The 57,671-nt window shown below is 67.4% G+C and carries 48 protein-coding genes and 1 tRNA gene (1 of these 49 running past the window's edge); 25 read left to right on the top strand and 24 right to left on the bottom strand.

Features of this window, described 5'->3' with window-relative positions; genetic code table 11:
* A protein-coding gene (locus tag GC150_14780; GenBank protein MBI1386168.1) for a hypothetical protein crosses the window boundary here: on the top strand, positions 1-734 show its 3' portion. It extends 298 nt beyond the left edge of the window; 734 of the gene's 1,032 nt are visible here — the last part of the coding sequence; the start codon falls outside the window, past its left edge; its stop codon occupies positions 732-734.
* A 132-nt stretch (positions 735-866) separates the two neighbouring features.
* Here GC150_14780 and trxA read toward each other — a convergent pair whose 3' ends face one another.
* The 7 genes from trxA to GC150_14745 all read right to left on the bottom strand — a co-directional run bounded on the left by trxA (position 867) and on the right by GC150_14745 (position 14,790).
* Positions 867-1,190 (bottom strand): thioredoxin, encoded by a 324-nt coding sequence (gene trxA / locus GC150_14775; GenBank protein MBI1386167.1) that lies wholly within the window; start codon positions 1,188-1,190, stop codon positions 867-869.
* Positions 1,191-1,287: 97 nt separating this feature from the next.
* Positions 1,288-4,944: a double-strand break repair helicase AddA gene (gene addA, locus GC150_14770; protein MBI1386166.1), complete on the bottom strand. Its 3,657-nt coding sequence runs from the start codon at positions 4,942-4,944 to the stop codon at positions 1,288-1,290.
* Entirely contained in the window at positions 4,811-8,134 is a 3,324-nt protein-coding gene (gene addB, locus GC150_14765) for a double-strand break repair protein AddB (GenBank protein MBI1386165.1), read from the bottom strand. Before addB ends, addA begins: the two co-directional genes overlap by 134 nt.
* Before the next feature lie 23 nt (positions 8,135-8,157).
* On the bottom strand, positions 8,158-8,937 hold the full coding sequence (locus tag GC150_14760) for an NTP transferase domain-containing protein (protein MBI1386164.1): 780 nt from the start codon (positions 8,935-8,937) through the stop codon (positions 8,158-8,160).
* A complete protein-coding gene (gene tsaE, locus GC150_14755; protein ID MBI1386163.1) occupies positions 8,934-10,583 on the bottom strand; it encodes a tRNA (adenosine(37)-N6)-threonylcarbamoyltransferase complex ATPase subunit type 1 TsaE in 1,650 nt (549 codons plus the stop codon). The genes GC150_14760 and tsaE overlap by 4 nt, the downstream gene beginning before the upstream one ends.
* 64 nt (positions 10,584-10,647) lie before the next feature.
* Positions 10,648-13,161: a PAS domain-containing protein gene (locus GC150_14750; GenBank protein ID MBI1386162.1), complete on the bottom strand. Its 2,514-nt coding sequence runs from the start codon at positions 13,159-13,161 to the stop codon at positions 10,648-10,650.
* Between the two features lie 228 nt (positions 13,162-13,389).
* Positions 13,390-14,790, bottom strand: coding sequence for an adenosylhomocysteinase (locus GC150_14745; GenBank protein MBI1386161.1), 1,401 nt, complete (start codon positions 14,788-14,790; stop codon positions 13,390-13,392).
* A gap of 375 nt (positions 14,791-15,165) precedes the next feature.
* Between GC150_14745 and GC150_14740 the strand changes: the two genes are divergently transcribed.
* Positions 15,166-16,497, top strand: a complete 1,332-nt coding sequence (locus tag GC150_14740) for a VWA domain-containing protein (GenBank protein ID MBI1386160.1) — start codon at positions 15,166-15,168, stop codon at positions 16,495-16,497.
* 147 nt (positions 16,498-16,644) lie between these two features.
* Here the strand turns inward: GC150_14740 and GC150_14735 are convergent, their stop codons facing one another.
* The 5 genes from GC150_14735 to GC150_14715 all read right to left on the bottom strand — a co-directional run bounded on the left by GC150_14735 (position 16,645) and on the right by GC150_14715 (position 20,646).
* Positions 16,645-16,932 carry an HPr family phosphocarrier protein gene (locus GC150_14735; protein MBI1386159.1) on the bottom strand — a complete coding sequence of 96 codons (288 nt, stop codon included), beginning with the start codon at positions 16,930-16,932 and terminating at the stop codon, positions 16,645-16,647.
* A gap of 82 nt (positions 16,933-17,014) precedes the next feature.
* On the bottom strand, positions 17,015-17,434 hold the full coding sequence (locus tag GC150_14730; GenBank protein ID MBI1386158.1) for a PTS fructose transporter subunit IIA: 420 nt from the start codon (positions 17,432-17,434) through the stop codon (positions 17,015-17,017).
* A gap of 158 nt (positions 17,435-17,592) precedes the next feature.
* A complete protein-coding gene (locus GC150_14725; GenBank protein ID MBI1386157.1) occupies positions 17,593-18,072 on the bottom strand; it encodes a hypothetical protein in 480 nt (159 codons plus the stop codon).
* A gap of 4 nt (positions 18,073-18,076) precedes the next feature.
* On the bottom strand, positions 18,077-19,912 hold the full coding sequence (locus GC150_14720) for a HAMP domain-containing protein (GenBank protein ID MBI1386156.1): 1,836 nt from the start codon (positions 19,910-19,912) through the stop codon (positions 18,077-18,079).
* A gap of 26 nt (positions 19,913-19,938) precedes the next feature.
* Entirely contained in the window at positions 19,939-20,646 is a 708-nt protein-coding gene (locus tag GC150_14715; protein ID MBI1386155.1) for a response regulator, read from the bottom strand.
* A gap of 484 nt (positions 20,647-21,130) precedes the next feature.
* Here GC150_14715 and GC150_14710 point away from each other — a divergent pair, with 484 nt between their 5' ends.
* Complete coding sequence (locus GC150_14710; protein ID MBI1386154.1) at positions 21,131-22,708, top strand: phosphoenolpyruvate carboxykinase; 1,578 nt, start codon at positions 21,131-21,133, stop codon at positions 22,706-22,708.
* A 114-nt stretch (positions 22,709-22,822) separates the two neighbouring features.
* On the opposite strand, the gene GC150_14705 is transcribed toward GC150_14710, so the two are convergent.
* Complete coding sequence (locus GC150_14705; GenBank protein ID MBI1386153.1) at positions 22,823-24,658, bottom strand: ATP-binding cassette domain-containing protein; 1,836 nt, start codon at positions 24,656-24,658, stop codon at positions 22,823-22,825.
* Between the two features lie 195 nt (positions 24,659-24,853).
* Here GC150_14705 and GC150_14700 point away from each other — a divergent pair, with 195 nt between their 5' ends.
* Positions 24,854-26,095: a hypothetical protein gene (locus tag GC150_14700; protein MBI1386152.1), complete on the top strand. Its 1,242-nt coding sequence runs from the start codon at positions 24,854-24,856 to the stop codon at positions 26,093-26,095.
* A 91-nt stretch (positions 26,096-26,186) separates the two neighbouring features.
* On the opposite strand, the gene GC150_14695 is transcribed toward GC150_14700, so the two are convergent.
* The 3 genes from GC150_14695 to GC150_14685 form a co-directional block, all read right to left on the bottom strand.
* Positions 26,187-27,497, bottom strand: a complete 1,311-nt coding sequence (locus GC150_14695; protein ID MBI1386151.1) for a TRAP transporter large permease subunit — start codon at positions 27,495-27,497, stop codon at positions 26,187-26,189.
* 9 nt (positions 27,498-27,506) lie between these two features.
* Complete coding sequence (locus GC150_14690; GenBank protein ID MBI1386150.1) at positions 27,507-28,040, bottom strand: TRAP transporter small permease subunit; 534 nt, start codon at positions 28,038-28,040, stop codon at positions 27,507-27,509.
* Between the two features lie 103 nt (positions 28,041-28,143).
* Positions 28,144-29,097 carry a C4-dicarboxylate ABC transporter substrate-binding protein gene (locus GC150_14685; GenBank protein ID MBI1386149.1) on the bottom strand — a complete coding sequence of 318 codons (954 nt, stop codon included), beginning with the start codon at positions 29,095-29,097 and terminating at the stop codon, positions 28,144-28,146.
* 51 nt (positions 29,098-29,148) lie between these two features.
* Between GC150_14685 and GC150_14680 the strand changes: the two genes are divergently transcribed.
* Positions 29,149-30,684 carry a cyclic nucleotide-binding domain-containing protein gene (locus GC150_14680; protein MBI1386148.1) on the top strand — a complete coding sequence of 512 codons (1,536 nt, stop codon included), beginning with the start codon at positions 29,149-29,151 and terminating at the stop codon, positions 30,682-30,684.
* 26 nt (positions 30,685-30,710) lie between these two features.
* Here GC150_14680 and GC150_14675 read toward each other — a convergent pair whose 3' ends face one another.
* From GC150_14675 to GC150_14665, 3 genes are read right to left on the bottom strand one after another with little or no spacing between them, the layout of a single operon-like run.
* Positions 30,711-32,567 (bottom strand): mechanosensitive ion channel, encoded by a 1,857-nt coding sequence (locus tag GC150_14675; protein MBI1386147.1) that lies wholly within the window; start codon positions 32,565-32,567, stop codon positions 30,711-30,713.
* The gene (locus GC150_14670; GenBank protein MBI1386146.1) at positions 32,434-34,767 is read right to left on the bottom strand and encodes a HAMP domain-containing protein; all 2,334 of its coding nucleotides are present in this window, start codon (positions 34,765-34,767) and stop codon (positions 32,434-32,436) included. Before GC150_14670 ends, GC150_14675 begins: the two co-directional genes overlap by 134 nt.
* 31 nt (positions 34,768-34,798) lie before the next feature.
* Positions 34,799-36,244, bottom strand: coding sequence for a TAXI family TRAP transporter solute-binding subunit (locus GC150_14665; protein ID MBI1386145.1), 1,446 nt, complete (start codon positions 36,242-36,244; stop codon positions 34,799-34,801).
* Between GC150_14665 and GC150_14660 the strand changes: the two genes are divergently transcribed.
* Positions 36,210-36,641 (top strand): hypothetical protein, encoded by a 432-nt coding sequence (locus GC150_14660; GenBank protein ID MBI1386144.1) that lies wholly within the window; start codon positions 36,210-36,212, stop codon positions 36,639-36,641. The genes GC150_14665 and GC150_14660 overlap by 35 nt on opposite strands.
* Before the next feature lie 39 nt (positions 36,642-36,680).
* On the top strand, positions 36,681-37,253 hold the full coding sequence (locus GC150_14655; protein ID MBI1386143.1) for a GNAT family N-acetyltransferase: 573 nt from the start codon (positions 36,681-36,683) through the stop codon (positions 37,251-37,253).
* A gap of 58 nt (positions 37,254-37,311) precedes the next feature.
* Here the strand turns inward: GC150_14655 and GC150_14650 are convergent.
* Positions 37,312-37,401: transfer RNA gene (locus GC150_14650), tRNA-Ser, on the bottom strand.
* Positions 37,402-37,512: 111 nt separating this feature from the next.
* A complete protein-coding gene (locus GC150_14645) occupies positions 37,513-38,568 on the bottom strand; it encodes a hypothetical protein (GenBank protein ID MBI1386142.1) in 1,056 nt (351 codons plus the stop codon).
* A 356-nt stretch (positions 38,569-38,924) separates the two neighbouring features.
* On the opposite strand from GC150_14645, the gene rplU reads away from it, so the two are divergent.
* The 18 genes from rplU (at position 38,925) to GC150_14555 (ending at position 56,384) form a co-directional block, all read left to right on the top strand.
* Positions 38,925-39,539 (top strand): 50S ribosomal protein L21, encoded by a 615-nt coding sequence (gene rplU, locus GC150_14640; protein MBI1386141.1) that lies wholly within the window; start codon positions 38,925-38,927, stop codon positions 39,537-39,539.
* Positions 39,540-39,594: 55 nt separating this feature from the next.
* A complete protein-coding gene (locus GC150_14635; GenBank protein MBI1386140.1) occupies positions 39,595-39,864 on the top strand; it encodes a 50S ribosomal protein L27 in 270 nt (89 codons plus the stop codon).
* 46 nt (positions 39,865-39,910) lie between these two features.
* Positions 39,911-40,351, top strand: coding sequence for a hypothetical protein (locus GC150_14630; protein ID MBI1386139.1), 441 nt, complete (start codon positions 39,911-39,913; stop codon positions 40,349-40,351).
* Between the two features lie 9 nt (positions 40,352-40,360).
* The gene (gene obgE / locus GC150_14625; protein MBI1386138.1) at positions 40,361-41,413 is read left to right on the top strand and encodes a GTPase ObgE; all 1,053 of its coding nucleotides are present in this window, start codon (positions 40,361-40,363) and stop codon (positions 41,411-41,413) included.
* Between the two features lie 52 nt (positions 41,414-41,465).
* Positions 41,466-42,620: a glutamate 5-kinase gene (locus tag GC150_14620; GenBank protein ID MBI1386137.1), complete on the top strand. Its 1,155-nt coding sequence runs from the start codon at positions 41,466-41,468 to the stop codon at positions 42,618-42,620.
* Positions 42,621-42,657: 37 nt separating this feature from the next.
* Positions 42,658-43,899: a glutamate-5-semialdehyde dehydrogenase gene (locus GC150_14615; protein MBI1386136.1), complete on the top strand. Its 1,242-nt coding sequence runs from the start codon at positions 42,658-42,660 to the stop codon at positions 43,897-43,899.
* A gap of 19 nt (positions 43,900-43,918) precedes the next feature.
* Positions 43,919-44,362 carry a GFA family protein gene (locus tag GC150_14610; protein MBI1386135.1) on the top strand — a complete coding sequence of 148 codons (444 nt, stop codon included), beginning with the start codon at positions 43,919-43,921 and terminating at the stop codon, positions 44,360-44,362.
* Entirely contained in the window at positions 44,362-45,003 is a 642-nt protein-coding gene (locus GC150_14605) for a nicotinate-nucleotide adenylyltransferase (GenBank protein MBI1386134.1), read from the top strand. Before GC150_14610 ends, GC150_14605 begins: the two co-directional genes overlap by 1 nt.
* 190 nt (positions 45,004-45,193) lie before the next feature.
* A complete protein-coding gene (cysD, locus tag GC150_14600) occupies positions 45,194-46,099 on the top strand; it encodes a sulfate adenylyltransferase subunit CysD (GenBank protein MBI1386133.1) in 906 nt (301 codons plus the stop codon).
* Positions 46,099-47,970 carry a sulfate adenylyltransferase subunit CysN gene (gene cysN, locus GC150_14595; protein MBI1386132.1) on the top strand — a complete coding sequence of 624 codons (1,872 nt, stop codon included), beginning with the start codon at positions 46,099-46,101 and terminating at the stop codon, positions 47,968-47,970. Before cysD ends, cysN begins: the two co-directional genes overlap by 1 nt.
* 41 nt (positions 47,971-48,011) lie before the next feature.
* On the top strand, positions 48,012-49,667 hold the full coding sequence (locus GC150_14590; protein ID MBI1386131.1) for a glucose-6-phosphate isomerase: 1,656 nt from the start codon (positions 48,012-48,014) through the stop codon (positions 49,665-49,667).
* A 135-nt stretch (positions 49,668-49,802) separates the two neighbouring features.
* Positions 49,803-50,213 (top strand): ribosome silencing factor, encoded by a 411-nt coding sequence (gene rsfS, locus GC150_14585; protein MBI1386130.1) that lies wholly within the window; start codon positions 49,803-49,805, stop codon positions 50,211-50,213.
* Between the two features lie 75 nt (positions 50,214-50,288).
* Positions 50,289-50,771 (top strand): 23S rRNA (pseudouridine(1915)-N(3))-methyltransferase RlmH, encoded by a 483-nt coding sequence (gene rlmH, locus GC150_14580; protein MBI1386129.1) that lies wholly within the window; start codon positions 50,289-50,291, stop codon positions 50,769-50,771.
* Between the two features lie 158 nt (positions 50,772-50,929).
* Positions 50,930-52,348 (top strand): peptidoglycan DD-metalloendopeptidase family protein, encoded by a 1,419-nt coding sequence (locus tag GC150_14575; protein ID MBI1386128.1) that lies wholly within the window; start codon positions 50,930-50,932, stop codon positions 52,346-52,348.
* Complete coding sequence (locus GC150_14570) at positions 52,345-53,706, top strand: PDZ domain-containing protein (protein MBI1386127.1); 1,362 nt, start codon at positions 52,345-52,347, stop codon at positions 53,704-53,706. The genes GC150_14575 and GC150_14570 overlap by 4 nt, the downstream gene beginning before the upstream one ends.
* A 260-nt stretch (positions 53,707-53,966) precedes the next feature.
* Entirely contained in the window at positions 53,967-54,470 is a 504-nt protein-coding gene (locus tag GC150_14565) for a hypothetical protein (protein MBI1386126.1), read from the top strand.
* A gap of 169 nt (positions 54,471-54,639) precedes the next feature.
* Positions 54,640-55,836, top strand: coding sequence for a hypothetical protein (locus GC150_14560; protein MBI1386125.1), 1,197 nt, complete (start codon positions 54,640-54,642; stop codon positions 55,834-55,836).
* Positions 55,837-55,874: 38 nt separating this feature from the next.
* Complete coding sequence (locus GC150_14555) at positions 55,875-56,384, top strand: RNA pyrophosphohydrolase (protein ID MBI1386124.1); 510 nt, start codon at positions 55,875-55,877, stop codon at positions 56,382-56,384.
* Positions 56,385-56,415: 31 nt separating this feature from the next.
* Here GC150_14555 and GC150_14550 read toward each other — a convergent pair whose 3' ends face one another.
* From GC150_14550 to GC150_14540, 3 genes are all read right to left on the bottom strand, one after another.
* Positions 56,416-56,814, bottom strand: coding sequence for a F0F1 ATP synthase subunit epsilon (locus GC150_14550; GenBank protein MBI1386123.1), 399 nt, complete (start codon positions 56,812-56,814; stop codon positions 56,416-56,418).
* Positions 56,815-56,816: 2 nt separating this feature from the next.
* Positions 56,817-57,008: a glutathione S-transferase gene (locus tag GC150_14545; GenBank protein ID MBI1386122.1), complete on the bottom strand. Its 192-nt coding sequence runs from the start codon at positions 57,006-57,008 to the stop codon at positions 56,817-56,819.
* Positions 57,008-57,671 (bottom strand): F0F1 ATP synthase subunit beta (locus GC150_14540; GenBank protein ID MBI1386121.1); only part of this gene is annotated, 664 nt, incomplete at its 5' end. The genes GC150_14545 and GC150_14540, both read right to left, overlap by 1 nt.

Here is a 57,671-nt window from a genome sequence, read left to right as displayed (position 1 = left end):
TTCTGCTCGAAACGGGCATGCTGCAGATGCACGAGCCGGTGACGGAACTCGTGCTGGAAACGCCGGGTGGCCTCGTTCACCTCACGGCCGAATGCGAGAACGGGCGCTGCCGCTCCATCAAGACCCGCAACGCGGCTGCCTTCGTCGTCCGTCTCGACCTCGAGATCGACGTTCCAGGCCTCGGCCCGACCCGCGTTGACATCGCCTACGGCGGCGGCTTTTTCGCTCTCCTCGATGCGGCTCCGCACGGCCTCGAAGTCCGCCCCGAGGCCGCCCGCGACCTCGTCGTGCTCGGCGAAAGGGTCAAGGATGCGGTGAACGCGGCCTTCCCCGTCGCGCATCCCGAAATGCCGGAGATCGCGGGCGTCACTTTCGTGACTTGGCGCGAGCCGGTGCATCAGCGTGACGGCCATCCGACTGCCCGCAACGCCACGGTGATCTCACCCGGCAAGATCGACCGTTCGCCCTGCGGCACCGCGTCGTCCGCGCGCCTCGCGGTTCACCACGCGCGCGGTGAGATGAAGGTCGGCGACACGTTGCATTCGCGATCGATCATCGATTCGCTCTTCGAGATGCGCATCGAGGCCGAAACCACGGTCGCGGGGCGCCCGGCCATCCTGCCGTCCATCAAGGGCCGGGCCTGGATCACGGGCGAGCACACCTACCACTTGGACCCGGAAGACCCCTACCCGCTCGGCTATGCGCTGAGCGATACTTGGCATCGCGTCGTCTGAGGCGATCGGCCCCACCGTCCCGCCGCAAAGACGAAGGGCGCGCCGGCTCGGCGCGCCCTGGCATTCTACATCGATGGCAAAGCATCATCCGCGGACGATTTCGCGCCCGCTGACCCGCCGCCGGTCCACTCCTCAGGCCATGGCGCCCTGGATCCATTCGGCGAGCTTGCCCTTCGGCAGCGCCCCGACCTGCTGCGCGACCACCTTGCCATCCTTGAAGATGAGAAGCGTCGGCATGGCGCGGATGTTGTATGTCATCGGCACGCGCTGGTTCTCGTCGACGTTGATCTTGGCGATCTTCACCTTTCCCGCCATCTGTTGGGAAATCTCCTCGAGATAGGGCGCGATCGCTTTGCACGGCTGGCACCAATCGGCGAAGAAGTCCACGACGACGGGCACGTTCGCCTTGAGAACCTCTTGCTCGAACGTCGCGTCGGTTACTTTCGCGGTCGCCATATCTTGCTCCTTCGCGGCATCGCCGGTCCAGCGGGCCCCACGCCCTTGCCGGCCTGCATTCCTGTCGAAAGTTACCTAGGAAGCCGGCGCACCTCAGTCAATCTCCCTTGGGTCGTTGTGCCTGGATCAAGGCAATGTGCTGGTCGATGAGACCGGCAGGCAGCATCATGGCCCCAGCCGTCGCCGTCCACACGATCACGCAGGTGACCGGTCGATCGGGGAACAGCGGTTCGATCGCAAGACGATAGGCCGCCATCTGGCGCAAATAGGCGGCCGGCACGTCGTCGGGCGAGAGAGGCGGCATTCGGTTCGTCTTGAAGTCGACGATCACGATTTCTTCATCTTCCACCACCAACCGGTCGATCTGCCCATTGAGGCGCAGCGTCCCGCCGGCCCCATCGTGCGCCGCGTGTTCAGCGACGATCGCGACCTCGGCTCGTGAACGCGGCCCGAAGAGCCGGGCGGTCTCGGCCCCGTCGATGAGGGCCAGAACCTCACGGACCATCCGATCGCACTCGCCCTTGCTGAAGGCGCCCGCCTGGGCGGCCAGATAGGCGCTTGCCGCCTCCCGCCGTCCAGCCTCCTCGATCCGTGGCAACGCCTCGAGCAGCGCATGCATCAGGACGCCCCGCCGCAGCGACTTGTCGAGCCCGACGCCACCCTGGCCCACATCCGGCGCCGCCTCCATGCCGGCGGCCGCCTCCTCTGCATCGAGCGGCACGATGCGGCTCGGTGCCACCGGAATGACGCGCCTTGGTTCTGCCGGCGCGGCCCGGCCCACCCAATCGGGCAAGGCAACGCGCTCGTGCGCTTGTCGCGTCCCAACGGAGCGCCGGTCCGGCTCGCCGGTCTGTGCTTGTCGAAGCACTCGGGTTACACCGCCATCGGCGTGCGTCTCGGCTCCGAGAAGTCCATCGAGCCGCCTCGCCACGAGATCGTACCAGCACCCCTCGGGGACCTTGCCTTTCGCATCCTTGGCGACACCCGCGACGACGAGGCGATCCTCCGCCCGCGTCATCGCCACGTAGAGGAGCCGGTTCTCCTCTTCTCTCTCCTCGCGTTTCATCTCCTCGCGTCGCCCCGCGACCGGCCCGACGCTTTTTACCCCTTTGAGCGCCCAGAGCAGGGCCCGGTTGCGCTTCCGGTTTCCCGCCGACACGATCCGTGCGCGCTGCGTGCCCCGCAGCGACCCGCACGTATCGGGCAGGAACACGATCGGCGCTTCCAGCCCCTTGGCTCCGTGCACCGTCATGACGCGCACCTGCGAGCGGTCGTCCTCCATGTCCCGCTTGATCTCCGGGTTGGCGGCCCTGAGCCACGAGAGGAACCCCTGCAGCGACGGCGGCTCGCCCTCGTCGAACTGGATGGCGAGGTTCAACAATTCGCCGATGGCATCACTCGCCTCCGGACCGAGCCGCTCGATCAACCGGGCTTTCGCTCCGTCCCGTTCGAGCACGAGCGAAAGGAATTCGAAAGGAGGAGCGTAGTCGGCCTGGCGCCGCCACCCGAGCAGCAATCTTGCCGCCTCCTTGAAGCGGGCATCGTGCCGCGCGGCTCCGAGCAGCGAGCGCCACAGCGTCCCGCGCCGCCGATAGGCGATCTCGAAAAGCTCCTCCTCGTCGAGCCCGACGAGCGGACTCTTGAGCACCGCCGCCAGAGAAAGATCGTCCTCCGGCAGCAATAGGAAATCCGCGAGTGCCAGCAAGTCCATCACCGCGATCTGCTCGAGCAGCCGGATGCGGTCCGCCCCGGCCACCGCGAGACCTTCGGCCTTCAGTGCCCGGATGATGAGCGGCGCGAACGGCTGGCGGTTGCGCAACAGGATCAGCACGTCACCCGGAACGATCGCACGCCCCCGGCTCTCCAGCATTTCTCCCTTGTCGATCCAACCCCTGATGGTCCGCGCCATGCGCTTTGCCAGCCGCTCGCGCGGTCCCTGTCCCGGCGACGGAGCGCTGGTGTCCCACAAATTCCCTTCCTCGCTCTGCTCGGGAACCTCGAGGGGCCAGACCTCCACCGACCCCGCCTGACCGATCCGGATCGCCTCGTGTCGCACCCGGTCCTCGGCCCCACCGCTTCCGACCCCAGGAGTGAACTCCGGGTCCCCGAAAACCCGATCGACCGCCCCGAGCACTGGCTCCACCGTGCGGAACGAAAGTGTCAACGGCACCCGCCGGAACGTCTGTCCGGCGCCTCGCGCGCGCTCCTCGATGCCCCGACCGACCTCGGAGAAGCGCTCCGGTCGCGCGCCCTGGAACCCATAGATCGACTGCTTCTCGTCGCCGACGGCAAAGAGCGTGCGCCCGTCGCCCCGCGCCCCTTGCCCGGAAAAGAACTCCTCCGCGAGGCGTACGACGACATCCCACTGCTCGGGGCTCGTGTCCTGCGCCTCGTCGACCAGGATGTGATCGAGCCCCTCGTCGAGCTTGTAGAGCACCCAGGCCGCATCGCCCGCACTTGCCAGGAGAGCGCCCGTACGCACCACGAGGTCCTCGAAGTCGAGGGAGCCCCGCTGCACCTTCGTTTCCTCGTAGCGCCGCAGCACTTCGTGCCCGAGGCTCACCAGCGCGGCGCTCGCCGTTGCAACGCGCAGAGCCTGCCGCTCGCCGGCGATGACCTGGAACGCCGTCTGTGCCCGCACCAGCCGCTCGACGAGGACGGGGTGCGCGTTCTTGACCTCTGCGGTTGCCAGGGATCTGCGCGGTTCACGCTCCTTGGTGAGGAAAAATTCTTCGAGACAGGCGATCCGCGTCTCGAGGGCGCTCGTCGCCGCGGCTGCCGCGAGGACGACCCCGTATTTCACATCCGTCGGCTTGGAGCTGGCAGCGAGCGCGCTTGCGGCTCGCTCGATGTCCGTCTGCGACAAGAACCCCGCGGCGCGGGCCACGAGGTCGGCATCCGTCATACCGACCCCCAGCCCGAGAACGTCCCGCACCACCTCGTCGATCCGGCGCGCCCGGTCCTCGACATCACCGTCACCGGCCATTCCCGAGAGCGCCTTTCGGTGCCTCAAGAGTTCGGCGAGGAGTTCATCGAACTGCTCGTCGTTGGCATGCGCCACCGCGACCCGCAGAGCCGCCCCGAGCGGTCCATGACCGCCTTCCTCCCGGCTCGCGCGCCCGAGCACCCGATCCGTCGCCTCGCGGATGGCGAGCCGTTGACCCTGCTCGTCCAGCACCTCGAAGCCGGGCGAAATACCAGCTTCGAGCGGGAAGCGCTGCAAGAGGCGCTCGCAGAAGGCGTGGATGGTCTGAACCTTGAGGCCGCCCGGCGTCTCGATGGCGCTCGCAAACAGCGCCCGCGCCCGCTCCAGCATCCCCTCGGCCACCGGCTCTCCCGTAAGATCGGCGAGCGTGCGCATGAGCGCTGCGGGCTCCATCACGACCCAGCGGGCCAGCGTGTCGAATACCCGGCGCGACATCAGCGCCGCCGCTGCCTTCGTGTAGGTGAGCGCGAGAATTTTCTCCGGCGCCGTCCCGCTGAGCAGCAGTCGCAGCACCCGGTTGGTGAGCACGTGCGTCTTGCCGGCGCCCGCGTTGGCGCTGACCCAGACCGAGGCGCGCGGGTCCGCCGCCTGCCCCTGGCGCGCCGTGGTCTCGGCAAGTCGTTCACGCCGCCGGTCAGGCATCCTCGGTCTCCCCATCGTCCGCCGCGACGGACCACTCCTTGATCCGCGCGAGGTGTGCATAGGGATCGTATCGGTAGCTCGCCTCGAACGCCCGTGCACGCCGTGCAACATAGGGAGTGTTTTCATCGTCGAAGCGGGCAACGAGCGACTGGAGTTGCGATGACGCCTCCTCCGCCAGATCGGCCGCCAGCTCCTCGTCTTTCCGGTCCCTGGCCGTCACCGGCAATTCCGCTCCGGCCGGCTCCCCGCCGCTCGCCGAGATATGGACGAGTCTCTGGACACGGCGCCCGGCAATACCCTCGAAGCCATCGCGATGCGCGATGAGTGCCTCGAGGGCCAGTTGCGGCTGCACGAGATCGAGCACCTGCCGGGAACTCGGTCCAGTCCCCGTCTTGAAGTCGTAGATCACGATCCCGCCATCGCTGCGAATATCGATCCTGTCGGCGCGCGCGGTCAGCAGGAAGGCACCTCCCGGCGCCGCCAGTTCGAACGCCCCATCCACCTCGCTCACGACACGCTCGACGCCGTCCCTGCGGTCCGCCTCGCTCGCCGCGAACCATTCCGCAAAGCGCCGGAAGCGCGGCCCCCAGAAGGCGCCAATGCGCGGATGCGCGGCCATTTCCCGCATCGTCGTCTCGATTTCCACGCCGATGCGCGCAGCGATGTCGTCGGGAAGCTCGCGCGGCCACTCGGCGGCAAAGCGATGCATCGCATGGTGCAGGATGACGCCGCGCAAGCGCACGTCCGGCTCCATGCCGAGCGGATCGAGCGGCTTGAGGGAGAGGATGTACTGCGCATAGATGGCATAGGGATTTGCCACCCATCGCCCGATGGCCGTCGCACTGAGCCGCCGCGGCCGCGCCGCCAGCGGTGGGCGCGGCGCCGGTGCCGGACGCGGGGCGTGCGCCGCCGGTTGCGCGAGCTGGCGCGCCCATTGCAGCCAGAGCGCTCCCTCCCCCTCCCGCAGCCGACCCGTCAGCCCGTGACCGGCGAGCAACGCGTCGAGCCGCAACAGCCAGCGCGAGGGCACGCCCGGCACCCCGTCCATTTTTCGTGCGCGCGTCAGGATCACCCGTCGCGCCGCCGCGAGCTGCACGAAATCATGCGCGGAAAATCCGATGGCCTGTTCCGGCGCCGGCAGGCCGAGTGTCTTTCGCATGGGTCGGCTGAGCCACGGGTCCGGCTCGGCCGCCGCCGGCCACACCCCTTCATTGAGGCCACCGAGCACGATGACATCCGGCTGTTGCATGCGCGCTTCATAGGGCCCCCAGATCGAGAGGCGGGGATGAACGGGTCCGGCGGCGCGCACCGCGACGCCCGCAACCAGCGCCCGGTAGAGTTCGGAATAGTCGCCCGGCGCCAGCATGGGGTCGGGTCCGGTCGGGGATATGAGTTCGGCGATCATCTCGCGTCCGGTCGCGCCAGCCTCCCCGGCCCAGAGGAGGCTATCACCGTGCTCCTCCCCCGTTCCGAGCACGCCCGCCGCCTCGAACGCCGCCTCGGCCTCGTTTGACGCCGCATGCCGCTCGTTCTTTTCCCTTCCTTCTTGCCCTTCGCCTCCACTCATCCCGGCGCCCTGCTCGGCCCCACCGTCGGCAGCTTCCTCGCCCTCGTCCGCCTCCCGCCCCGCTGCCGCGATCCGCTCGGCCGCCTCGACATGCAGCCGCACGAGACCGCTCGTCGTCAATTCCTCCCCGGCAATCATTGCCCGGTCGAGATCGGAAAAGGCGCCGACGATCCGCCCGTGGAGATCGCGCACATCGGCCCAATCCTCCGCGCTGATCCGTCCGGCACGTTCGATTCCGTCACCCCGCACCGCGGCTTCCAGCGCATCGAGCCGGCGCGCGAGGGCCGTGAGACCATCACCGAACGTCGGCTGGCGGAAAACCGCGATTTCCAGCAGTCGCGCCCGCCGGCGCAACTCCCCCGGCGCCAGCCCGAGCCTTGTCAGGGGATGCTTCAGAAGCGCCATCAGCACGGCCGGCGAAAACCTGCTGGCCGCGGTTTCGATGACGAGATCGAGGAAGACACCGGGCACCGTCTTGGCGAACGGTCGCCCTGCGGAATCGTCGATACGGATGCCGATCGCCTCGAGCTTGATCGCCACCCGCCGCGCCAGCAGTCTGTCCGGCGTGACGAGCGCGCCGGTCCGGCCCGGCTCCTCGAGCACGCCGCGCAGCACGAGCGCGATCACCGCGGCTTCCTCGTCGCTGTTTTCCGCCTCGACCAGCGAGAGGCCCTCGAGCCCGGCCGCCAGCAATTCACCCTGCTCGCGGTTCCGGGCGCCTTCCGCCCAGCCGGCCGTTGCCGGTGCCGGGCGCATCGCCTCCCCGAGCAGCGTCCGACGCGGTCCGCCGCACACGGGTTGCCCCGCCGGCCCGTCCAACACCACGCAGCCCTGAGCATCGAGCGTTGCGACCTCGGATCGCTCGACACCGAGTGATTCCAGAAGTCTCGCCAGGCCATGCTGCGGGTGCTCGGGATGCGCCTCGCGAACCAAGCGCCATTCGTCATCGGACATGGCGAAATCGACCCCGGGCAGGATGACTGCACAGTTCTCGAGTTCGGCCACCGCGCGCATGAGGTCGCTCGAGGCCGGCACACTGCCCGTAACGCCCGCCACGATCACCGGCCCCTCATCAGCGCGCTCACGAAGCCGCGCGGCCTCGCTTCGCAGCACCATGTTTCGGCGCTCGGCCGGGGTCACCAGATTGCGCGATCGCAGGTACTCCGGCCACCAGGCGGTTACAATGGAGAGAAATTCCAGGGTCAGCCGCCAGTGCTCGGAATAAGCCTCCGGCACCAGCTCCGCGAGTCGCGAGAGATCGGCCCCTTCGGTCTCCACCATGTCCATGAGGCGTGCCAGCTCGCCGGCGAGCCGGGCGGCCCGCGCCGGCGTCATCCGCGAACCCGTGCCAGCCTCGCCCGTTCCACCCCGAGCCGCGCCGGTCGTCTCACCCCAGCGACGCACCAGTTCCAGCAGCACCAGACGGCGCTCGAGGCTCGCGATCGGGGGCACGACTTCACCGGCCTCGAGACCGGCGCCGATGACCACCACCTGATCGGCCTCGTCGGGCTCTGCCCCGATGGCCCGGATCCGCGGCAGCAGCACCGCATCGCCTCCCGCCGCCCGCAGCATCGCATCGGCGAAACCGCGCGTCGCGCGTCGCGTCGGAAGATAAACCGTGGCCCGCGCGAGGCCGAAAGGATCCTCCCGAATGCCCGTACCGAGACCGAGGCGGTCCCCGACGAGCCCTTGCGCGAGTGCGCCCATGAAATCGATGCCCGCGGGAACACTGAGGACGCGCGTGCGCATCGATCTGCCGCCACCACGAGCCATCAGCGACCGTCCCGGCCGGGCTGGTCGAGGCCGGCCGCAACGATGGCGCGCGCGCACTCGTCGAGCGCCTGCGGATCGCCGACGTGGAACCACCGCCCGTCATGTTCGAGACCGAAAAGACGCCCGGCCGCGAGCGCGCGGTCCCAGCAGCGGTTGAGAGAGAACGGCACGCGCGCGCCGGGCTGCGGGATCGCGGCATCCCCCGAACTCTCGAAAAGCCCGCGGCAGGCGACGGAGACGCCAGCGAAGATGAGCGGCGCGCGCTCGGCCGTCCCCCGTCGTCGCAGGCGCCCGCCGTCCTCCGGAAAAAAGTCTCCTCGTCCGTCGAATCCGGTCGCCAGTGCCCATGGCGCGACGAGCAGCAGCGTATCCATACGTTCGCCGTCCCAAGACTCCGCAAGACGGGCGAGGGTCGGGCCGGTCCCGTCGAACCAGAGCGAATCCGAGTTGTGGATGAGGAACGGCCCCTCGCCGAGAAGATCGAGGGCCGCGGCGACACCTCCACCGGTGTCGAGCAACTCGTCCCGTTCGCTCGAGATCACGACCTCGACGTCGCTCCGCCCGCGCACGTGCGCCTCCAGCATGTCGGCCATGTAGTGGACGTTGACGACGACGCGCTCGATGCCCGCCGCCGCGAGCCGATCGATGATCCGGTCGACGAGCGCGCGCCCGAGAACCGGAACCAGCGGTTTCGGCATCCGGTCGGTGAGCGGGCGCATTCGCGTGCCGAGGCCAGCCGAGAGCACGATGGCCGAACGAATCGGAGCGCCCACTTTCATTCTCCTCCTCGCGTCGACGGACCCGGCGGCAGGCCGCCGTAGTTGGCCGCCGGGTCGGTCTGCGTGATGTTTCCTGTGCCACGCGCGGCGACGGCGAGTTCACGATCGTACCAGGTCGAAAGCTCTCCGAGCCGGGAGCAACCGAGATTGCGCAGCAGATACCTCCAGATGCGCGGCAGATGCGCGAGATATTGCGGCTTTGCGTCCCGCAGCGCCAGCCGGGCGAAAATCCCGAGAATCTTGGTCGCGCGCTGCGCCCCGAGAATCGCGTGCTGCCGGCGGAATTCCTCCCAGTCGAAGTCGTGGCCGAGGCGGAGGCGCTCGCGCCGGTAATCCTGGAGCAGCATCTCCTCGACGTCGCCGGGCACGTCCAGCCGTGCATCCTGCGTCAGCGACACGAGGTCGTAGGCGGGGCTGCCCCTCAACGCATCCTGGAAGTCCAGAACGCCGATCCTCGGGGCACCCCTTCGATCGTCGAGCAGGACGAGGTTCGGGGAATGATAATCGCGCAAGACCCAGCTCTCCCCGCCGAGCACCGGTCGGAGCGCCCGCCGCCAGATCGCCGAGAATTCCTCCCTCTTGTCGACCGGTGCCGGTGCGCCGGTGACGAGGCGCCAATACCATTCGCAAAGGAGATCGACCTCGGCCAGGAGCGCCCCTTCGTCGTAGTCGGGGATCACCACCTCCACCGGCCCGTCGCTCCCCATGGCCTCACCCGCGAAGGTGATCCGGGCCGGCGCGCGCACGCCGGCGAGACGCGCCAGCAGCTCGACGGCCGGACGATAAAGCGCCGCGATATCCGCCCCTGCGGCGATTTCGCGGCCCAGCACGCGGTCGCCGAAATCCTCGATCACCAGCAGGCCCGCATCGAGATCGCCTGCGAGGATCTCCGGGGCCGCGACGCCCTGCCGCCGCAATTCCATGGCGATCGCAACGAACGGCCGGACGTCCTCCGCCAAGTGCGCGATGGCGCTGTAAGTTCGCCCGCCCGCGAGCGGCGGGCCGTCCGGCTGGCGCGGCGCGTTCATCAGGATGACGCTGGCGCCATCCACCGACAGCCGGCCGTAACCGCGCGGCGAGGCGTCCCCCTGTAGATAGTCGATCCGGTGCCCGCCATAGCCGTGGCGCGCCAGAAAACCATGGACGAGCCGCGCGCGCTCCAACCGCGCCCGCCAGCCCGCGCCCGCAACGAACATCACGGAGCGGAGATTCTCCCCGTCGGGCGTGGCAACGAGCCGCACCGTCAGTGTCGGCTCGTGGCCGGCAAGCATGTGCGCGGCGCGCTCGGGCCATTCGATCAGCACAAGGCCGCGCCCGAGGGCGTCCTCGAGCCCGGTCTCGGCCAACGCCCGGGCATCGGCGTTTTCCAGCCTGTAGAGGTCGAAGTGGTCGATCTGAAATCGCGCCGCCGAATATCCGAGCACAAGCGGAAAGCTCGGGCTGGCGACATCGAGCGAGCGATCACCGACCGCCGCCCGCACCAACCAGCGCGCGAACGTGGTTTTGCCGGCCCCGAGCTCGCCCTCGAGCAGGATGAGATCGCCGACGCGGGCAAGGAGCGCCACGAGTTCGGCAAGTCGCGCCACGCCCGTTTCGTCCACGCCGTCGAGGCGCCAAGTCTCCCGGCCAGTTTCACCACTGCCCATCGCGATCACCACCAGCGGTTGGGACTGCGCATCGCTAGCGCAACGGGGCCGCCTTGCCTACCGCTCAGGCTGCGCTGACCGGTGCCGCGGTCTGCTCGTCCTCGTCGCGCTGCGGTCCGGCGATCGGCAACGAAACACGCACCGTCGTGCCCACCCCGACCTTGGAGGTGAGTTCCACCTGCCCGCCATGCAGTTCGACGAGGCTCTTGACAATGGCGAGACCGAGCCCCGCGCCACGATGCTTGCCGCGCCGACGCCGGCTTTCGAAGCGCTCGAAGACGCTGTCGAGATGCTCGTCGGCGATGCCACAACCGCGATCGGCCACCTCGAAGACGATCCTGTCACCAGCAGTCATGCACCGCACGGTGATGCTCTGGCCGACCTCGGAAAAGCCGATCGCGTTGGACAGCAGGTTGTAGAGCACGTGCGCGACCCGGTTGCCGTCGGCAATGAACGATGGGGCCGCTGGATCGAGTTCCACCGAGAGGTTCATCTTGGCGCGCGCGAGGCGATCCTGCACGGCCGCGAGCGCGGCATCGATGACGGCGCGCGGCTGCACGGCCGCGAGCTTCAGGTCGAAGGTCCCGGCGTCGATGGTGGCGAGGTCGAGGATATCGTTGATGATCGTCTGCAACGCGTTCGAGGAGGCGTGGATATCGCCGAGATACTCGCGCTGCTTGTCGTTGAGCGCCCCGACACGGGGGCTCGCCAACAGTTCCGAAAAGCCGATGATGTTGGTCAGCGGCGTGCGCAGCTCATACGACACGTGCGAGATGAAGGCGCTCTTGAGCCGGTCGGCGGCCTCGAGCGCCTCGTTGCGCTCGATCAGAGCCATCTCGACGCGCTTGCGATCGGTGATGTCGAGGAACGTGACGAGCGTTGCCCCGTCCGGCAGCGGCAGGCACGCATAGGAAAGCACGACGCCATCGGAACGGGTCATCGTGCCGTCGATCTGCTGGCGCGCATCGGAGATGTCGGTCACCGAGCGCTTGATCTCGTCCCAGACGCGGTGGTCGTCGTAGAGACCGGCGAGGCGCTTGACCAGCCCATCGACATGCGGCCCGATTTCGAGTTCCCCGCGCGCCAGCTGCCAGATGCGCGCGAACGACGGGTTGTAGACACGCAGCCGCCCGTCCGTCGCGAACGCCGCGACACCCTCCTGGAGGTTGTCCAGCGTCTCGCGCTGCACACCGATCAGCTCGTTGTAACGGCTCTCGAGCGACAGCCGCTCCGTGACGTCATCGAACAGGTACGTCGTGCCACCGTCGGGACGCTGCTCGGCCATCACGTGAATGGTGCGCCCGTCGTGCAGGTGCCACCAGTCCTCGGTCCCCTCGTTGCCGCGCGCGGCGGCGAGAATCCGCGACTTCCAGCTCCGATAGTCGGCTTCGACCTCCACCGGCAGCAGGCCGCGCTCGCGCAGCCGGTCCAGCACCTCCCCCTCGCGCGGATGCGAGAGCAGCCAGTCCTGCTCCAGCCGCCAGAGTTCGACGTAGGCGGCATTGAAGAAGGCGAGGCGCTGGTTGGGGCCGAAGATCGAAACCCCCGTCGCAACCCTGTCGAGCGTGCGGTCGTGCGCCGCCGAGAGTCGCGACAACTCGTCCTCGGCGCTCTGCTGCACGCTGACGTCGGTCGCAAAGAAGGAGAGCTCCTCGCCCATCGGCACGGCGACCACCTCGAAGGTGCGCCGCTCGCCGCGGTCGGTCAGCCGCAGGCGCTCGGTGTGCACGTGGCCGCCGGCATGGCGTACCGCCTCCACGATCCGCGCCCGCTGGCGCCCGTCGAGCACCATGGTCTGGCGTTCGACCGCCTCCTCGAAAGTGCCGACCTCGACCGTGCGGCAATATGCGGCATTGGCCCACGTGAGCCTGCCATCGCGATCGACGAACCAGGCGAGCGAAGGGATCGAATCGAGGAGCGCGCGATGGCCCTCGACCTCCTTGCCGTCCGTGCTCCCAACGGCCGGGAGCGCACTCGGCGTCTCCTCGCCGGCCCTCGGCGCCCGGATCCGCAACACGACCCGACCCGGCAGTGGTCGCGCGCCGATTTCGACGTTCGTCCGGCTCCGAGTGATGGCGTTGAGCACGAAGGGCTCGCCCGTCTGGAACAGCCGGTCCAAGCCTTCCCGCAAACGCCGGGCATCGTCCTCGCCGAGCCAGTCACGGAAAACCAGAACTCCGTTGAGGGTGCGCGGCACGCCACGAAGCGCCGCGACGATGAGACGCGGCACGCCCGCGGCATCCCAGGCGACCACGGTTTCCGGCTCGATCGTCAGCGCGGCCTCGGCAGCGGCGAGCTTGAGGCGCAGTTCGCCGACCTCGGAAGCCGCCTGCTGCTCGAATCGCCGGGCGTCTCGCACAGCCCGAAAGAGGATGATCACGGCCGCCGCCACGAACCCGAAAGCACCGACGAGCACCGAGACGATGACGATTTCGCGCACGCCATGCACTGTGCCGCCGCGCCCCACACCCGCCACCGCGACCGTGAGGATCGCAATGCAGGCGAGGCTGGCGATCAACAGGCCGGCCATATTGCTGAGAAGCCCGGACTGGTGTCGCGAGCTGTCGTTCGATGCCATCGTAGGTCCGTTGCCACAGCACGAGCACGCGATTCTCGACGCGGAACGGACAGGCAGAGCGCGGAAGGAGCTGGCGTTGATTCGATATCGAAACGAGTATGCTTGCTATCGACGGCGAATGCCACCGTCACGGGCCAACGGGCGCGAGCCTGTCGTTGCGGGGCCACAATTGTTGCGGCCCCGCACCGGGTGATCGCTCACCGATGACGGCACGGCGCGCCGAGGCGCTCAGTAGCGATAGTGCTCGGGCTTGAACGGCCCTTCGCTCGGCACACCGATGTAACCGGCCTGCTGCGGGGAAAGCTGCGTCAGCCGCACGCCGAGCTTCTCGAGGTGCAACCGCGCGACCTTCTCGTCGAGGTGCTTGGGCAGCACGTAGACGCGGTTCTCGTATTGCTCGCCCTTCGAGAAGAGTTCGATCTGCGCCAGCACTTGGTTGGTGAAGCTTGCCGACATGACGAAGCTCGGATGACCGGTCGCGTTGCCGAGATTGAGCAGGCGCCCTTCCGAAAGCAGGATCATGCGCTTGCCGTCCGGGAACTCGACGAGATCCACCTGCGGCTTGACGTTGGTCCATTTGAAGTTCTTGAGCGCCGCGACCTGGATCTCGTTGTCGAAATGCCCGATGTTTCCGACGATCGCCATGTCCTTGAGCTTGCGCATGTGCTCGACGGTGACGACGTCCTTGTTGCCGGTCGCGGTGATTATGATGTCGGCGGACGGCACCGCGTCCTCGAGCGTCACCACCTCGAAGCCGTCCATCGCCGCCTGGAGCGCACAGATCGGGTCGATCTCGGTCACCTTGACGCGAGCACCGGCGCCGCGAAGCGAGGCCGCCGAGCCCTTGCCGACGTCGCCGTAACCGCAAACCACGGCCACCTTGCCGGCCATCATGACGTCGGTGCCACGGCGGATGCCGTCGACCAGGCTCTCCTTGCAGCCGTACTTGTTGTCGAACTTCGACTTGGTGACGCTGTCGTTGACGTTGATCGCCGGGAACGGCAGGCGCCCCTTCTCCATCAGCTGGTAGAGGCGGTTGACGCCGGTCGTGGTCTCCTCGGTGACACCCCGGATCGCGTGACGCTGGCGCACGAACCAGCCCGGCGAGGCGGCCATGCGCTTGCGGATCTGCGCGAACAGCACCTCCTCCTCCTCCGAGCCCGGATTGGAGAGCACGTCCTCGCCCTCCTCCGCGCGCGCACCGAGAAGAATGTACATGGTGGCGTCGCCGCCATCGTCCAGGATCATGTTGGTCGGCTTGCCGTCCGGCCAGTGGAAGATCTTGTCCGTGTAGGTCCAGTACTCCTCGAGGGTCTCACCCTTGTGGGCGAACACCGGCACACCGGCGGCCGCGATCGCCGCCGCCGCGTGGTCCTGGGTCGAGAAGATGTTGCAGGAAGCCCAGCGCACGTCGGCACCGAGCGCGATCAGCGTCTCGATGAGCACACCGGTCTGGATGGTCATGTGGAGGGAGCCGGAGATCCGCGCACCCTTGAGCGGTTGGCTCGGACCGAACTCGGCCCGGCAGGCCATGAGCCCGGGCATCTCGGTTTCGGCGATGTCGAGTTCCTTGCGCCCGTAGCCGGCCAGGCCGATGTCCGCCACGCAGTAGCTATCGGTCTCGTGCATGCGTTCCAGTCCTCGCTCGATGGGTGAATGGGTTACGGGCCGACCGCCGCCTCGGATCGCGATCTCCCGACCGCCGCCGCGGCCGAACCTGCCCGGTGGCCGGCTTCATAGACGCTCGCACGGGGAGCCGCAACCGCAGCCAACAGTTGTCGACCACTACGCTGCGGCTCCGCCACGCGACGGCACGGCATTTGCAATCATTCATGCAGGGGGCGCAGTATATATAAAAGAAATGAAGAGATTTGATCAAATTTTACGAGATACGCAAAGAAAGCGTAGATGTAGATTCTATGAATAGATAGCATTTTCGAGAAATTCTGGGGTATTCTCCTCTGGCAGCGGAAGACATGCTGGCTGCGTGGGGGATTTCTCAAGATGAACCGGATTGTCGAACGAGTTGTCGCATTCTTCTGTCCGAGCCTTCGCCAGGTGCGTGACCTCGATGTGCCGGAGGCGAAGAAATCGCCGGTCACTGCGGCCGCCGAGAGTTCATTTGCAGAGAGCTTTGCGGCCGCGCGTTCCGGCTCGATTGCCATCATCACGGCCGGTGCCATCATCCCCCTGGTCGTCGCCGTCGGCATCTCCATCGACTACGGCAGCGCCCTGCGTCAGCGGGCCCAGCTCCAGGGCGCCGTCGATGCCGCCGCGCTCGCCGCCGGGCGGGCCTACCAGGTGTCCGGCTCGATCGGTGAGGCCACGGGAGCGGCCGCGAACCATTTCGCCAAGATGACGACCGCGGTCGTCGACCCGACGCTATCCCGCAACGAGGTCGACGAGGCCAACCTCGGCATGGTGCTGGAGGCGACCGCACGCGTGCCGACGTCCTTCCTGGCGGTCGCCGGCATCGCCTCGATCGACCTTCGCGTCTTCGCCGAGACGACACTGCGCATCGGCGGCTCGAACAAGGACGTCGAGATCTCGCTCATGCTCGACACGACCGGCTCGATGGGAAACCACGGTCGCCTCCACGCCCTCAAGGACGCCGCCAGCGACCTCGTGCGGATCGTCGTGCCGGAGAACCAGAACGGCTTCACCTCGCGCGTTGCGATCGCCCCCTTTGCTCATGCCGTGAACGTCGGTGGCCTCTATGAGGCTGTGACGGGCACGGCGCCCGGGGCCGACACCTGCGTCGTCGAACGGGCCGGCCTCGACGCCTTCACGGACGCGGCCCCCAACGGTGCCTCGACCTATTTCGGGCGGTATTCCGACACCCCCCTGCGCGGCGCCTGTGGCAGCACCGCCGAGATCGTGCCCCTCACGTCGCACCGCGGCACGCTGATCTCCAGCATCAACACGCTGCGACCGAGCGGCTTCACCGCCGGCCACCTCGGCACCGCCTGGGCCTGGTATCTGCTGTCGCCGGAGTGGGCCGGGCTCCTGCCCGCCGAAAGCCGGCCCGCCGAACACTCTCCCACGAGTGTCATGAAGATCGCCGTGCTCATGACCGATGGCGCGTACAATACCTGGTACGAGGGCGGGAATGGCAACTCCAACGAGCAGGCACTGGCGCTCTGCACGGCGATGAAGGCCTCGGGCATCACCGTCTACACGGTCGGTTTCGAGCTGACCGATCCCTCCGCCGAGGCGATCATGCGCGACTGTGCCAGCGCCGCCAACTACGCCTATCTCGCCAATGACGCAGACGCCCTTCGCCAGGCCTTCCGCGACATCGCCTTCAAGGTCGCCGAGCTGCGCCTCACCCGCTGAGCCCGGCGCGCCCCTTGCCGGATCAGCCGAGACCTGGCCACCCGCCCCGGTGGCCGGGTCTCACCCGTTTCCGAAGTCTTCGAAATTGAAGGTGCCGGCCGGACGATGCCTGATAGGAAAGCGCGGGCGCGGTGCCTGTCGGATCCGTCAGGTGAGGCCGTCCCGATCTTCCCCGAATCCGTTCTCGATGAGATCGACTAGCGCGGCGACGGCCGCCGCCGCATCCGGCCCCTCGGCCTCGAGGCAGAGGCGCACGCCCGGCCCCGCCGCGAGCATCATCAGCCCCATGATCGAGGTTCCGCCGACGGCCTGCCCCTCGCGCGTGACGGTGACGACCGCATCGAAGCTTTCGGCGCATTTGACGAAACGGGCCGACGCCCTCGCGTGCAGCCCTTTGCGGTTGCAGACCTGCACTGTCGCCTTTGCGTTTGGCACGTCCGCGCACTCCGCTCTTGGTTCTCGGCCGGTGTCGGGCGTTCACCTCGTCCGGGCGGGCTGATACGCCAACCCACCGCCCTCAGGAGGTGCCGGCCGCCTGCTTGTGCGCCAGAACCTCACTCGCCACACTGATATATCGCCGCCCGGCATCACTCGCCGCAGCGACCGCCTCACCGATCGAGTGGTCCCGCCGCAGTGTCGCCAGCTTGACCAGGAGCGGCAGGTTGACCCCAGCCACGACCTCGACCTTGCTGACATCCATGAGAGAGATGGCGAGATTCGACGGTGTGCCACCGAAAAGGTCCGTCAGCAGCACGACACCCTGACCTTCGTCGGTCGCGCGCACACACTCGAGGATCTCGTTGCGCCGCGCCTCCATGTCGTCATCCGGTCCGATCGACACCGTCGCAACGCGCGGCTGCGGCCCGACGACGTGCTCGAGAGCAGCCAGGAATTCCTGGGCCAGCCGCCCATGCGTCACGATCACCATTCCGATCATGTGCGCCCCATCACCAAGTCCGTCCGGCCAGCCGTCGCACTGGCCGCCCGCCGACGAACGAGGCGATAACATGTGCTGCGCCGCAACAACTTTCAAGCGCAATGCCACTCGAACGGGTTGCCGCGATCGCACGCGTTGCGAAAGTGAGCCGCCCGCGCCTAGCGCACCACCGTACCCGGTCGCACGACGGCGAGCAGGGCGGCGATCACCTTGGTGGGTGCCGAGGCCTCGTGAGCGTAGAGGACGATCTGCGGCACCCTGAACCCGAGGAGGACGGCATGCGCGTCGGGGTCGGGCATCCGCTCGACCCGGGCGCGGTGGTCGACCAGCCGAACGGCGAGACGCACGACGACGCGATCGAGGCACTTCAGACGCAGGATGCCGATGCCGCGAACCTCGAGCAGACCAGCGAGAGTCTGCGGCGCACTGGCAAGCAACTCCCCGGCACCGGGCCCCTCGGTCGCGCCACCGACCGCCAGCACCACCCGGTCGTCGGCGACCAGCTGGACCTCGCGCCCGAAACCCATGATCGCATGGCGCTGACTGATGAGCCTCAGTGCCAGATCGCTCTTGCCGACCCCGGAGGGGCCGTAGAGCAGCACGCCCTCGCCGTCGATCGCCAGACAACTGGCGTGCATGGTGCTAGTTTCGCCGGCCACCGGCCCTTGCCCCTTGTGACCTGTGCGCGGATGGCGCTGGCAGAATGACCGTGAACCGTGCCCCGCCGCTCGCCGCCGCTCCGATACCCGGCCGATTCTCGGCGAAGATGCGCCCGCCGTGCGCTTCCACGATCTCACGGCTGAGGCTGAGCCCGAGGCCGGAATTGTTGCCGAAGCCCTGATCCTCCGGCCGATCGGTGTAGAAGCGCTCGAACACGGTCTCGAGATTCTCCGGAGGAATCCCGCGTCCCTCGTCCTCGACCATCACCACGACGTGCCGCGCCTCGCGTACCGCCCGCACCGTTACGGTGCCGCCAGGCGGCGAGAACGAGAGCGCATTGGAGAGGAGGTTGCTGAAGACCTGGGCGAGACGGCTGTCGTGCGCCATCATCCAGAAGGGATTGGCGTCCCCGCCCGGATTGGAAAGCTGGATGGCGAGGTGGCAGCCCTGCTTGCCCGCCGCATCGGCGAACATTTGCGCGAGCGTGTCGAGCAGTTTCGAGATATCGACGGGCTGCAGCTCGGAGAGCGAGAGGTCCCTGTCGAGGCGGGAGAAATTGGCGATGTCGTCGATCAGCCGGGTCAGGCGCTTCACGTCCGCCTGGATGGTGCCGATCAGCCGCTTTCGATCGTCCTCGCTGGCCACGCGACCGAGCGATTCGGCGGCGCTTCGCACGGATGTCAGCGGATTCTTGAGCTCGTGAGCCACATCGGCCGCGAACCGGTCGCTCGCCTCGATCCGCCGATAGAGCGAGTTCGTCATCTCGCGCAGCGTTCCCGCGAGATGGCCAATTTCGTCGCTGCGGTGCGACATGTCGGGGATGTCCTCGCGTCGCCGCAGGTTGTTCCGCACCCGCTCGGCCGAGTCCGCCAGCCGGCGCAGCGGCCGCCCGACCGTGCGCGCCAACACCACCGACGCCGCCACGATGACCGCGAGCGCGAGCAGCAGGATCCGCGCGACCGTCCACCATTCCGCGGCCAGCAGCTGATCGAGATCACCGTCGCGCGTCGACAGCAGCAGCACCCCCTGGACGCGGCCATCGTCCTTGATCGGTGTCGCGATACTGAGGATGTACTGGCCTTGCTCGTTGGTCAGCATCAGCGTCGTCGGCTCACCGCCGAGCGCAACGCCCACCTCCGGATAGGCCTTGCCGTTCTGGCGCCCGATATCGCGGTAGATGCGCAGATCGTTGCGCCGGAACAGCGAGCGAATCGAGGTCCAGATGCTGGGCGGGGCGACGTTCGTATCGCCGTCGTCCTGCGCCCCGAGCGCATCTCCGACGATCCCCTTTCCGGAGAGAACGATGTCGCTGTCGACCACCAACGTGCCGTTCGCATCGTAGACGCGGGCCCGGGTCCCGGTCGGCTTCACGAGCCGCTGGATGACCGGCGCCACTTCGTCCGGCCGAATGGAGAAGCCGAACTCCGCGAGTTCGTCCTTAGGTTCCTCATTCGCCCGCTCGATCACCGCCGTATCGAGGTTGGCCTCGTAGATCAGCGAGCGGTCCGGCGCCTGACGGTTTTGCGTGATCGCCGCCGCGATGATCTCGGCCTGAGAGCCGAGCGCCTCGCGCTTGGCTGTGATGAGCCAGGCCTCCGCCTTGCTGAAGTAGTAGATGCTGGCACTGAGGACGATGAGGACGACGAGGTTGAGAAAGAGGATCCGGCCGGTGAGCGTCTTGAATCCGTACTGCGACCGCATGTGCCGCAGCGCCTCGAACGCCGCGCCCATTCGCGCTGCGATCATTCGAACCCAACCAGCACCAGCGATCGGCCGTGAACGGCCGATCGTGCTCCCGCTACTGGCATCGAATGCCATTGCCGGTCCTGCCCCTCACGTTAGCGTCACGCGGTTTCCTTGAACCGATAGCCGACCCCGTAGAGCGTCTCGATCACGTCGAAGTCGTCGTCGACTACCTTGAACTTCTTGCGCAGGCGCTTGATGTGGCTGTCGATGGTCCGGTCGTCGACATAGACTTGATCGTCGTAGGCCGCATCCATGAGTGCATCGCGGCTCTTGACCACACCGGGACGGGACGCGAGCGCTTGCAGGATCAGGAACTCCGTTACGGTAAGCGTGACGGGCTTGCCGCGCCACAGGCAATTGTGCCGCTCCGGATCCATCTTGAGATGTCCGCGTTCGATCACCGCGGCCTTGACCTGGCCGGGCGTCGGAGCCGCCCCCGCGCCGCCGGCGCGCCGCAGGATCGCCTTCACCCGCTCGATCAGGAGGCGCTGCGAGAACGGTTTCGCGATGTAGTCGTCGGCGCCCATCTTGAGCCCGAAGAGTTCGTCGATCTCCTCGTCGTTCGACGTCAGGAAGATCACCGGCACGTCCGACTTCTGCCGCAGCTTGCGCAACAGCTCCATGCCGTCCATGCGCGGCATCTTGATATCCAGGATCGCGAGATCCGGAGGGTTGTCGGTGAGCCCGCTCAACGCGGCGCTGCCGTCGTTGTAGGTCTGGATCTTGTAGCCCTCGGCCTCGAGCGCCATTCGGAGTGAGGAGATGATGTTACGGTCGTCGTCGACGAGTGCGATCGTGCTGCTCATACCCATGTCCATCCACCAACCCGCGATACCTACGCACCGCGCAGTATGGCCCCTTGTTGTGCGAAATGTGGCGAGGTCGAAACTGCCCTTTCCCCTCTGAATGACATCTGAACACCCCGTTCAGGCAATCGACAGACCCTCCGGCAAGCGATTCGGGGCCGATTTATCAACTGCCGTCGTCCACCATCGTCGAGGCAGCGCGGCGACCCGCAAGTGCTTGGTTGTACGACTCGCATCGCGCCCGCGCCAGCACCATCGCCGGCCTTGTCTCGGCTGTTGGCGACTTCGCGGCCAAGTTCATCCAATTGACACCTTGGAAGGCTCGCACCCGCTCATTATAGCTGGTCGATCGCGTGCGCAACGCGATGCCACGACCCGCCCTTCGAGGTGGGGCCGCGCGGATAGCACCTATGCCGACCGCTCTGGCAACTTCGGCTATCTTGGCGGGTAGCCTACATGGGACAACGTGCACGGATTTGACGTGATGCTCGCAACGCCGCATGGAATTGGTCGAACGGTCCACCGCAACCTGCTCGAGACCGAGCTATTCGAGATGGCCGTCCGTCGCGGCGAGGGTCACGTCGCGGACACCGGTGCCCTCGTGGTGGAAACCGGCCAGCACACCGGCCGCTCCGCCAAGGACAAGTTCATCGTTCACGACGATGCGTCGGAGGCGAGCATCTGGTGGGACAACAACGCCCCGCTCACGCGCGAACGATTCGACCTTCTCCACAGCGACATGCTCGCCCATGCGGCGGAACGCGAGATTTTCGTTCAGGACCTCTTTGCCGGCGCCGATCAGAGACATCGAATCGCCGTTCGCGTGCATCTAGAGCTCGCCTGGCACGCGCTTTTCATCCGCTATCTGCTGCGCCGTCCGACCGCGGCCGACCTCGCCGGCTTCGCTCCCGATCTGACGATCGTCAACTTGCCGAGCTTCCGCGCGGACCCATCGCGCCATGGCGTGCGATCGGAAACCGTCATCGCCCTCGACCTCACCCGCCGCATCGTGCTCATCGGTGGCACCTCCTATGCCGGCGAGACGAAGAAATCGGTCTTCAGCTACCTCAACTACGTGTTGCCGGCGGCCGGCGTCATGCCGATGCATTGCTCGGCCAACGTCGGCGACGAGGGTGACGCCGCGGTTTTCTTCGGCCTGTCCGGCACCGGCAAGACGACGCTCTCGAACGACCCCCACCGCACCCTCATCGGCGACGACGAGCATGGCTGGTCGCCGAGCGGCATATTCAATTTCGAGGGCGGCTGCTACGCCAAGACCATCAGCCTCTCCAGGACCGCCGAACCGGCGATCTGGGGCGCCTCCAACAGGTTCGGCACCGTTCTCGAGAACGTCGTCATCGATCATCGCACCCGAAAACCGGACTTCGACGACGGCCGCCTGACCCAGAACACCCGCTCGGCCTATCCGATGGAGTTCATCGCCAACGCGAGCACCACGGCGACCGCCGGCCACCCGCGCAACATCGTGATGCTCTGCGCCGACGCTTTCGGGGTGATGCCGCCGATTGCCCGCCTGACGCCGAGCCAGGCGATGTACCATTTCCTTTCCGGCTACACGGCCAAGGTCGCCGGCACCGAAAAGGGCATGGGCAACGAGCCCTCCGCGACCTTTTCGACCTGCTTCGGCGCGCCGTTCATGCCGCGCCATCCGAGCGTCTACGGCAATCTCCTGCGCGAGTTGATCGCACACCATGGTGTCGACTGCTGGCTGGTCAATACGGGCTGGACCGGTGGCTCTTACGGGGTCGGCCACCGCATGCCGATCGCCGCGACACGCCGCCTGCTCGGGGCCGCCCTCTCAGGCGAGCTGCGCGATGCGCACATGCGCACCGATCCCGTATTCGGGTTCGCGGTGCCGACAGCCCTCGATGGTGTTGCCAGCGAAATCCTGGATCCGCGCCAGAGTTGGGCCGACAAGGCCGCCTACGACGCCCAGGCGGGTAGCCTCGCGCGGATGTTCTCGGCCAACTTCACCAAGTTCGCGAGCCACGTCGATGCCGACGTCATCGCCGCCGGACCGAAGGCGCCAGCCGGCTCCTGACCATCGTAGCGAACGGGTGCGCCGGGTTGCGTCGGCCGCACCCGGCCCCGAAGCCGCCACGCCCCCACGGGACGGGAGCTGACCGGTGAATACGGTGGCCTCCCCGACGCCCGCTCAACCACCCTCGAGCGCCTCGCGGCGCACCTCGAGTTCGAGCCACTGCTCCTCGGCCGCGGTCAGCTCGCCCTTCAGTCTCGCATGTGCGTCGACCGCCTTCTGGAAGCGCGCCGCATCGCGTGCATAGAGACCGGGCTCCGCCAGCACCGCTTCGACCTTGGCGAGCTTTTCCTCGAGCGCCGCGATGGTCGCCGGCAGCGTGGCGAGCGCATGCTTTTCCTTGAAGGACAATTTGCCCGGCGCTGCGGGAGCCGGCGCCGCCGGCCGCGCCTCGCTCGATCGACCACCGGCACGCGGCTCGCTGGCGCGCCGTCCCGCCCCCGATCGACCATCGCCGGCCGGAGCTTGTCGACGCTGCGCGAGCATGTCCGAATAGCCGCCGGCATACTCGATCCAGCTCCCGTCACCTTCGCCGGCGAGCGTGCTGGTTGCGACCCGGTCGATGAAATCGCGGTCGTGACTGACCAGGATGACCGTACCCTCGAAACCGCTGAGCAATTCCTCCAGCAGATCGAGCGTTTCGAGATCGAGATCGTTCGTCGGCTCGTCCAGAACCAGGAGATTGGCCGGCCGCGCCAGCGCCCGCGCCAGCATCAGCCGGCCCCGCTCGCCACCCGACAGCACCCCGACCGGCGAGCGCACCTGCTCGGGGGTGAACAGGAAATCCTTCATGTAGCTGACCACGTGGCGTTGCTGGCCACCGATCACCACGCTGTCGCCGCGACCATCCGTGATCGCCTCACCGAGCGTCCAGTCGGGCATCAGGGCCTCGCGGCGCTGATCGAGCGTGACGACCTCGAGGCCGGTGCCGAGTTTCACCGTGCCGGTCGTGGGCACGATCGCACCCATCAGCAGGTTGATCAGCGTCGTCTTGCCGACGCCGTTTGCCCCGACGATGGCGAGTCGATCGCCGCGGTGCACACGAAGTGTGAGATCGCGCACGATCGCCCGCTCACCGAAGCTGAACGAAACACCCTCCGCCTCGATGACCCGCTTGCCGGACAATTCCGCGTCGAGCGCCTTGAGCGCCACGTTGCCGCTCGCCTGACGCGCCGTGCGCCGCGCCTCGCGAAGCTCCCCGAGCCGGCGCAGCCGCCCCTGGTTTCGCTTGCGCCGCGCGGTCACGCCATAGCGGATCCAGTCCTCTTCCATCGCGATGCGCCGGTCGAGCTTGTGCCGTTCGCTCGCCTCCCGCTCGAAGAACTCGTCCCGCCAGGCCTCGAACGAGGCAAAGCTCGCCTCGAGCCGCCGGGTCTGCCCACGCTCGAGCCACACCGTTGCGCGCGACAGCCGCTCGAGGAAGCGCCGGTCGTGCGAGATCAGCACGATCGCCGAGCGCATCGCCAGGAGTTTGGCCTCGAGCCACTCGATTGCCGGCAGATCGAGGTGGTTCGTCGGCTCGTCGAGCAGGACGATGTCGGGCTCAGGTGCCAGCACGCGCGCGAGCGCCGCGCGCCGCGCCTCCCCACCCGAGAGCGCCTGCGCCGGCCGTGCGGGATCGAGCCCCAGTTCCAGCAACAGCAATCGCGCCCGGTTCGGATCGTCGCCATCCTCGAGCCCGCCTTCCACATAGTCCCCGATGGTCGGATAGCCGGCAAGGTCCGGCTCCTGCTCGAGATAACGCACGGTCGTGCCGGGTTGCAGGAACCGCTCCCCACCGTCCGGCTCGACGAGCCCGGCCGCGACCTTGAGCAAGGTCGACTTGCCGCTACCGTTTCGACCGACGAGGCAGAGCCGATCGCGCGGCGCGATCACCAGCGCGGCATCGACCAGCAACGGGTCGCCCCCGAAGCTGAGGTGGATACGGTCGAGCGAAAGGAGAGGTGGCGCCATCGCCGCTCATTTATCCACGCCACGCCGCCGAGGCAATGACGCTCGATGGTCCCGACACGCGAGCGGTCACGCCAACTGCATGTGGCCGAGGGGACGCACCGGGCGGCGGCATTTCTCCGAGAGTGCGATAAACTCATGTTCCACGAGTCGATGTTTGGCACTGTGCCCTCGAAAACGGACTGCAGGCGGTGAGAAATGGATTTGCCCTGGCTGCGCACGATCCGACACGCCGGCTTTGCCGCGTTGATCTGCGTGGCAATGGCGGCCATGACCTCGCATGCGCGCGCCCAGCCGGCGATCGTGATCGACCTCGGCAACGGTAGCACCATCTTCGCCGAGGAGGCCGATCGCCTCTGGCATCCGGCCTCACTGACCAAGCTGATGACCGCTTACCTCGCATTCGAGGCGATACGCGACGGCCGCATTTCGCTGGTGGCCGAGCTCGATCCGTCCTGGAACGCGCGCAGCCAGCCCGCCGTGCGCTATGGCCTGCGCAAGGACCGTCTCATGACGCTGGACGACGCGATCAAAGCGATGATCGTGCGCTCGGCGAACGACGTGTCGGTACTGATCGCCGAATCGATCGGCGCGACGCTGTCGCGGCTCGACCGCTGGGGGCGTTGCCAGATCGATGTCGCCGGCGCGGCGAACGGCCACTGGGGCAGCGGGGGTCCGGCCGGCGTTGTCGCCGAGCACAAGGTCCGCCACGGCCTCGATCATCCCGCGCCACCGCGCTACGGCTACGGCGCCCCGCGCTTCGAGGCCGAGGCCCGTCACGAGCGCCTGTGCAGCTATCGCGCCTTCATCGCCCACATGAACCTCACCGCCGGCAGGCTCGGCATGAAGCGCACCGTTTTCCGCAATTCCAACGGCCTGCCGGATCAAGAGCAGGTCACAACGGCACGGGACATGGGCATCCTGGCGCATGCCCTGGTCCGGGATTTCCCGGCGCATGGGCACTATTTCTCCCTAGCAGAGGCCAAGGTCGGCCGGCGCATGTTGACCACCTCGAACGGGCTGCTCCTGACGTTCGAAGGGGCCGACGGCATGAAGACCGGCTTCATCTGTGCCTCCGGGTACAACATCGTGGCGAGCGCCACGCGCAACGGCGCGCGTGTTGCTGCCGTCGTGCTCGGTGCCCGCTCTTCGGGCGAGCGCAATCTTCGGGCGATGAAACTCATGGAATTCGGTCTGGCGCGCAGTGCCTGGCGCTCGGTGGTCGGCAGCGCCGAATTGAACCGCTATGGCAGCTCTGGCGATACGCGGCTGGCCGCCGGCAACATCACGGGTCGCATTCGCGCGTGCGTCTATGGGCGGCCGAGCAAGCGCACGAGTTCCAGCAGTTCGTCCGGAACGGGCACCTCCCGCGGTGCGCGGGCGGCGAACACCGCGCCGCGCCCGAGCGCTGTCGCGCAGCGCGGTGGCCGCAACAACTGACAGCAACGAAGCCGATCCATTCGGTCCGGCAGGCAATCTCAGGGTTCCCGGAGTTCGGACACACGGCCCGCCGGGAGCCTCCCCCGGTTCCTCATCGCGGCATTTGTCGCATGTTGTCGGGCAGCCAGGTCGCGAGTTCCGGCACGGCGATGAGCACGAACACCATCACCACCATGATGAGGAACATGGGAAATGCCGCCTTGGCGATATAGCCCATCTCGTGACGCGTCATACCCTGCAAGACGAAGAGGTTGAACCCGATCGGCGGCGTGATCTGCGCCATCTCAACGACCACCACGATGAAGATGCCGAACCAGATGATGTCGATGCCGGCCTGCCGGATCATCGGCTCGACCACGGCCATGGTGAGCACCACGGACGAGATGCCGTCGAGGAAGCAGCCGAGGATGATGTAGAAGACGAGCAGCGCCATCAGCAGCTCGAACCGAGTGAGCTCGAACGCGGCGATGAAATTGGCGAGTGCCCGCGGCAGTCCGGTAAAGCCCATCGACAACGCCAGGAAGGCCGCACCGGCCAGGATCAACGCGATCATCGCCGAGGTCCGCGTCGCCCCCATGAGGCTTTCGCTGAAGGTGTGCCAGTTGAGCGAACCCTGACCAGCCGCCAGCACCAGCGCCCCGAGCACGCCGAACGCCGCCGCCTCCGTCGCCGTCGCATAGCCGAGGTACATCGAGCCGATCACGAGGACGATGAGCAGAATGACGGGGATGAGAAAGCGGGAATTGGCGATCTTCTGCGAAAAGCTCATGGCCGGTTCCGGGTCGGGATTGAAATCCCGCGACAACGAGGCGCGAACCGCGACGTAGGCCATGAACATCAGGGCGAGCACGAGGCCGGGCACGACGCCGGCCATGAACAACTTGGAAATCGATTCGTTCACCGTGACCCCGTAGACGATCAGCGTCAGCGACGGCGGGATCATGAGGCCGAGCGTGGCCGCCCCCGCGAGCGTGCCGATGATCATCGGTTCGGGATAGTTGCGCCGCCGGAGTTCGGGGATAGACATCCGCCCGACGGTGGTCAGCGTTGCCGCCGAGGAGCCGGAAACGGCAGCGAACACGGTGCAGCCGACGATGTTTGTGTGGATGAGCCGCCCCGGCAACCCCGCCATCCACGGCGAGAGCCCCCGGAACATGTCCTCCGAAAGGCGGGTGCGATAGAGGATCTCCCCCATCCAGATGAACAGCGGCAGCGCCGTCAGTGCCCAGGAGGACGAGGTCGTCCAGATCGTCGTGATCATGGCATCGCCGGCCGGACGCGACGTGAACATCTCCATGCCGACGTAAGCGACCCCGATGAGGGCGAGGCCGACCCAAACGCCAGTGCCGAGCAGGAGGAACAGAACGAAGAGAAAAACCGCGATCGGCGCCAGCTGCTCCATTTCCATCCCCTACTCGCGACCGCGATTGTCGTCTGCTCCGTCGGCAACGCCAACGCGTCCGTTGACGAGAAGGCGCACGAGATGATCCCAGAGCGCGATCGCGAGCAGCACCGTCCCGACCGCCATGGCCAACTGCGGGATCCATGTCGGGGTCCGGTCGAGCCCTTGGCTCATGTCCTTGAGTTTCCAAGAGAGATAGGTGCCCTTGACGGCATATCGGGCAAAGAACGTGGCAACGAGAGCAGCGATGCCGTAGCACCAGATTTCGAGCCACCAGCGCCGCGTCCCGAAGGCGTTGAGCAGGATCGAGACGCGGATGTGCGCTCCGCGATCGAGGGCGTAGGCGAAGGCGAGGAACGAGGCTCCCGCCATGCAATAGCCGGCATAATCCGTGGCGCCCGGAAAGACGTTCCCCGTCCAGCGCGCCACCATCTGTGCAACGATGATGACGAGGATCGCGATCGTGAAGCATGCCGCGAGCACGCCAGCCCCGAGATAGAGCCCATCGAGCACGCGCCTGACGACGCCACCGATCGCCTGCATTCTCCCCCCTTCGCCCCTCGTCGGGCATCCGCCCGGGCTTTGCCGCCAGGCGCGGGCATTGGCCGATCGGCCGACGCCCGTCCTGACGCATTGTTGTCCCGGCCTACATCTTGCGGAATGCTTCCACGATCGCTCGACCGCCGTCACCGGCTTCCTTGAGCCACTCCTCGGTCATGGTGACACCGATCGCCTTGAGTTCCTTGACGAGCGTCTCACTGGCTGGTCCGACCGTCATGCCGCCTTCACGCAGACCCTTGAGAGTGAATTGTGTGTAGGCGATCGAACGCTTGAGGCCCTCGCTCGCAGCCGTCGTGGCGCAGTCCGTGAGGGCCTTGCGCTTGGCATCGTCGAGCCCGTTCCAGACGTCCTTGTTGACGAACACGACATTGCGCGGCAGCCAGGAGTCCACCTCGTAGAAGTGCGTCAGATGCTCCCAGACCTTGCGGTCGTAACCCGTTGCGCCGGAGGAGATGAAGCTCTCGGCAACGCCGGTCGCCAGCGCCTGACTGAGCTCGGCCGCCTCCACCTGAACCGGCAGCATGCCGGTCAACTCTGCGAGCCGCGCCGTTGCGGTGTTGTACGAACGAAAGCGCACGCCCTTCATATCGGCCACCGACGCGACCGACTTCTTGAAGTAGAGCCCTTGCGGCGGCCACGGCACGGCATAGAGGAGGACGAGATTCTTCTCATCGAGCGCCTGGGCAACGGCGTCGCGCGCCACCGACCAGAGCTTTTCGCTCTCTTCGAAAGAGGAGGCCAGGAACGGCACCGAGTCGATGCCGAACAGCGGGTTCTCGTTGGCGTGCGCCGAGATGAGACGCTCGCCGATCGGCGCCTGTCCGGTTTGCACGGCGCGCCAGATCTCGTTGCCCTTGAACAGCGAGCCCGACGGGTGCGTCACGATATCGATCGCACCGCCCGAGGCGCCAGCGACGCACTTACCGAATTCTGCGGCGTTTTCGGAATGGAAGTTGGTCGCCGCGTAGGCGAGCGGCATGTCCCATTTGTCCGCATGGGCCGTTGAGGCGCCGGCAGCACCGGCAATGGCGAGCGCCATCACACCGGCAAGCAAACGCAATCGATTCATACTCCGAACTCCCTCATCTGCATGCGCCCCGGCTCCGACACGCGCGGCCGGCCGGGCATGCCACGCGACAATTGCGGTCCCGGCCCGCTTCAGGGTCCCCGGAACGCCTGCCGAGCATCCAACACTCCGGCCACTTCGGCAAGCCACATGCGGCCCCACATGCGCGGCCAACCGATATCGAGACCCGTCTCACCGCTTGGCTTAACGCCATTTACGGCATGCGTTGCTGCGAGGTGCGGCGCAATGTTAGGCAGGAGCTGCAGTCGGGGTGGGCAACATTCGATGGCATTTGGAATGAAGCAGCTGGGCACTTCTCTCCAGCATGGCTGGCGACGTGGCCGCGTGGGTCGCGACGGTTGGCGCCGCCGTGTCTACGAGATCCTCGAGGTCGGCCGCGGCGAGGACCGCGCCAGCATCCTGGTCGATCGCGCGCTGATCGTCCTCATCATCGCGAACGTCATCGCATTCGCCGCGGAGACCGTGCCGAGCATTCAGGAGAACTACGGCGCGGCGCTCGACGTATTCAATCTCGTCTCGGTCTTCATTTTCACCATCGAATACCTGCTGCGACTTTGGAGTTGCGTCGAAGTTCCATTTCTCAAGCGCATCCCTCCGCTCGAGGCGCGCTTTCGCTTCGCGCGCCGCCCCTACATGCTGATCGATCTCGCCGCGATCCTGCCGTTCTATCTCAGTCTCTTTCTGGCGATCGATCTGCGCATCCTGCGCATCCTGCGGCTCTTTCGATTCTTGAAGCTGGCGCGCTACTCGCCTGCCCTGCACACGCTCTTACGCGTGCTGATCAACGAGCGCCGCGCCCTTGCCGGTGCGCTGCTGCTGATGATCGCCGCGCTCCTCTTTGCCTCGACAGGGATCTACTTCCTGGAGCACGACGCCCAGCCCGAGAAATTCGGATCGATCCCCGCGGCCGCCTGGTGGGCGATGGCGACGCTCACCACCGTCGGCTACGGTGACGTCGCCCCGGTCACGCCCCTCGGCCAGCTGTTCGGCAGCTTCGTCATGGTGATCGGGCTCGGCATGTTCGCATTGCCGATCGCCATCATCTCGACCGGTTTCGCCCAGGAGGTCGGTCGCCGCGACTTCGTGATCACCTGGTCGCTACTCGCTCGCATCCCGCTCTTTGCCGAACTCGATGCCCAAGCCATCGCCGGCATCATGCCCTATCTGCACGCCCACAATTACCCACCCCACTGGGAGGTCATCACCCAGGGGCAACAGGGAGAGTCGATGTTTTTCATCGCCTCGGGAATGGTCTCGACCCGCACGAGCGGCGGCGACATTACCTTGCGCACCGGCGATTTCTTCGGCGAGATCGGTATGCTGGAGCAGTCGGCGCACGAAGTGCCGTTCACGACGGCCGCCCGCTGTCGGCTCCTGCGCCTTCACCGCGAGGACTTCCTGCGCCTCGAGCGGGCACATCCTCGCATCGCCGCCCATATCCGCGCCATCGCCGAAGCCCGCAAGACGGCCCGCGACGCCGGCCGCCCCGAACCCCGCGGCGCGAGCGAGATCATCGACGACGACCACCCCGCGATCTGACCGGCCCCTCACGCGCGCCGCCAGCCTCAGTTCGCACCAGCATGACCGTCGGGCGCTTCGTTCTGGTCGTTGTCGTCAGCCGGATTGCCGGCCGGCCGCCTATCGCCATCGCTGCTGCTCGCGGCATGCGCGCTTTCGAGGCCGAGTGCGACAGCCGATGCTGCCGCGCCAGCCGCGACCACCTCGATACCGAACAGCTGTTGCAACAGCTCGCCGCGATTGCCGACGGTCTTGCCCCGCGCAGCGCCAGCCGCCGTGCCGTTGGCTCCATTGAGCACTTGCTCGTTGAGGCTCATGAGGTGCTCGATCTGATCGGCGAGCGGCTGGTCCTTGGCCAGATAGGTCGCAAAGTCGTCCGCTGGCAGTTCGATGGCCACGACGTCGCAATCGGCGCGAAGATCGAAAGGCAGGGTCCCGTGATGCAGCGCCGCCGGAAAGACGACCACTTGCCCGGTCCGGAAATTCGACGCCGGGGCGCCATCGCCGGTTGCCTGTTTGGTGACCACACTGACGACGCCGTCGAGAACGATCCAGACATGGCGTAAGGGCGCGCCGGCCAGAGCGACCGTTTCACCGCCGCGATAGAGCACACGCCGGCCACGGGCGGCGAGCCCTTCGAGTGCTTCGGGATTGCGCGGAATTGCCCCGGAGCCGGCGATTTCCCGGGCGAGTTGCTTTGCACCTTCCGCCTCTCCGGCACCCGATCTGCCTCGCGAGCCTTCCGCCGCCATCGGGCCGTCACCGTAGAGCCAGTTGTAGCGGGCCGGAAAGATCAGCCCTTCACGTTGCGCGACATACCAGAAATTGCAGCGGATCTCGTGTGCGAAGAGCCCGACCCGATGAACGTCGGCGACGGCGAACCAGACCGCGTACTTGATGCCGTAGTCGCCGAATTCGACGAGGCGGGCGATCGGGGCGGGGTCCTGCGCGATTCCGGGCACCGCCTTCGCCGTGGCGATCAGCAAATCCATGACGCGCTGCGGCGGATGCTCGTATGCGAGGATACATTCCGCGCTCGCCCAGCGCACCCCCGTCGCAACGCCGAACACCGTCATGCGCTCCTTGGAGACCGAGGAATTCGGCACGATCACGCGATCGCCGAGCAGCGTATCGACGGTCACCGAGCGCCAGTTCATGTTGGCGATCCGCCCCTCGTGCGGGCCGAGCAGAACCCAGTCACCGACCCTGAGCTGGCGTGAAGAGAGCAACGCGATACCCGCGAAGATGCTGCCGAGCGTATCCTGCAGCGCCAGCCCGATGACGATGGAGCCGACCCCGAGCGCCGTCAGCAGGCCGCCGAGATCGACGCCCCAGACGACGGAGATGACGATGGCGGCCGCGAGTAACACGAGGAAAGCGCGCACGAGATCGAGCAGCAGCTTGGGCGTTCGCGCGAGCGCGCCATCGCCCATCCCCTGCTCGAAGAACGCCACGTTGGTCGCCGAGAGCACGAAGTTGGCGAGCATGATCCAGAACGCCGTGTCCGCGACCCGCACCGCGATCGAGCTGCTCTCCATCCCGACCACCGAGCGCAGCAGTACGAGAAGGAACAGCGCCGGCAGGCATTGCATGCGCAGCAGCCTGATCGGCTCGCGGTAGCCGTTCCACCGCGTTCCGGCGAGCCGTGAGGAAAGTTCCGCCAGCACCACCATGGCGACCGGAAAGGCGATGAGCAGCGTCGCGCCGCCCGCGAGCCATTCCGCACCCTGCTGTCCTTCTTGCATCGCGTTGCCCCGATCCGAATTGTTCTCAGCTCGCCTTGCGTACGCCCGACCCGCTTGCCGCTCCGCCAGCGAGGAAGGAAATATCGGCGATGGCCGCGGTATGGCAGACGATCGTGCCGAGCGAAGGCGAGAGTTCCGATGAACTCTCCTCGAACACATCGGGCCGGCCGAGCAGGTTGTATGTGCTCTCGAGAAGGCCGATGCGATCGAATGCGAGACCCATCGCGATCCGCCGTGCGTCGCTGCACGGCTGCCCCCAGACGTCGTAGACGAACCGCCGGCGACCGATCAGCCCGGCATGCACCACGCCGGAGGCGAGCGCGACGCAGACCCGGATGCTGCGCTCGCGGCTCCGTGCATATTGCTCCACCGCAGCTTGCGCCCGGACTGCGAACCCGATCGCCCGCCTGGCATGATCCAGCCTCGGCACGTGCAGTCCGCAGACACCGACATAATGTTCCCCGGTGCTCTTGACCTTGTCGATCCCGGCTTCCTCGGCCAGTCCATCCAGGATCTCGACGAGATCGTTGAGCATCTCGAAGGACGGCCCGCCGTCGTGATCGCCGAAGGTGTCCTGCACACCGAAGAGGGAAAGGTAGACGACGGTGGCATTGGCGGCGCTCTCGACGGTATAATCCTCGCCGCGCCGCAGGCGCCGCGCGACACCTTCGGGGAACAATTGTCCGAGCATCAGCTCGTAGACTTCGTTCTTGCGGTCGATCTGCTGGTTCAGCCCGTCGATGCGCTGCGAAAGTCCGGAGAACGCACCTGCGAGCCGGCCGACTTCGTCGTCCGACTGCCGCGTGATCTCCACCCCCCGCTCGCCCGCCTCGAGCCGCCCTACCGTGGTGACCAACGTCCACAGCGGCGTCAGCAGCCACGACGACAGCCAGAATGCGAGCATCGTGAGGATGAAACCGAGGATGCTGGTCGTGATCGTGACCGTCCGCCCGAAATCCTTCAGTGGCCGGAAGGCTTCGTCCTCGTCGATCTCCGCGACGATGGCCCAGTCGAGGCCGCGCAACGGGAGCGGAGCATAGGAGCTGAGAACCGTGATCCCGCGGTAATCCCGCAGGACCCTCGTCTCGCTCCGCCTTCCGAAGGCACCGTCGGCGGCCTCCGTTCCCACCCGACGGAGCATCACTGCGGTACCTCGCGCGCGGATCTGTTCGACCTCCTCGGCGGGCACCCCGAAGCCCGCGAGCTGGTCGAGGAAACGCTCCGGTTGTTCGATCATGAATCGGGATTCGCTCCTGAGCAGGCGGTCCGCGCCGACGATATAGACCTCCCCGCTTTCCCCGAGGCCTTCCTCGCTCCAGCGATTCTGGCCGCTGAGGATGTCATTGAGCATCGAAGTCGGAATCTTCCCCGCGACCACCCCGATCAGCTTCCACTGCGAGAACACCGGGGTGGCGATGAACATCATCGGTCGGTTATCGGACGGCAGGTAGAACGAAAAATCGGAATAGCGCACCTCCCCCCGCTTGGGATCGCGCAGCACCTCGCGCACCAGTCGGCCGAGGCCGCTGTCGGCATGCGGCCCGCCGATCAGCTTGGTGCCGAGATCGATTTCCTTCTCGACAGAATAGACGACAACCCCATCCTCCGGCTCGACGAGGACGATGTCGTGCAAAGCGAACCGCAACGCCAGTTCCGCGAACCAGGCGTGATATGTGCCGTGCGCCAGCGTATAGGGGTTGGAGACAGGATGGTCCCGCAGTGCCTCGCGCTCCCCCGCCTTGGCCGGATTCCCGGCGATGAACAACGCCTGCAGGTCTTGCCCGCGATCGGTTCTGGGCAAGAGGTCGGTCTCGGTCAGAATGGTGCGCCCCCCACCCGCGACCTGCGGCAGAACCCGTTCACGATAATAATCCGCGAGCCGCGCCCGCCGCGTGTCGGCTTCCCTGCCGTAGCCCAGCTCCGCCCAGCCATCGCGCAACAGCGAAATCGCGGCGGCAACGGAGATGTCGGTGGAGAGTGCGCCGAATGCGTTGGCGAGACTGTCGAGCTGGTTCTGGACCTGCTTGCCGCGGATCTCCCTGATCTGGGTCAGTCGATTTTCCACCTGGGACGATATGGCGTCGGCTCCGCTGCGGTACACGACCACGCCGAGGCCGATGATGCTGGCGATGCCGGCGGTCAGGATGCAGACGATGAGCTTGGTGCGTAGCGAGATGCCATGACCACGCGGCTTCCTCGCCCGCGCCAGGACACTCGCGATCGGACCGGCGGCGCGCCCGAGCCAGTCCTTCAACCTTCCACCTGAGCCGGACAACTCGTCCTCCCCTGAGTATCGCAACGAGCCGCGCCGTCGGCCGGCTACTCCCATCCACTCGACCGCCACACCCGAGTTTCGCAAGGGCCCTCCAAGCGAACCCTCGATCTCAGCGTCACCGTTCCGTGAGCCATCCCCGTTCCGCGAAATAGCGTGCCGCGCCGGGATGCAGCGGCGCCGACATGCCTTCCCGGATCATCTTGGTCGCCCGCAACTCGCCGAACGACAGATGCATCGCGCGAAACTCCGAAATCCCCTCGAAGATCGTGCGCACGACCTCGTAGACCACGGCGTCCGGGGTATCGCTCGTCGTCACCAGCGTTGCCTTGAGGCCGAGGGAGAAGGTGTCGCTTTCGATGGAAGGGTAGGTCTCGGCAGGCACCTGCGCCGGTGCATAGAAGGGGAATTTGTCGACGAGCCGCTGCACGATGACCTCGTCGATCGAGATGAGCCGCCCCTTGCACTCCTCGAGCACCTGGGCAACGAGCGAACTGGGCACGCCGATGCTGTAGGCCCCGACGTCGACATCGCCGGCGCACAGTTTGCCGCCCTGTTCGGCGTAGTCGATCTCGAGTGCCTCGGCGAACCAGGTGGCATCCTTGCCCGCCGCTTCGAGCAGAATCTCGAACGTCGCCCGAAGGCCCGAGCCCGGCGACCCGAGATTGACCCGGCGACCACCGAGGCCGGCGAAATCCGAGACCGTCGAATCCCTGCCCGCCACGAGGTGGAACACTTCCGGATAGAGCGAGATGACCGATCTGAGGCGTTCGAAGCGCTTGCCGGTGAAGCGGGCACTCCCGTTGTAGGCGTGGTGCTGCCAATCGGACTGCACGATGGCGAAGTTGTAGCGGTCCGCCCTGAGCCCCTGGATGTTCGCGATGGAACCGGCCGAGGGCGGCGCCGCGCAGTTCACGATGGGGCGGATGGTGTCGAGTTCCGGCCCGCCGGATTCGCGCAGGGCCAGCAACCGGCAGATCGCCTGTCCGACGACGAAATAGAGCCCGAGCGGCGAGCCGGTTCCGATCGCGACGTTCAGCACGGGCCTCTTGTCCGTGAGCTTACGGACCGGCTTGGCGGTGGCCGGCGATACGGCCGCGAGCCATGCGACGAGCACGCTGAGGCTCACCGACAGGACACAACGGACGATGCGACGACTGCACATACGCCTGCCTCGAGTGGGCACGAACACCGACTTGTCTCGATTGGTACGACTTGGCGCACGGCCCCCCGGGTTCGCCCGAACCCATGCCGCCCCGATCCCGACCCCGGACGCCGTCACCATAGTGCAATGTTTGGATACTGCACAGTATTCACACGTTCGTAGCCTTACCGCCGAGGTCGCGCGGCGTGCGGCGTGCGGCGCGACGTTACGAGCGGCACGTGTCGTCACCTTGGAGGCCTGGGTGCGAGCCGCCTGTTCGCGTTCCTGACACCACGGTGTCAGGAGGCACGTGCCATCTTCGCTGCGCCGTGTCGGCCCGGCTGATCTTGGGATTGGGGGCGCGATGGGCGAAGGGGCAGTGACCATGTCGAAACCGTTCGAGACGCGTGCTCTGCGCATGGAGCACGTCTATTGCGTTCGCTTGCTTGCCCCGAGCCAGGACGTCGAGCGGCTCATGATGCACATCGTGCACGCAACCCCGCTCATTCAGGGGGCCTATGACAGCAATGCCTGGGTCTCGGCGGCGGGCACCGAACGGTATCGCCCGCTCGAAGGCGCGCGAGCTGGAACGGAGTCCGAGGTACGGCAACGCCCAGGCGTGGTCGAACTGCGTTTCGAGGTTCCCTACGATAGGCAGGTCCTGGAAGCCGTTCTCGACACGATCTATGAGGTCCACAGCTACCAGGAGCCGGTGATCGAGGTCACCGAGATCCTCACCAGCCGCACCAAGGGGCTCGACGACAGCACCAATCCGAATCGCTGGTGGAACACGACGGGCGATTGGAAGACAGCATGAGGCGCAGGGCGGCGTGACGCACAGGGCGAGGGCACGCCGATGACGGCGGCGACGTATGACATCCACCCCGCGACCTCGGATCGCTGGCCCGACTTCGAAAGCCTGATGGGCGTCAAGGGCGGCGTCGGCGGTTGCTGGTGCATGCTGTGGCGTTACACCAAGCGCGACTACGACGCCGCCGGTCCGCAGGGGCGCCACGCAGCCATGGCGGACGTCTTTGCCGCCGAGCGGCCACCGGGGCTGCTGGCCTACGTCGATGGTGCGCCGGTCGGCTGGTGCTCGCTCGCGCCGCGCGCCGCCTTCCCCCGCCTCGCGACCTCGCGCGTCCTGGCCCCTGTCGACGAAGCCGAGGTCTGGTCGGTGACGTGCTTCTTCATTGCCCGATCGCACCGGCGCAAAGGCCTTTCCGTGCAATTGCTGAACGCCGCCAGCGCCTTCGCCGCCCGGCATGGTGCCCGCATCTTGGAGGGCTATCCGAATGATCCACAGGGCGCCGATTATCCCGCCGCCTATTCCTGGATCGGCCTCGCCAGCGCTTACCGCAAGGCCGGCTTCCAAGAGGTTGCCCGCCGCTCGCCGACACGCCCCGTGATGCGCCGCCGACTGCCGTGAGCACGGCCGCCGCGATCCGTCGTCGACGAATGAAACTCGCTGAAAAATCAATGTGATTTGGCGGAGAGGGAGGGATTCGAACCCTCGGAACGCTCGCGCGCTCAACGGTTTTCGAGACCGCCCCGATCGACCACTCCGGCACCTCTCCGCATCGATCGGGCCAAGACCCTCTCTCGGGTGATCGGAGGGCGGTTCTAGACGCTCCTCCCGCCCCACGCAACCCGCATCAGCATGCCACTGGAAGCCGGGATCGGGCCACTCACGCCACGACGCCCGGGAACATCTCGACCGTGGCACCGTCGAACGATGTCAGCGCGGTCGCGGGCCGACACGCCTCGAAACCCTGCGCCCAGAGCCGCCCGCTCGCCGGTTCCGCGACCATCGCGAGCCGGGTGCGCTCGTTGAGCACGGGCGGCGCCAGCCAGTCGAAGCCGCTCGCGCCGGGCAATGGCGCGCCTCCCCTCGCACAAGCGAGGTCGTGTCGCCGCCGCCCGTTTTCCTCGCCCCGCGCTCGGCCGCGCCAGTCGGCCCGCTGCCAGGCATTGGCCGCCGCCGCAGGCGCCTCGATGACATGGGCGGACAGCGCTCGGCGTTCTATGACGCAGCCCTCGCCCGGCTCGGGTCCGGCCAGGGTGAAGATCGTCGGCAGCGTGATCGGCGTGTCGGTCAGCATCCGACGGGCGGTCGCGTAGTCGGGGGCCCGCTCGAAGACGCGCCGAAGAAGCATTGCCGGCGGCAAGTGCGGCGACCACCAAACCGCCCAGCGGTTGACGCACCAATCGCAGGCAACCAAGCCGACCGAACGCTCCATCGGTCCCTGGTTGAGGGCCGCCGCGAAACGCCCGGGAGCCGACGCCTGCAGCACGCCGGTGTAGCCCGGCCAGGTGAGCGTCACCCAGGCGCCGAGACGGCTTTCCACCCGCGCCGCCATCACGTGCCGGCCGAGGCCGCGATCCGGCCAGTCGAGGACACGGACGAGCCGCATGCCTCGGCCTTCGCCGCCACCACCCGCCGCCGGCCGCACCGAACTCGTGCAACCCCATTCGTAGCTGACGTTGAGGAAATAGGCTCCTGGCCGCCCGACGTGCTCTGCGACCCGCTCGATCTCGGCGAGATGACCGGCGTGGAAATGCCGCAGCCAGCGCTTCGACACGGCATCCGCCATTCGCACGGCGAGCGACGGCACGCGCCCGGCCGCCTCGTCGAGCAGCGCTTGCACCCGTGCCGGCTCGCGCGCGACGGTCTCGACCGCGAAGTCCGGGCCGACGTCGACCAGCGGAATGTCGAGCAGATCCTGGTTGGTTTCTGTGGTCAAGGTGGCTGTCCGCAGGTTGCACGAGAGTGCCACATACGTGGTCGCTCACGCCTCCGATCCAAGAGGTGAAGGCGGAGCTCGCGGCTCATTTGCGCCCGGGTCGCCGTTCCGTTCGTTGACTTTACCGCAATCTCCCGTATAACCCGTCCAGCTGGCGTAAGCCGGCTTCCAAGATCGCTGCCCGAGGCTATTCACTCGCCGAAGCAGTCGCCTGCAGCTCCCTCGAGGGGGAACGTTGCGGACGCGCCCGGCGGGTTTTCGACATTTGAGGCCATTCCCATTGGCCGGCCGTCGAATCCGCTCAAGTTCGCGCTCGTCGCGACGCCACAGGGCGCGGAGAGATGAAGGAAGAGAGCATGTTCGCGGTCATCAAGACGGGCGGCAAGCAGTATCACGTTGCCAGCGACGACGTCATTACGATTGAAAAGCTGTCCGGCGAGGTCGGCGAAAGGGTTACCTTCGGTGAGGTTCTGATGCTCGCCGGCGAAGGCGAGCCGCGCATTGGTTCGCCCCTGATCGCCGGCGCCAGTGTCGCCGGCGAAGTGGTCGAGCAGGGACGCGCCAAGAAGGTCATCGTTTTCAAGAAGCGCCGCCGGCAGAACTACCGCCGCAAGAAGGGCCACCGTCAGCTGCAGACGACGGTGCGCATCACCGAGATCGTGCTGGACGGCAAGGTCCTCGCCAAGGCCAGCGCCGCACCGATCGCGGCAGCCGCCACCGTGGCCGCCGGTGAACTCTCGCCGATCTTCACCCGCCCGGCGGGCGAGCCCGACGACCTGACGCGCATCAGCGGTGTCGGCCCTGTCATCGCCGAGAAGCTCGACAAACTCGGCGTCATCAAGTTCGCTCAGGTCGCCGCCTTCACGCCCGACGATATCGCCCGTGTCGACGCGGTGTTGAATTTCAAGGGCCGCATCGAGCGCGAGAATTGGGTCGAGCAGGCCAAGAAGCTGGCCGCCGAGCAGGCATAGGACGTCACCGGGCCGATTGCGGCCGCGATCGTGACGAAGAAGCAAGGAGAGCGAGATGGCTCACAAGAAGGCAGGCGGCTCGTCTCGGAACGGCCGCGATTCAGCCGGCCGCCGGCTCGGCGTCAAGAAGTTCGGCGGCGAGGCCGTGGTCCCAGGCAACATCATCGTGCGCCAGCGCGGCACGAAGTGGCATCCGGGCGAGGGCGTCGGAATCGGCAAGGACCACACGATCTTCGCCGTTCGCGAGGGCCGGGTGGAGTTCAAGACGCGCGCCAAGGAACGCGTCCACGTCTCCGTGGTGCCGGTCGCCGAAGCGGCGGAGTAGCTCCGCACCGCGATAGGGTCGTGGCGACCGACGCGGGAGTACCAGGATGACCGGGCGTCAGGCCGACCTCAGGCGACCATTCCCCTGGCACCTCTGGGCGGTCGGTTTCGTCGGCCTCGCCTGGAATGCCTTCGGCGCCTTCGACTACGTGATGACGGTGACGAAGCACGCGGGCTATCTTGCCCAGTTTCCGCCGGAGATGATCGACTACTGGCTGGCAATGCCCTGGTGGGTCTACGCCATCTGGGGTACCGGCCTCTTCGCCGGTATCGCGGGCAGTCTCGCGTTGCTGTTGCGGCGACGGATCGCGATCCCGGTCCTCACGCTTTCGCTGTTCGCAGCGACCGTCAGCTTGGTCCTCGGCCTCGTCGACCCCGATGCGCCCCGGATGGATGGCCAGGAAGCCGTTTCTGCCGTCATAGTGGCGGTTGCCCTGCTGCTGCCGTTCTATGCCGTCGTCCTCTCACGACGGGGCATCCTGCGTTGAGTGCCGCCGATGAAGTTCCTCGATCAGGCCAAGGTTTATGTCGTGGCGGGCGCTGGCGGAAACGGCAGCGTCTCGTTCCGTCGCGAGAAGTTCATCGAGTTCGGTGGACCGGACGGCGGTGATGGCGGGCGGGGCGGCGATGTCTGGATCGCCTGCGTCGCCAACCTCAACACGCTCATCGATTATCGCTATCAACAGCACTTCAAGGCCGGGCGTGGCACCGACGGCATGGGCCGCAACCGCACCGGCCCGAACGGCGCCGACGTGGTTCTGAAGGTCCCGCCGGGCACCCAGGTGCTGGCCGAGGACAACGAGACCCTGCTGGCCGATCTGACCAAGCCCGGCGAGCGCTACCGCGTCGCCAAGGGTGGCAACGGCGGTTTCGGCAATTCGCATTTCAAGTCCTCGACCAATCAGGCCCCGCGCCACGCCAATCCGGGCGAGCCGGCCACCGAATTGACCATCTGGCTCCGCTTGAAGCTGATCGCCGACGCCGGCCTCGTCGGCTTGCCGAACGCCGGCAAGTCGACGTTCCTGTCCGCCGTCTCGGCCGCCAAGCCGAAGATCGCGGATTATCCCTTCACCACGCTGCACCCAAACCTCGGCGTCGTGAAAGTCGGCGACGTCGACTTCGTGCTCGCCGACTTGCCCGGCCTCATCGAAGGCGCCCACGAAGGGGCCGGCATCGGCGATCGATTCCTCGGCCATGTCGAACGCTGCGGGGTGCTTCTCCATCTGGTCGATGCGACCAGCGAAAACGTCGCCGAGGCCTACCGGGTGGTCCGCACGGAATTGCGGGCCTACGGCCACGGCCTCGCGAGGAAGAAAGAGCTGGTGGCGCTGTCCAAGTGCGATGCGCTCGATGAAGCGACGCTCGATGCCCGCGCCGCCGAACTCCAACGCGTCGCACGCAAGAAGCCGCTTCGCCTTTCGGCGGTGACGGGAGCCGGCATGGACGCCGCCTTGCACGCCATCGCAAAGGTGATCCGCAAGGCCGCCCTCGCTCGCCACGCCGAAGCCGAGTCGGTCGTCGAGAATGGCACCGGTGGCTGGCACCCCTGAGCCGATAGGCTCGGGGAGAGTCGGCCACGAGCTGGCCGAGGGAGGGCGCGAGATGCGGCCGGAATGGCGGAATGCGCGGCGGATCGTCGTCAAGATCGGCTCCGCCCTGCTTGTCGAGCGCACCAGCGGCCACCTCGACCGGGCTTGGCTGACGGCGCTGGCGGACGATGCCTCGGCGCTGGCCGCCGAGGGCCGGGAGCTGATCCTCGTGTCCTCGGGCGCCATCGCGCTCGGCCGCGGCCGGCTCGGCCTGCCGCGTGGCCCGCTGCGGCTCGACGAGAGCCAGGCGGCTGCCGCTGTCGGTCAGATCGCCCTCGCGCGGGCCTATGAGGAGCTTTTTGCCGAACGTGGACTGACCGTCGCACAGGTGCTCCTGACGCTCGGCGACACCGAGGAACGTCGCCGCTACCTCAATGCACGGGGCACCATCGAGACCCTCGTGCGCCTCGGTGTGGTGCCGGTCGTCAACGAGAATGACACGGTCGCCACCAGCGAGATCCGCTACGGCGACAACGACCGCCTCGCCGCCCGCGTCGCCAGCATGGCGAGCGCCGACGTCCTCGTCCTCCTCTCCGATATCGACGGCCTCTACACCGCGCCGCCGGCGCTCGATCCCAGCGCGCGGCGCCTCGAGGAAGTGCGTGAGATCACACCCGAAATCGAGGCGATGGCGGGCGACGCGGGCACCGAACTATCGCGCGGCGGCATGGTGACGAAGATCGTCGCCGGAAAGATCGCGCTCGCCGCGGGCGCGCACATGGTCATAGCGTCCGGCAAGGAGCGCCATCCGCTGCGCCGTCTTTCCGAGGGCTGTCCCTCGACCTGGTTCATTGCCAAGGCCGACCCGACGACAGCGCGCAAGCGCTGGATCTCGGGCAGCCTCGAGCCGCGCGGCACGCTCGTCATCGACGACGGTGCGACGACGGCCCTGATGGCTGGCAAGAGCCTGCTGCCGGCCGGCGTGCGACAGGTCACCGGAACCTTCGAACGCGGCGACGCAGTCGTCGTGCGCGCGCTCGACGGAGCCGAGATCGCGCGTGGCCTCGTTGCCTATTCGAGCGACGACGCCCGTCGTATCATGGGCCGGAGCACGCCCGCCATCGTGGCCGAGCTCGGCTATGCTGGCCGCACCGAACTCGTCCACCGCGACAACATGGTATTGACGCGGGCCGTCCAGGCGGCACCGCGCGAGAACGAGGGAACCTGACGTGGACGGAAACGCCGAGCCGGCCCTCGAGGTCCTGATGCGCGATATCGGCGGCAAGGCCCGCGCCGCCGCACGTGCGCTGGCCCTGGCCCCCGCTGACCGCAAGGACGCCGCCTTGCGCGCGATGGCGAGCGCGATCGAGGCCTCGGCCGAAGGGATCATCGCCGCCAACGCCCGCGACCTCACCCTGGCCGAGGCCGCCGGCCGGCCGGCCTCTTTCCTCGACCGTCTGCGGCTCGATCGGGCGCGCCTTGCCGCCATCTGCGCGAGCCTCGAGAACATCGCACGGCTCGACGATCCCGTCGGCAGGGTCATCGCACGCTGGCAGCGCCCGAACGGTCTCGACATCGCGCGGGTGCGCACGCCCTTGGGTGTGGTCGGCGTCATCTTCGAGAGCCGTCCCAACGTGACGGCGGACGCCGGTGCCCTCTGCCTCAAGGCCGGCAACGCGGCGATCCTGCGCACCGGCTCCGACGCCTTCCACTCCGCCACGGCCATTCATTCCGCGCTGCGGTGCGGCCTCGGCGAGGCCGGCCTGCCGCAGGACGCCATTCAACTCGTTCCGACGACCGACCGCGCCGCTGTCGGCGCCATGCTCACGGGTCTCGACGGGGCCATCGACGTGATCGTGCCGCGCGGCGGTCGCAGCCTCGTCGAACGCATCCAGCGCGAGGCCCGGGTGCCGGTTTTCGCCCATCTCGAGGGCATCTGCCACGTTTACGTCCATGCCGAAGCCGACCTCGACATGGCCCGTTCCATCGTCGTCAACGCCAAGATGCGCCGCACCGGCATCTGCGGCGCGGCCGAAAAGCTGCTCGTCGACGCCAGCGCGCCGCGCGCGCACTTGCCGGCCCTCGTCGACGCCCTGATCGCCGCCGGCTGTGCGGTGCGCGGCGATGCCGCCGCCATGGCCGCCGATCCACGCGTCGTGGCCGCGACGGCCGAGGACTGGACGACCGAATACCTCGACGCCATCATCACCGTCGGCGTGGTCGATGGTCTCGGGGCCGCCATCGCCCACATCGCCCGCCACGGCTCCGCACACACCGACGCCATCGTGACCGAGGACGGAGCCGCCGCCGAGCGCTTCCTTGCCGAGGTCGACAGTGCCATTGTCTTGCACAACGCCTCGACCCAGTTCGCCGATGGTGGCGAATTCGGTATGGGCGCCGAGATTGGCATCGCTACGGGCCGGCTGCACGCGCGCGGTCCGGTCGGTGTCGAGCAGCTGACCAGCTTCAAGTATCAGGTTCGTGGCTGTGGTCAGACCCGTCCATGAGCCGAAAGGGAGTGCCGCCATGGGCAACGACGTCAAATGCGGGGGGTGCCTCTGCGGCCGGGTTCGCTACGAGCTGACGCCCCCGCTGCGTGGCGTCGTCGTCTGCCACTGCGAACAGTGTGGGCGCTGGAGCGGCCATACCGTGGCCGCGACATCGGTGCGGGCGGACAACTTCCGCTTGACGAGTGGCGCTTCCGACGTCGCCTGGTATCGGTCGTCCGACGTCGCCGAGCGCGGCTTTTGCAAAGTCTGCGGCTCCAACCTCTTTTGGAAGGCGAGCGACGGAACCCGAGTCAGCGTCATGGCCGGAACCCTCGACCGCCCGACCGGCCTCAAGCAGATCGCGCACATCTACGTCGACGACAAGTCGGACTACTACGCCATCGACGATGGCGAGACGCCGCGCCATGGCCAGGGCGGGGGCCCGCTTTCCGTGCCGCCCGGCCCCCCGAAGAAGCCCTGATGCCCACCCCACCACGCGCTCCGATCCACCTCGACCGGCCACCGCCGGCTCCAGCGGGCGCGCGAATCGGGCTGCTCGGCGGCAGCTTCAACCCCGCCCACGATGGCCACCGCGACATCTCGCTGCAACTCATGCGCCGGCTGCGGCTGGACGCCGTCTGGTGGATTGTAACGCCCGGCAACCCGCTGAAAGATCATGCACAACTGGCCCCGCTCTCCGATCGTATCGCCCGGGCGGCGGCTGTCGCGGACCATCCACGTATCGCCGTGACGGGTTTCGAGGCGACACTCGGGTCTGCTTACACCGCCGAAACGCTCACCCACCTCGCCCGGACCCTCCCGGCCGTCCGCTTCGTCTGGCTGATGGGCGCCGACAATCTCGCCCAGTTTCACCGATGGCGCGACTGGGAGCTGATCGCCGCCACCTTGCCCATGGCCGTCGCGGACCGCCCAGGCTGGCGCTACCACGCTCTCGCGTCCCCCGCCGCCCACCGCCTCGCCCGCCACCGCGTGCCGCCTTCGCGCGCCGCCTCGCTCGCGGTGCTGCCGCCACCGGCGTGGCTCTTCGTGGACGTGCGGCGAAACCCACTCTCTTCGACCGGCATCCGTGCCGGGGCGCGCGCGCCGGAGACCGGAGACTGACTTCTCGCATCCCCGAGACCACTCCCGGGCAACGGCCGCCGAGGACACCGTCAACCCCGCCCATTGCGATGCCGACAACGCCGCCCGGCCCCTTGCGACGGCCTCACGGCTGGTCCAATAGGGGCCGATCCGCCCGCCGGAGCACTGCCGGCGGCTCCCGAAACCACGTGCCGACCCGGAACGGACAGCGATGAAACGCCTCTCCCCCCATCTCGCCGAACTCGAGGCCGAGAGCATCCACATCTTCCGCGAGGTCGTCGCCGGCTTCGAGCGCCCGGTGATGCTCTATTCGATCGGCAAGGACAGCTCCGTTCTCTTGCACGTCGCGCTGAAGGCCTTCCATCCGGCCCGCCTCCCGTTTCCCCTCCTGCACATCGACACCACGTGGAAGTTCCGCGAGATGATCGCCTTCCGCGACCGGATCGCCGCCGAGCACAGCCTCGATCTCATCGTTCACACCAACGAGGAGGGACTGGCGGCGGGCATCGGCCCGATCTCGCACGGCTCGGCTCTGCACACGGACGTCATGAAGACGCAGGCGCTGCGCCAGGCGCTCGATGCCCATCGCTTCGATTCCGCGATCGGCGGCGCCCGGCGCGACGAGGAGAAATCGCGCGCCAAGGAGCGGGTCTTCTCCCACCGTTCGCCCGGCCACCGCTGGGACCCCAAGCGCCAGCGCCCCGAACTCTGGCATCTCTTCAACCCTGATCTCGCGCCCGGCGAGACCATGCGGGTTTTCCCCCTTTCGAACTGGACGGAGCTGGACGTCTGGCAATACATCCTCGAGGAGGCGATCCCCATCGTCCCGCTCTACTTCTCCGCCGAGCGCCCGGTGGTCGAGCGCGACGGTCTCCTGATCATGCGCGACGACGAGCGCCTGCCCCTGCGCCCGGGCGAGCAGCCCGGCATGCGCCGGGTGCGGTTCCGCACGCTCGGCTGCTACCCATTGAGCGGAGCCATCGATTCCGACGCCACGACGGTCGCCGAAATCCTCGACGAATTGAAGGCCTCGCGCACGTCCGAGCGCCAGGGCCGCCTCATCGACAAGGACGGCGCCGGCGCCATGGAAAAGAAGAAGCAGGAGGGCTATTTCTGATGACGGCCCCGGCAACCGCGACCTCCCACCGCTCCATTCTCCGCTTCCTCACCTGCGGCAGCGTCGACGACGGCAAGAGCACGCTCATCGGGCGCCTCCTCTACGATGCCCAGCTCGTCCTCGACGACCAGCTCGCCTCGCTCGAGAGCGAAAGCCGCACACATGGCACGACCGGCGGCGAGATCGATTTCGCTCTCCTCGTCGATGGCCTCCAGGCCGAACGCGAGCAGGGCATCACCATCGACGTCGCTTACCGCTATTTTTCCACCGCCCACCGCAAGTTCATCGTCGCCGACACGCCCGGCCACGTCCAGTACACCCGCAACATGGCGACCGGCGCCTCCAACGCCGACCTCGCGGTTCTCCTCGTCGACGCGCGCAAGGGCATCCTCACCCAGACGCGCCGCCACACCATCATTGCCCACCTCCTCGGCATTCGCAGCTTCGTGCTCGCGATCAACAAGATGGACCTGGCCGCCTACGACGAGGCGCGGTTCCGCGAGATCGTCGACGACTACATGGCCTTCGCGCAGGAACTGTCGATAACCGACGTCACCGCAATTCCCCTCTCCGCACTGCGCGGCGAGAACATCGCGGCGCCCGCCGCGACCATGGACTGGTACCACGGCCCGACCCTCCTTTCTCACCTCGAGACCGTGGAGACGGCGACCGGCGGAACCCTCGACGCCTTCCGCCTTCCCGTGCAGTGGGTCTGCCGCCCGAACCTCGACTTTCGCGGCTATGCCGGCACCGTCGTCGCCGGCAAAATCAAGCCGGGCGATCCGGTCGTCGTTCTCCCCTCCGCGCGCACCACCTCCGTCGCTCGCATCGTCACCGCCGACGGCGATCTCTCCGAGGCGGGCGCGGGGGCGGCCGTCACCCTGACACTCGCCGAGGAGATCGACATCTCGCGCGGCGACGTCCTTGCGGCGGCGGACACGCGCCCCGAACTTGCCGACCAGGTCGCGGCCCACCTCGTTTGGATGTCGGAGGCCCCGCTGCTTCCGGGTCGTCCCTATACCATCCGCCTCGCCACACAGCGCGCCACCGCGACGATCACCGCCTTGAAACACAAGATCGACGTGGACTCGCTCGAGCCCGTCGCCGGCCGCGAGTTGCAGCTCAACGAGATGGCCCTCGTCAACCTCTCCTTCTCGCGGCCGCTGGTTTTCGATCCCTACGATACCTGCCGCGAGACCGGCGGGTTCGTGCTCATCGATCGCATGACGCACGAGACCGTCGGCGCCGGCATGATCCGTTTCGCGCTCCGCCGCGCCACCAACGTTCAATGGCAGTCGCTCGACATCGACCGCGCCGCCCGCGCGGGTCTCAAAGGCCAGAAGCCGGTCTGCCTCTGGTTCACCGGCCTCTCCGGTTCCGGCAAGTCGACCGTCGCCAACCTCCTCGAGCGCCGGCTCCACGGCGAGGGCCGCCACACCTACATCCTCGACGGCGACAACGTGCGCCACGGCCTCAACCGCGACCTCGGCTTCACCGATGCGGACCGAGTGGAAAATATCCGCCGTGTCTCGGAGGTCGCCCGCCTCATGGTCGATGCCGGTCTCGTCACCATGGTTTCGTTCATCTCCCCCTTCCGCGCCGAGCGGCGCATGGCGCGCGAACTCTTCGGCGAGGGCGAGTTCCTCGAGGTGTTCGTCGACACGCCGCTCGCGGTCTGCGAGGCGCGCGATCCCAAGGGCCTCTACCGCAAGGCGCGCCAGGGCCTCATCCGCAACTTCACCGGCATCGATTCGGCCTACGAGCCCCCCGAGGCCGCCGACATCGTGCTCGATGGCGACGGAGCGGCGCCCGAGCAGCTTGCCGAGGAGCTTTATCGAGAGCTCGAGCGGCGCGGCTTGCTTTCCGGCTGAGGATCGCGGAACCGGGCGCGCGAGCAACGGAGGCACGGTCCATGGCCGCGAACGCGACGAACGACACCTGGCGCCCCTTGGACGAGGCCGCCGCGAACGCGCGTCGCCTCACCCTCGCCGAGCATTTCGCGACCGATCCCGAACGCGCCGCGACTTTTACGTTCCGCACCGGCAGCCTTCTCGTCGACCTGTCGAAATGCTGGCTCGACCGCCCGGCGCTCGATGCCCTCCTCGCCTTTGCCCGTTCACGCGGCGTCGGGCCCGCGCGCGATGCGCTGCTGCGCGGCGACCCGGTGAACGTCACCGAGCGGCGCGCCGCCCTCCACACGCTTCTTCGCACCCCCGCGGGCGCCCTCGGGCCGGATCATCCGTTCGCCCACCTTGCACCACTCGCTGGCGAGGTCACCGCCGAGCGCGAGCGTTTCCTCTCCTTCGCCGAGAGGGTTCGCGACGGCTCGATCGCGGCGGCGGACGGCGCCCGCTTCACCGACGTGGTCAACCTCGGCATCGGCGGCTCCGACCTCGGACCCCGCATGGCGACCCGCGCCCTCGCCCCCTACTGCGACGGCCCGCGCTGCCATTTCGTCGCGAACGTCGATGGCGCGGCGACGGCCGACACGTTCGCCTCCCTCGATCCGGCCCGCACCCTCGTCGTCATCTCCTCCAAGAGCTTTTCCACCATCGAGACGATGACCAACGCGGCGACCGCTCGCGCCTGGCTCTCCGGCGCCCTGGGCGAGGCCGCGGCCGCGCACCATCTCTTGGCCGTCACCACCGCCACCACCCGTGCCGCTGGCTTTTCGATCCCCGGCGAGCGCACCTTCGGCTTCTGGGATTGGACGGGCGGGCGCTATTCCGTCTGGTCGTCGATCGGCCTCGCGCTCGCCATCGCCATCGGCCGGCGCGAATTCGAAGCCTTCCTCGCCGGTGGTCATGCCATGGACGAGCATTTCCGCACGGCGCCCGACGAGACCAACATTCCGATGCTGCTCGGGCTCCTCGATGTCTGGAACCGCAGCGTACATCGCCTTCCGAGCCTGCTCGTTGCGCCCTACGACGAGCGCCTCGAACTCTTGCCGGCCTACCTTCAGCAGCTGGTCATGGAGAGCAATGGCAAGAGCGTCGGATGCGATGGCCGGCCGGTCGGCCGCCCGACCGCTGCCGTCGTCTGGGGCAGCGCCGGAACCAATGGCCAACACGCCTATTTCCAGCTCCTGCACCAGGGCACAGAGGTCGTTCCCGCCGAATTCCTGATCGCCGCGGAGGGGCACGAGCCGCATCTCGCCCATCATCACGCGATCCTCGTCGCCAACTGCCTCGCACAGTCGGAAGCCCTTCTCACCGGCAGAGGCGAGGGTGAATCGCATCGCGCGCTCGTTGCGGCCGGTCATACGCAGGAGGAGGCCGCGCGCCTCGCGCCGCACGCCACATTCCCTGGCGACCGCCCTTCGGCGACCATCGCCTATCGGCGGCTCACCCCCCATGTGCTCGGCGAGCTGCTGGCGCTCTACGAACACCGCGTCTTCGTGGCCGCGACCCTCTGGGGCATCAACCCGTTCGACCAGTATGGCGTGGAACTCGGCAAACAGATCGCCCTCGGCATCACCGGGGACGCTGGCATGGACCGCAACGCCTCGACCCGTTCGCTTCTCGCCTTTCTATCGCTGAGTCGCGAAGGTCACTCCAACGCGCCATGATGACCGGCCAATGCACGCGGCTATTGATTCGCTCGCCCTTCGCGCTTTATCTATGCAGACGTCGCGAACGCGGCGTTGAACGGGCCGCTCGCCGAGCCGGCCCTCGTGTGGAAAGGCAGGGACATAAACCCGAATATGCCACATCTCGCATCGGACGGCGCTAACGCCGTTGTCGCGGACAGTTCGATGACTCCGTCGTTGGGCGCGTCCGCCGTGCTTGAGCTGATCCTCGAAACCCTATCGTCGGGCAAGGCCGAGGACATCGTCACAATCGATCTCGTGGGCAAGTCGTCGATCGGCGATCAGATGGTCGTCGCTTCCGGCCGCTCGCAACGTCACGTCGGCGCCCTCGCGGACCAGCTGCAGAAGGCGCTGAAGGATGGCGGCTACGGCCGCGTCCGTGTCGAGGGGCTACCCCATTGCGACTGGGTGCTGATCGACACCGGCGACGTGATCGTCCACATCTTCCGGCCAGAGGTTCGCGAGTTCTACAACATCGAGAAGATGTGGAGCCTCGACCGACCGGGCGATCCGCTCGTCTCCTGACCATCGGATGTGCGGCGCGGCGTCCGTGATCGGGCCCGCGGGACGACCGGCCGGGGTCGACGGGGGCAGACGCGGATGCATCTTCAGTTGCGCGTCGTCGGTCGATTGAAGCGCGGCCCCGAGCAGGCGCTCGCCGAGCACTACAGGGAGCGCGCGAACCGCATTGCCCGAGGCCAGGGGTTTTCGGGCCCCGACGTCGTGGAACTGCCGGAAGGCCGGGCCGCGGTAGTAGACGCGCGAAGGGCCGACGAGGCGGCGCGCCTCCTGCCACAGCGCATCGAACCGACCTCGATCGTCGCCCTGGACGAAAAGGGCATCGAACTGACGAGCGCCGGCCTCGCCAGCGAATTCGCTCGGCGACGCGACCGGGGGGATCGCGAGATCCAGTTGCTCATCGGAGGCGCGGACGGCCTTGCGAGCGAACTCGTGGCAGGCGCCGACCTCGTGCTTTCGCTCGGCCGCCTCACCTTGCCCCACGGCCTCGCCCGCATCGTCCTGCTCGAGCAGATCTATCGCTCGCTGACCATCCTGGCGGGCCATCCCTACCACCGCGAGTGACGTTCGCCCGCGCAGATCCCGGCGGTGCGCCAACGCAACCCACACCCCGGCACGACATGCGGTCGGCGCCCTGGCCATCGTGCGACCTTCGCCTTAATCGTTTGGCAAGGAAGCTCTGCGAACCGTTAACACCTGCATCCCGCCAACAGGACACCAGCATGCTTCGATCGGCACGGCCTCGTCCCAACGGTGACCCGCGGCGGTTGCTGGTCGCCTTGGTGGCGGGTGTCGCGCTATCGCTTTCCATGGCCTCCTTCTCCCAGGCCGAGACCCTGCCCACCGATCCAGACAACGCTCGCGCCCGCCTCGGTCAGACCGAGGAGCAGCTTCGCGAAACGCTGGCGCGCGAACGCAATCTGGCGAGCGATGCCCTCGCCCTCGAGCGCGAACGCGCGGCCATCAACGGCCAGCTCATCGAGATCGCGAGGCAGATCCAAGAGGGCGAAGGCAAGCTGAGCGAGTTGGAAGGCCGCCTCGGCGAACTTTCCGAGCAGCGCCAGAACCGGATCACCGCCCTGCGGCAGGAGCATCGCAATCTCAGTCGCCTCCTTGCGGCCCTCCAGCGCATGGGGCGGAACCCGCCTCCCGTGATCGCGACCCCCGAAGCCGACGCGCTCGCCATGGTGCGCAGCGCCATGCTGCTCTCACGCGTATTCCCGGAACTCCGCCAGAAGGCCGACGCGCTCGCCATGCAGATCGACGAGTTGAGCAGGGTGGTAGCCGAGTACGAGACGCGGACCCGCCAGCTTCGGGCCGAGACCGACCGCCTGCGCACGGCCCGGGCCGAGATTGCCGGGCTCTTGGAGACCAAGCGCACACGGCTCGTCGACACCCAGACCGAATTGGCCGAGATCAGACGCCTCTCGGACGAATACCGCCGCTCGGTCGGCAACCTCAATGAGTTGATCGGCAAGCTCGACCGGGCCGTCGCCGACAACGCCGGCCTCGGCGCCTACGAGAGCGAACTCGCCGCTGCCGCGGAGGCCGCCCCGGCGGGCGAGGCGGTCGCCACGCCTCCGAGTACGCCGGCGCCGCCGGCCGCCGGCACCGGCGCCGCCCCGAGCGCTCCCGCAGAACCCGTCTACGATAGCATCGGCGAAGGCAATGTGCGCACCGCCATGCTCAACCCGGGTCGCATCAAGCCGGCGCTCCCCTTCGCCAAGGCCCAGGGCGCCCTTCCCCTGCCGGCGAGCGGCACGCGCCTCTGGGGCTTCGGCGACAAGACTCCGCACGGCAGCACTTCACAGGGAATTGCCCTCGAGACCCGCCACGGCGCCCAGATTACGTCACCGAACGATGGTTGGGTGATCTATGCCGGACCCTTCCTGAGCTACGGCGAGCTCTTGATAATCAATGCCGGCGGCGGGTATCATGTTCTACTGGCCGGTCTGTCGTCGATCGACGTCGTCGTTGGCCAGTTCGTGCTTTCGGGCGAGCCGGTCGGACGCATGCCGCCCCGGACCGCCGAGGCGGGCGACGAGGAACCGCCGATCGTCTACGTGGAATTTCGTCGCAAGGGCAAGCCAATCGATCCCGACCCATGGTGGGCGGAGAGCCCGCGAAAGGTGCAAGGATGAGCCGTAAACCTGAATTTGCATTCTGGGCTTTCGTGATCATGGCGATCGCCGCCGCAAGCACGACCGCGTTCAACATCGCCCGCTCACCGATCGCGGTCGCGGCCAACACCGACATCTATCGCCAGCTCGATCTTTTCGGTGAAGTCTTCGAGCGCGTGCGCGCCGACTACGTCGAAAAGCCGGTCGACAGCGAGCTGGTGGAGAATGCCATCAACGGCATGTTGAGCGCGCTCGATCCGCACTCGGCCTACCTCAACCCGAAGCATTTCCGCGACATGCAGGTGCAGACGCGCGGGGAGTTCGGTGGCCTCGGCATCGAGGTCACGATGGAAAACGGCGTGGTCAAGGTGGTCGCGCCGATCGAGGGTACGCCGGCCGAGGCCGCGGGTATTCTCGCCAACGACCTCATCACCCACCTCGACGACGAGAACATTCAGGGCCTGACGCTCGAACAGGCGGTCGAGAAGATGCGCGGGCCGCGCAACTCGATCATCAAGCTCACCGTGCTCCGCAAGGGCAACGAAGAGCCGCTGTTCATCAGCATCAAGCGCGACATCATCCGCATCAACCCGGTGCGCGGCAACCTCGAGGGCACCGACGTCGGCTACATCCGCATCACCACCTTCAACGAGCGCACCAACGAGATGCTGACCTCGGCCATCGCGCGCTTGAAGAAGGAGGCCGGCGGCGCGCTGCAGGGCTTCATCATCGACTTGCGGAACAACCCGGGCGGCCTGCTCGATCAGGCGATCGCGGTTTCCGACACCTTCCTCGAGAAGGGTGCCATCGTGCTGACGCGGGGGCGCAACAAGGACGAGACCCAGCGTTCCAACGCCCAGCCGGGTGATCTGACCGAGGGCAAGAAGCTGGTCATTCTCATCAACGGCGGCTCGGCTTCGGCTTCGGAGATCGTGGCAGGCGCCCTGCAGGACCATCAGCGCGCCACCGTCATCGGCACCCGCTCGTTCGGTAAGGGATCGGTGCAGACGATCATTCCGCTCGGCCCGAATGGCGCGATCCGGCTGACGACCGCGCGCTACTACACTCCGTCGGGCCGCTCGATCCAGGCCAAGGGCATCGTCCCGACGGTGCGTGTCGAACAGCCGCTGCCGGAGGAAATGCAGACCACGGCCGCCAACCAGCAGCGCCCCCGTGGCGAGGCGAGCCTGCGCGGCCACCTGAACAGCGAGGATGGCGACGAGGAATCCGGTTCCTCGGCCTATGTCCCGCGCGACCGCGAGCAGGATGTGCAATTGCGCTATGCGCTGGATTTCATCCGCGGCAAGGTCGTGCCGACGCAAACGGTGGACACCACGACCGCGACCCCGGAGAAGCCGGCGACGGCCGTGCCCAATTGATCGGCGCCCCCTCGCTCGGTCGATATCGGTGGCCGAGGGCGCGATGATGAATTCGTTCGTGGCCGGCGGGCGTGGGCTCGTCGGCCACGACCGTGCATTTGACGATGTCCCGCGGTCAACAATGCGGGCTGGAACACGATGATTGGCGAGTGACCCGGCGGCGAGGTGCCGTCGGCGGTGCTCCCTGAAAGGTGGACGTCGAGGCCGGTCACGGCTCGGAATCTCAAGGGGTCTCGCGATCCCGCATCGAGGGGACTGCCATGCGATCTCTCCTCTTTGGAACGGTGCTCGTGCTGGCCGCCGCCCTTGCTCTCGCGGTCTACATCTCGTTCGAACCGACGGTCGATGCCGAGCGCCCGACACTGGCGAGTGCGCGGATCGAGCCCCCGGAAGCCACCGCTTCCGCGAACGCCGCCCCGCGCAGCCAGCCGCCAGTCGCCCCTGCGCCTTCGGCGGCGCAAGCGGAACGCCCGGCTCCACGACCTTCGCCCGTCACCCCGACGCCGACCGCCACGCCGGGTGCATCTTCGCCGGAAATCATCGTGACCACGGGCCTGCGCCAGAGCGAACCCGCCGCCAGCGGCCTGCAAGCCCCGCCGGCAGGGACCACCAACGCGGCACCGAACCCGTCCCGCCCCACCACCGTCACCATCGCGCCCGCTCCGACGCCAGCGACACAGCCGCGCAACCTCGATCTACCGGCCGGCGTCTCGATCAGTGGCTTCGACGGCATAACGGTGAGCATTCCGCCCTCGACCAACTGAGGCGATCCCTTCGTTCGATCGCCCGGCAACGTGTTCACCGCACCCGGCGTGCGCCCGCCACCTCTCGCCGTCGGGCCGCGGACAGGCTATTGTCCGCCATCGTCCGATCGCTCGGACGGTCAAGGCGCGCACGGCGACACGCCTGTTACCTCGCTCGAAGGTTGCACCCATGGCATACACCGAACGCACGTCCCGTTCCTGGTTCTCCCGCCTCGGCGGCGCCTTCAGTGGCATGGCGATCGGCCTCGTGCTGCTCATCGCCTCGCTCATCGGGCTGTTCTGGAACGAGGGCCGCGCGATCAACACCCATCGCGCCCTCGAGGAAGGCGCCGGTGTTGTGCTCGAGATCGATGCCGCGCGCCTCGACCCGACGCTCGAAGGCCGCTTGGTGCACATTGCCGGCCCCCTCGTGCTCGGCGCGGACCCCGAGGACCGCCGCCTCGCCATCACCGCACCTGGCGCCGTGCGCCTCGAGCGCGTGGTCGAGATGTACCAATGGCAGGAGGTCCGAAGCTCCGAGACCCGCACCAAGCTCGGCGGCGGCGAGGAAACGGTGACGACCTACCGCTACGAACTGACCTGGTCGGACCGTCCGATCGCGTCCTCGGGCTTCAAGGTGCCGGCTGGGCACGAAAATCCGACCTTCCCGATCGAAGGCGAGGTGTTTCCGACCACCGACGCCAGGATCGGAGCCTTCGCCCTGCCGGCACGGGAGGCGGCCGGTCTCGGTTCGTCGACGGCGCTGCCGCTCGATCAGGCCGCCGTCGACCGCATTACGACGAGGCTCTCCTACAGTCGCCCGAGCCACCTCGTCGACGGCGTCGTGCTGATGACGCGCGACCCCAAGACCCCCGTCGTCGGCGATCTGCGCATCTCCTATCGCCATTCCATCGTCGCCGATGCGAGCGGCGTCGGCGCGCAGCGATCCGGCGCCCTGACGCCCTACACGACCAGCAACGGACGCACGATCCTGCTGTTGAAGTCCGGCATCATGACAGCGGCCAACATGTTCGCGGACGCCATTGCCGGCAACAATGCCCTGACCTGGGTTTTGCGTGTGGTCGGGCTGATCGCCCTCTTCTTCGGGTTCATTCTGCTCCTGCGCGTCCTCGGCGTCCTCGGCGATGTCGTGCCCCTGGTCGGCCGCATCATCCGCGCCGGAACCGGGGTCATCGCCCTGGTTTTGACCCTGCTGCTCGGATCGCTGACGATCGCGCTCGGCTGGCTCGCCTACCGGCCATTGATCGGTCTGTCGGTCCTTGCCGCCGGCGTTGCGCTCGCTGTCGTCGTGTTCGGTGTCGGGAGGCGCCGCGCCGACGAGCCAGCCGCGGGGCGCCGCTCGCCCCATGTCGGGCCCGCGCGTTAGGTCCAAGGCCAATGGGCCACATCCGGGAGTCGGGCATAATGAACAAGAACGGAATTGCCGCCCCGGACGGCTATCGCCCGTGCGTCGGCTGCCTCGTCGTGAGCACCGTGGGCTTCGTTTGGATCGGCCGGCGCATTCCAAAACCCCACGACGAGCACGAGCCGAGCGCCCTCTGGCAAATGCCCCAAGGTGGCATCGACGAAGGCGAGGACACGCACGCCGCCGCCCGCCGGGAACTCGCCGAGGAGACTGGCATCCGCTCGGTCGAGATCGCCGCCGAGAGCGCCGGATGGCTGCACTACGACCTGCCGCCCCACCTGCTCGGCAAGGCGTTGCAAGGCCGCTATCGCGGACAGAAGCAGAAGTGGATTGCAATGCGCTTCGTCGGCAACGAAAGCGAGATCGATCTCGCGCCGCCCGGTCACGCGCCCGAATTCGACGCCTGGCGATGGGCCCACCCCGACGAGCTTCTGGAAATCATCGTGCCGTTCAAGCGCGAGGTCTATGCGCGCGTGCTCGAGGAGTTCCGGCACCTGCTCGCGCGCTGACGACGATCGGCGCGACTTCGCTCATCGACGCCTAGAGCGACGCCTCGATGGCCTTGAGGCGCTCGAGCGCATGCTGCGCGGCGCCGCGCTTGTCGTCGCTGTCGGCGTCGGCGAGATCCTCTTCGGCGTTCTTGATCTCCTGGGCGAGCCACCCCTTGTCGATCGCATCGAGATCGACCGAGCGCTGCGCCAGAATGGTGAGGCTGTCGCCGCTCACTTCCGCCAGCCCCGAGCGCACGAAGAAACGCCGCTCGCCCCCGTCCTCCGTCTTCACGTCGATGACGCCGGCTCGCAAGGTCGAGAGCATCGGTGCGTGCAGGGGAAGCACCATGAAGAGGCCCTCCGCCCCCGGCACCACCGCCTCGGTGGCGTTTGCCGACAGCAGCAGGCGTTCCGGCGAGACCAGCTCGAATTTGAAGGTCCGTGCCATGCTCAACCAGCCTCCGCGATCGCGGCCTCGAATGCCTCGACGGCCGCCTCGAACTTGTCCTTGCAGCCGGGATTGCAGAACCCGACGACACGTCCCCGGTAGCGGGTGAGCGCATCGGCCACGATCGGCTTGCCCGACCATGGGCAGACGCTGTTGACAGCGTCCTCGACGCGCACCGCCACGGGCCGTTCCATCAGGCCGCCTCGGCCGCCATGCGCTCTGCCTTCTCGATGGCTTCCTCGATGGTTCCGACCATGTAGAAAGCCGGCTCCGGCAGATGATCGTAAGTGCCGTCGCAGAGCCCCTTGAAGCCCTTGATGGTGTCGGCGAGATCGACGAGCTTGCCCGGGGAGCCAGTGAACACCTCGGCGACGTGGAACGGCTGGGAAAGGAACCGCTCGATCTTGCGGGCGCGCGCCACGACCAGCTTGTCGTCCTCGGAAAGCTCGTCCATGCCCAGGATCGCGATGATGTCCTGCAGCGACTTGTAGCGCTGGAGGATTTCCTGGACGCGCCGAGCCGTGTTGTAGTGTTCCTCGCCGACGACCCGCGGCTCGAGCACGCGCGAGGTGGAATCGAGCGGATCGACGGCCGGATAGATGCCCTTCTCGGCGATCGAGCGCGAGAGCACCGTCGTTGCATCGAGGTGGGCGAACGAGGCGGCCGGCGCCGGGTCGGTGAGGTCGTCGGCCGGCACGTAAATCGCCTGAACCGAGGTGATCGACCCCTTCTTGGTCGTGGTGATCCGCTCCTGCAGCGCGCCCATGTCGGTCGACAGGGTCGGCTGATAGCCCACGGCCGAGGGAATGTGGCCGAGCAGGGCCGACACCTCGGAACCCGCCTGGGTGAAGCGGAAG

The sequence above is a fragment of the Hyphomicrobiales bacterium genome (genome assembly GCA_016125495.1).
Taxonomy (GTDB): domain Bacteria; phylum Pseudomonadota; class Alphaproteobacteria; order Rhizobiales; family RI-29; genus RI-29.
The sequence above is the reverse complement of the archived record's forward strand: the minus strand, read 5'-3'. Positions and strand labels throughout refer to the sequence as shown.

Coding starts and splice junctions, on each gene's coding strand:
- trxA (MBI1386167.1), bottom strand. CDS start 1,190: ATGGCGACCGCGAAAGTAACCGACGCGACGTTCGAGCAAGAGGTTCTC.
- GC150_14725 (MBI1386157.1), bottom strand. CDS start 18,072: ATGCACGCCAGTTGTCTGGCGATCGACGGCGAGGGCGTGCTGCTCTAC.
- GC150_14555 (MBI1386124.1), top strand. CDS start 55,875: ATGAACAAGAACGGAATTGCCGCCCCGGACGGCTATCGCCCGTGCGTC.
- rplU (MBI1386141.1), top strand. CDS start 38,925: ATGTTCGCGGTCATCAAGACGGGCGGCAAGCAGTATCACGTTGCCAGC.
- GC150_14545 (MBI1386122.1), bottom strand. CDS start 57,008: ATGGAACGGCCCGTGGCGGTGCGCGTCGAGGACGCTGTCAACAGCGTC.
- obgE (MBI1386138.1), top strand. CDS start 40,361: ATGAAGTTCCTCGATCAGGCCAAGGTTTATGTCGTGGCGGGCGCTGGC.
- GC150_14685 (MBI1386149.1), bottom strand. CDS start 29,097: ATGGCGCTCGCCATTGCCGGTGCTGCCGGCGCCTCAACGGCCCATGCG.
- tsaE (MBI1386163.1), bottom strand. CDS start 10,583: ATGGGCAGTGGTGAAACTGGCCGGGAGACTTGGCGCCTCGACGGCGTG.
- GC150_14700 (MBI1386152.1), top strand. CDS start 24,854: ATGGATTTGCCCTGGCTGCGCACGATCCGACACGCCGGCTTTGCCGCG.
- GC150_14740 (MBI1386160.1), top strand. CDS start 15,166: ATGAACCGGATTGTCGAACGAGTTGTCGCATTCTTCTGTCCGAGCCTT.
- GC150_14590 (MBI1386131.1), top strand. CDS start 48,012: ATGGCCGCGAACGCGACGAACGACACCTGGCGCCCCTTGGACGAGGCC.
- GC150_14605 (MBI1386134.1), top strand. CDS start 44,362: ATGCCCACCCCACCACGCGCTCCGATCCACCTCGACCGGCCACCGCCG.
- GC150_14710 (MBI1386154.1), top strand. CDS start 21,131: ATGCTCGCAACGCCGCATGGAATTGGTCGAACGGTCCACCGCAACCTG.
- GC150_14695 (MBI1386151.1), bottom strand. CDS start 27,497: ATGGAGCAGCTGGCGCCGATCGCGGTTTTTCTCTTCGTTCTGTTCCTC.
- GC150_14620 (MBI1386137.1), top strand. CDS start 41,466: ATGCGGCCGGAATGGCGGAATGCGCGGCGGATCGTCGTCAAGATCGGC.
- GC150_14550 (MBI1386123.1), bottom strand. CDS start 56,814: ATGGCACGGACCTTCAAATTCGAGCTGGTCTCGCCGGAACGCCTGCTG.
- GC150_14760 (MBI1386164.1), bottom strand. CDS start 8,937: ATGAAAGTGGGCGCTCCGATTCGTTCGGCCATCGTGCTCTCGGCTGGC.
- GC150_14655 (MBI1386143.1), top strand. CDS start 36,681: ATGACGGCGGCGACGTATGACATCCACCCCGCGACCTCGGATCGCTGG.
- GC150_14565 (MBI1386126.1), top strand. CDS start 53,967: ATGCGATCTCTCCTCTTTGGAACGGTGCTCGTGCTGGCCGCCGCCCTT.
- addA (MBI1386166.1), bottom strand. CDS start 4,944: ATGAAAACACTCCCTATGTTGCACGGCGTGCACGGGCGTTCGAGGCGA.
- GC150_14610 (MBI1386135.1), top strand. CDS start 43,919: ATGGGCAACGACGTCAAATGCGGGGGGTGCCTCTGCGGCCGGGTTCGC.
- addB (MBI1386165.1), bottom strand. CDS start 8,134: ATGCGCACGCGCGTCCTCAGTGTTCCCGCGGGCATCGATTTCATGGGC.
- GC150_14570 (MBI1386127.1), top strand. CDS start 52,345: ATGAGCCGTAAACCTGAATTTGCATTCTGGGCTTTCGTGATCATGGCG.
- GC150_14715 (MBI1386155.1), bottom strand. CDS start 20,646: ATGAGCAGCACGATCGCACTCGTCGACGACGACCGTAACATCATCTCC.
- GC150_14615 (MBI1386136.1), top strand. CDS start 42,658: ATGCGCGATATCGGCGGCAAGGCCCGCGCCGCCGCACGTGCGCTGGCC.
- GC150_14720 (MBI1386156.1), bottom strand. CDS start 19,912: ATGGCATTCGATGCCAGTAGCGGGAGCACGATCGGCCGTTCACGGCCG.
- GC150_14560 (MBI1386125.1), top strand. CDS start 54,640: ATGGCATACACCGAACGCACGTCCCGTTCCTGGTTCTCCCGCCTCGGC.
- GC150_14635 (MBI1386140.1), top strand. CDS start 39,595: ATGGCTCACAAGAAGGCAGGCGGCTCGTCTCGGAACGGCCGCGATTCA.
- GC150_14575 (MBI1386128.1), top strand. CDS start 50,930: ATGCTTCGATCGGCACGGCCTCGTCCCAACGGTGACCCGCGGCGGTTG.
- rsfS (MBI1386130.1), top strand. CDS start 49,803: ATGCCACATCTCGCATCGGACGGCGCTAACGCCGTTGTCGCGGACAGT.
- GC150_14690 (MBI1386150.1), bottom strand. CDS start 28,040: ATGCAGGCGATCGGTGGCGTCGTCAGGCGCGTGCTCGATGGGCTCTAT.
- GC150_14675 (MBI1386147.1), bottom strand. CDS start 32,567: ATGTGTTCGAGGAGAGTTCATCGGAACTCTCGCCTTCGCTCGGCACGA.
- GC150_14660 (MBI1386144.1), top strand. CDS start 36,210: ATGTCGAAACCGTTCGAGACGCGTGCTCTGCGCATGGAGCACGTCTAT.
- GC150_14750 (MBI1386162.1), bottom strand. CDS start 13,161: ATGGCATCGAACGACAGCTCGCGACACCAGTCCGGGCTTCTCAGCAAT.
- GC150_14680 (MBI1386148.1), top strand. CDS start 29,149: ATGCGCCCCGGCTCCGACACGCGCGGCCGGCCGGGCATGCCACGCGAC.
- GC150_14705 (MBI1386153.1), bottom strand. CDS start 24,658: ATGGCGCCACCTCTCCTTTCGCTCGACCGTATCCACCTCAGCTTCGGG.
- GC150_14665 (MBI1386145.1), bottom strand. CDS start 36,244: ATGCGCAGAGCACGCGTCTCGAACGGTTTCGACATGGTCACTGCCCCT.
- cysN (MBI1386132.1), top strand. CDS start 46,099: ATGACGGCCCCGGCAACCGCGACCTCCCACCGCTCCATTCTCCGCTTC.
- GC150_14630 (MBI1386139.1), top strand. CDS start 39,911: ATGACCGGGCGTCAGGCCGACCTCAGGCGACCATTCCCCTGGCACCTC.
- cysD (MBI1386133.1), top strand. CDS start 45,194: ATGAAACGCCTCTCCCCCCATCTCGCCGAACTCGAGGCCGAGAGCATC.
- GC150_14730 (MBI1386158.1), bottom strand. CDS start 17,434: ATGATCGGAATGGTGATCGTGACGCATGGGCGGCTGGCCCAGGAATTC.
- rlmH (MBI1386129.1), top strand. CDS start 50,289: ATGCATCTTCAGTTGCGCGTCGTCGGTCGATTGAAGCGCGGCCCCGAG.
- GC150_14745 (MBI1386161.1), bottom strand. CDS start 14,790: ATGCACGAGACCGATAGCTACTGCGTGGCGGACATCGGCCTGGCCGGC.